The sequence below is a fragment of the Duganella violaceipulchra genome (assembly GCF_019166075.1).
Classification (GTDB): Bacteria; Pseudomonadota; Gammaproteobacteria; order Burkholderiales; family Burkholderiaceae_D; genus Rugamonas; species Rugamonas violaceipulchra.
The window spans coordinates 113,710-168,815 of record NZ_JAHTGR010000004.1 but is presented as its reverse complement, the minus strand read 5'-3'; the positions used below and the strand labels follow the sequence as shown (position 1 = coordinate 168,815).

Genomic DNA, 55,106 nt, shown 5'->3' with positions numbered 1-55,106 from the left:
ACCGTCGACCTGCTGGTGGCGCTGTGCGGCGGCGCGCTGCTGGCCATCCTGCTCGGCTACGTCATCGTGCACCACAGCATGCGCCGGCTGCGCAGCGTGATCGCCAAGGCCAACGACATCAACGCCAACCGCCTCAACACCCGGCTGTCGGTGGGCGACGCGCCGGTGGAGCTGCGCGAGATGGGCGAGGCCTTCAACGCCATGCTGGACCGGCTGGAGGACGGCGTGCAGCGCCTGTCCGGCTTCGCCGCCGACCTGGCGCACGACCTGCGCACGCCGGTCAACACGCTGATGGTGGAAACCCAGGTGGCGCTGGCGCGGCCGCGCACGGCGGAGGAATACCAGGCGCTGCTGGCCTCCAACTCGGAGGAATACGAGCGGCTGGCGCGCATGATCGAGAACACGCTGTTCCTGGCGCGGGTGGACAACGCCCAGCTGGCCGTGCAGCGCGAGCCGCTGGACCTGCGCGCCGAGCTGCTGCGCATCCACGACTATTTCGAGATCCTGGCCGACGACGTCGGCGTGCGGCTGGAAGTGGAGGCGCTGCCCATCGAAGCGCGACTCGATCCGGTGCTGCTGCAGCGCGCGGTCGGCAACCTGGTGTCGAATGCGCTGCGCTACACGCCGGCCGGCGGCGCGATCCGGTTGACGGCGCGGCGAGGCGGGCAGGGTATCGAGCTGGCGGTCGCCAACACCGGTCCCGGCATCGCGCCGGAACACTTGCCGCATATTTTCAACCGTTACTACCGCGCAGACGCCGCCCGCTCCGGACAGGCCCACTCGGCCGGGCTGGGCCTGTCCATCGTGCGCGCCATCATGGCCTTGCATGGCGGCAGCGTCCGGGTCGAGAGCGCGGAGGGCGCCAACACCACGTTTTTCCTGCTGTTTAAATAATTTTAAAAAAATCTAAAAATATTTGTCGATTTGACGCGTGCTGCTTCGTCGTGGAGGTAGAGTGAGCATACTCACTCGCCCCAACCCACACAAAGGAGAGCATCATGACTGCAAAAGTAGATCCGATTCCAGAAGGCATGCACAGCGTCACCCCCCACCTGGTCGTCGACGGCGCGGCAGACGCCATCGAGTTCTATAAAAAAGCCTTCAAGGCCACCGAGACCGCGCGCATTCCCGGCCAGAACGGCAGGCTGATACACGCCGCCGTCCGCATCGGCGACTCCACCGTCATGCTGGTGGACGAGATGCCCGACTTCGGCAACCTCGGCCCCAAGAAGTTGAACGGCAGCCCGGTCACGCTGCACATCTACGTGCCCGATGTGGACGCCACCTACGCCCAGGCGATCGCCGCCGGCGCCACCGAGAGGATGCCGCCGGCCGACATGTTCTGGGGCGACCGCTACGGCCAGGTCACCGACCCGTTCGGCCACGTCTGGTCGATCGCCACCCACGTCAAGGATATGACGCCGGAGGAAATGAACGCCGAGATGAAAAAACAAATGCCCAACTGCGGCTAACCGGAGAACACCATGCGTTTCATGATTATCGTTAAAGCCACCGAGGATTCCGAGGCGGGCAAGATGCCGAGCGTCGAGCTGCTGACCGCGATGGGCAAGTTCAACGAAGACCTGGTCAACGCCGGCGTGCTGCTGGCCGGCGAGGGAGTGCATCCCAGCTCCAAGGGCGCGCGCATCCTGTACGACGGCCCCAAGCGCACCGTCATCGACGGCCCGTTCGCCGAGACCAAGGAACTGATCGCCGGTTTCTGGCTCATACAGGTGAAGTCGAAGGAGGAGGCCATCGAGTGGATGAAGCGCTGCCCGAATCCGTTCGACACGCCGTCGGAGATCGAAATCCGCCAGGTGTTCGAGATGGAGGATTTCGGCGAGGTGGCCACGCCGCAGCTGGTCGCGCAGGAAGAAGCCTTGCGCGCCCGCCTGTGATGCTGCTACCTTAGCGACAACCAAGGAGTATGCGATGGAATTCATGATACTGCGCCGCGCCAACCAGAGCACCGAACGCGGCCAGCAGCCGCCCGCGCTGGAGCCGGGAACCTTTCTCAAACCCAGCACGGAGGCGGTGCGCCTGCTGCGGCGCGACGGCCAGTGGAGCGTGCTGCACGGGCCGTTCGCGCCCAGGGAACTGGTGGCCGGCTTCACGCTGATCGAGGCCGAATCGAAAGAGGACGCCATCGAACAGGTGCGCTGGTGGCCCTTGTTCGACAGCGGCGCAGTGTATGAAATCCGCGACGCCGGTTGCCCCGGCAACTGCCTCGGCTTCGACGAACGCGGCACGGCGGCCGGCACGCTGCCGCGCCGCGACGAAGCCTTGACGCGCTACGTGATCTTCATCCGTTCCGACGACGACCTGGAGGCCGACCTGGTGCCGCCGAAGGAAATCATCGACGACATGAACGCCTTCAACGAAGCGGGCGTGCAGCAGGGCGTGCTGCTGGCCGGCGAGGGCCTGAAGGCCAGCGCCTCCGCCACCCGCGTCCACTTCGCCAATTCGAAAACCTCGGTGGTCGACGGTCCGTTCGCCGAAGTCAAGGAACTGATCGCCGGCTACTGGATGGTGCAGGCGGCCTCGCTCGACGATGCCATCGCCTGGGCCAAGACCTATCCCTACCCGAGCCCCGGCGACCTGACGCTGGAGATCCGCGAAGCCTGCGAGCGCATCGCCCACCAGGAATTCACGCCGGAGATGCGCGCGGCCGAAGAACGCCTGCGCGCCGAGCTGCTGGAGTCCGGCCTGCGCGAAGCGTTCAGGAAGAAAGCCCGTGGCGGCTGACGTCCCCAAGATCGTCGAGGCGGTATGGCGGATGGAGTCCGCCAAGATTATCGCCGTGCTGGCGCGCATGCTGCGCGACGTCGGCCAGGCCGAGGAGCTGGCGCAGGACGCGCTGGTGATGGCGCTGGAGCGCTGGCCGGAAACCGGCGTGCCGGACCAGCCGGCCGCGTGGCTGACCACCGTCGCCAAGAACCGCGCGCTGGACGTGCTGCGGCGCCGCCAGCTGCACCAGGAAAAGGAAGCGGAGCTCACCTACGAAATCGAAGGCGTGCTGCAGGACGCCGCCCCCAACCTTGACGCGGCCGTGGCCGACGCGCTGGAAAACGACATCGGCGACGACCTGCTGCGGCTGGTGTTCGTGGCCTGCCACCCGGTGCTGCCGACCGACGGCCGGGTGGCGCTGACCTTGCGCATGCTGGGCGGCCTGAGCACCGAGGAAATCGCCCGCGCCTTCCTGGTGCCGGAAGCGACGGTGGCGCAGCGCATCGTGCGCGCCAAGCGCACGCTGGCCGAGGCCAAGGTGCCGTTCGAGGCGCCGCGCGCGCATGAGCTGGTGGAGCGGCTGGCGTCGGTGCTGCAAGTGATCTACCTGATCTACAACGAAGGCTATTCCGCCAGCGCCGGCGCCGACTGGATGCGGCCGGCGCTGTGCGAGGAAGCGCTGCGGCTGGGCCGCATCCTGGCCGAGCTGGCGCCGGACGAAGCGGAAGTGCACGGCCTGGTGGCGCTGATGGAGATCCAGTCCTCGCGCGCCCGCGCCCGCGTGGGGCCGAAGGGCGAGCCCATCCTGCTGCTGGAGCAGGACCGCGCGCGCTGGGACCAGATGCTGATACGGCGCGGCCTGGCGGCGCTGGCGCGCGCCGAGCAAACCGGGCGCGGACTGGGCTCCTACGGCGTGCAGGCGGCCATCGCGGCTTGCCACGCGCGCGCGCGCTTGGCGGCCGACACCGACTGGCAGCGCATCGCCGCGCTGTACGACGCGCTGGCGCAGCTGACGCCATCGCCGGTGGTGGAACTGAACCGCGCGGTGGCGCTGGCGATGGCCTTCGGGCCGGCGGCGGGGTTGGAAGTGGTGGATGGCTTGATGGATGTGGCGGCGCTGAAGAACTACCACCTGCTGCCCAGCGTGCGTGGCGACTTCCTGTCCAAGCTGGGCCGGCATGACGAAGCGCGCCACGAATTCGAACGGGCCGCGCAGCTGACGCAGAACGAGCGGGAGCGCACGCTACTGCTGGCGCGCGCCGCCGCCCAATAAAAAAAGCTGGCCCCCACGGGAGTAAAGGGCCAGCAAACCTTGGTACAACAACCTCGTTACAACCCTGCGATTACAGCTTGGCGCGCAGACCCAGGTAGAAAGTGCGGCCGTTCGAGTAGAACGCGCGCGGCTGGTCAGGCGTTTCCGCGTACATCTTGATGGTGGTGTTGGTCAGGTTCAGCGCGTCGAAGGTGATCGACAGCTGCTCGTTGATCTTGTAGTTCAACGAGCCCGCCAGGTTGCCCGCGCCCTTCACGTGTTGGGCCGCGCCACGGTCCACGCCGGCCTTGTAGCTGGAGCGGTAGTTGTACGCCAGGCGAGCGCTGAACTTGGCATCCTCGTAGAAGCCGGTGATGTTGTAGGTGCTCTTCGAGGAGTTCAGCAGCTCGGTGCCGTCGGCCAGCTTGCCGTCGGCGTAGGTGTAGTTGGCCAGCACGCCGAAGCTGCTGAACAGCGGCTGCTGGTAGCTCAGCTCCACGCCCTTGTTCTTGCCGCTGGTGGTGTAAGGCGAGGTGATCTGGTACTCCGTCATCTTGCCTTGCTTGTTGTTGAAGAAGGTGCCCACGCTGCCGCCCTGCGCCACCACCGACACCAGGTCCATGTAGAACAGCCCTGCCGACAGCGAAGACTTCGGCGCGAAGTACCATTCGGCGCTGATTTCGGCGTTGTTGGAGCGGACCGGGTCAAGCTTGACGTTGCCGCCCGAAGCGCTCAGCGCATCGTCGTTGAGCGACACCGAGCCACCCAGCGCGCTGTAGTCGGGACGCGAGATCGCCCGCGCCAGCGCACCGCGCACCACCAGGTCCTGGTTCACGTCGTACTTGACGTTGGCGCTGGGCAGCACGTCGTTGTAGGTGCGTTCGAAGGTCGTCGGCGTGTACGGGCCGAAGGCCGAACCGGTGATCGGGTTGGTGCCGCCGGACAGGTTGACGATCGAGGTCTGCCTGGTGCGCACGCCGCGCAGGCCGACGTTGCCGCTCCAGCTGTCGCCGGCCAGGTTGGCCATGCCGTACAGCGCGGTGGTCTTTTCGTTGACCTTGAATTCGTCCTGCCAGTTGTGGCGGGCCACGAAGTCGATCACGCGGTTGCCCGGCACCGCGCCCCAGGCGCCCAATGCCGCGCCGTCGTAGCGGAAGTAGGCCGACGACAGGCCGCCGCCCAGGTTGGAGGCGAAGTCGCTCGGATACTGCTGGCCGCTCCAGGCCGGTCCTGGATTGCTGCCGCCCAGCGGCCCCAGCTTCGATTCCAGCGGATGCTCGGCGCTGCGCTTGTGGTCGGTGGCGCGCACGCCGAACTTGACCGAATCGAGCACGCCCTGGCTGATGCGCAGCTCGCCGTCCAGCTGGGCGTAGTGTTCCTTGTCGATCGATTGCGATTCGCCGCCGCCGGCCCAGGCGGTGCCGCCCGGCGAGGTGGTCACGCCGCCGGGATAGGAGACGCTGGCCGGGCTCAGGCCGTTGAGCTGGAAGCTCATGCCGCCGTTGACCTTGTTCTGGTAGTAGACGTCGCCGTGGTCCCAGCCTTCGCCGTGGGTCATGCCTGCCTTGCCGCTGAAGGTCAGGTCCTGCGTGGCGCGGTAGCGGAAGTTGAAATCGACGTAATAGGCTTCGCCGCCGGCGTCCGGACGGTAGATGTTGTCGACCTCGCCCGAGTTGCTGGCGAAGGAGGCGCCGGTGATGGTGCCGCCCTTGGTGACGACGCTCAAGGGCACCAGGTTGTCGCGGTTGAAGGAGTTGCCGGGCGCCGCCAGCCAGTTGGTGTTCTGGTGCGGTGCGTCCAGCTTGGAGTAGAAGCCGTTCAGGTCCAGCGTCAGTTCCTTGCTCGGCTTGATTTCGACATCGAAGGCGCCGCCTTCACGTTTTTTCTTCTGCTCGAACAGCGAGGCGCCGATGAAGGTCGGCACGTACAGCCCGGCCAGCGCCGGATTGGCCTTGGCCGCCGCGCTGTTCTTGCCCACCGTGACATAGCCCAGCACTTCCTGGCCATCGCGGCGCACCGTGGTCTTTTCGGAGAAGGCCTGCACCAGCACGCCGGCGGTGTTGCTGTCGTTCTTCCACGCGAACAGGCCGGAGAATTGCGGCTCGGTCTTCTTGGCCAGGTCGTTGTACACCGCCTGCACCGACGCCTCCAAGGTCAGCGCCTTCTTGAATTCCAGCGGACGGCGGGTGATGACGTCGATGGCGCCGGAGACGCCGCCTTCGACCAGGTCGGCGGTCTGCGATTTGTGCACCACGACCGAGCTGACCAGCTCGGACGGCAGCAGCGAGAAGCTGCTGGAACGGCCGACGTTGCCGCCGAACTGGTTCAGCACGAACCAGTCGCCGGTGCTGATGGCGTGGCCGTTGAACAGGGTTTGCTGCAGGGACGGGCTGGTGCCGCGCAGGCTGACGCGGTCGTTCTCGCCGAAGCCGCCTTCACCGCCGGCCGACGACTGGATGTTGACGCCGGGCAGGCGCTGGATGGCGTCGGCGACGTTTTTGTCGGGCATCTTGCCGATGTCTTCGGCGGTCACCACTTCGACCACCGAGTCGGCATTGCGTTTTTGCTTGAGCGACTGTTCCAGCGCGGCGCGTACGCCCGAAACGGTCACGATGGTGGACGGGGCGTCGGCGTTGGCTGGCGGCGTCGCCTGTTGCGCCATGGCCGGCGTTGCGTAGACGGCGGCGGCGATCATCATGCCGACGGCGGCGGCGATCGGTGTCAGGCCGGTGCGGGCCGGGGTGGTGGTGCTTGCTGCGTGCTGTCGAAACGTCATTGCAAATCTCCTAGTGGCCCAGGTCGGGCCTGTTCACTTCTTGTGATGATGAATCTCTCGCAAGATTCCCCCTTGCAAACCAAACAACCAAACCAGTTCGATGCCAATATACTGTAAACAATGATACCAAAGCGCTACCAGTTGTGAAAATTTACGAGGTTGTGGTGTTTTTTAGACAAAAAATCGCTTAATATTCACCTGTTTGGTGCGAAATGTTAAAAATACTTCAAGATGACTGTCAATTTTTGGTACTTAATTGGTACTAGTGTGTGGCAAAGGGAATCGTATGGTGACATTGACCAACATCATGAAAGTGCTCGGCGATGCCAGCAGCCTGCCGCTGTATCACCAGTTGCAGCGCGCCTTGCGCGAGGCCATCGCCCAGCGCGTGCTGCTGCCGGACGACGCCCTGCCGCCGGAGCGCAAGCTGGCCAGCGATTTGAACGTGTCGCGGCTGACGGTGCGCAAGGCGCTCGACGGGCTGGTGGCGGAAGGCTTGCTGGTGCGGCGTCCCGGTTCGGGCAACTTCATCAGCCACACCCGCATCGAGCAGAATTTTTCCAAGCTCAGTTCATTTTCGGAGGACATGCGGGCGCGCGGCCGGCGGCCCGGCAGCACCTGGCTGGAGCGCAGCGCCGGCGGCGCCACCAGCGAGGAGGCGGCGCGGCTGCGCCTCAGTCCGGGCGACCGGGTGTACCGCTTCCACCGCATCCGCCACGCCGACGACACGCCGATGTGCGTGGAGTACGCGACCGTGCCGGCCGACTGCCTGCCGTCGCCGGAGTCGGTGGATAAATCGATGTACCAGGCGCTGCAGCGCAGCGGCAACCGGCCGGTGCGGGCCTTGCAGCGGCTGTCGGCCTTGCTGTTGAGCGCGGAGCAGGCGCGCCTGCTGGAGGCGCGCGAGGCGGACGCGGGGCTGGCCGTCGAACGGCTGGGTTTCCTGTCCGACGGCCGGGTGGTGGAGTTTTGCCGCTCGTATTTTCGCGGCGACGCCTACGACTTCGTCGCGGAGCTCAGCTCGGTCTGAAACCAGGCCAGCGCGTCTTCCCACAGCGGCTGCGCCCTGGCCTTGAAGTAGCCCATGTGGCCGATGGCGCCGATGCCGGCGCGGGCCGGGTCGATGGTCACGCGGGTGACGCGGGCGTTGCGGTAGCCGGCCATGAAGGCGTCGCGCGAGGAGGGGCCGGCCCACAGGTCGTCCAGCGAATTGATCGCCAGCACGGGCGTGCGCACCCGGTCGTAGCTGCCGCGGATACCCGTCATCTTGGGATCGTCGAAGAAGTAGTGCGGGTAGCGGCACCAGCCTTTCCACTGCCGGTAGACGCTGAGTGGCAAGTCCTCGCCCATGCCCAGTTTGCTCCAAGCCAGGTAGCCGTGCCAGCGCGTCAGCAGCGGGCCGAGCACATTCCAGGTGAACCAGACCTTGGCCCGTTCCAGCGGCGGCATCCAGCCGTGCCAGCCGGCGCTGGTGCCGAACAGATAGCTGGCGGCGATCTTGTGCTGGTTGGGCAGCAGCCCGAGCGCGTGGCCGCCGTAGGAATGGCCGACCAGCAGCAGCGGCACCTCGTCGCTGGCCATGTGCTCGACGGCGGCGGCCAGGTCGAGCCGGCCCCAGTCCAGGAAATCCACGGCGAAGCCCTTCAAGGTGGCCGGCTTGGACAGGCCGATGCCGCGATAGTCCAGGGTCAGCACGCGGTAGCCGCGCGCGGCGGCGAACTCGGCGAAGCGGCGGTAGTAGCCCTGCGGCACGCCGGTGGCGTTGGCCACGACCAGGTGGGCCCGCGTGGCGCCGGCGGCCGGGTAGAGCGTGGCGACGAGCGGGTAGCCGTCGGCCGCGTGGAGGGTGAGCTGCTCAGTCGGTAGCTTGGTCATCGGGTGGTCCTTGTAGTTGAGTGCGCAGCAGCGGGAACAGGGCGGCGCCGACCAGTTCCATCGGCGCCACGCTGCCGGCCACGCGCGCTTGCAGCAGCGCGCCTTCGTAGGCGGCCACGATCAGCGCGGCCAGGCCGGCGGCGTTGGCGATCCTGCCCGAGGCTTCGAAAGCGAGCGCCAGCCGGGCACGGATGGCGGCAAAGCCGTCGGCCAGCGCCTGGCGGATGGCGACATCCTGCGCCGACGATTCCAGCGCCACCGTGGCCAGCGGACAGCCGCGCTGGAAGCCGCTGGCGGCCAGTCCCTGTTGGGCGCGGGCGATCCACAGCTCCAGCGCCGCCACCGGATCGGCGCCGGGCAGGAGTTTGTCGAGCAGGGCGCACAGATCGGCCACCTGCTGTTCGATGGCCGCCACCGCCAGCTCGGTCTTGCCGCCGGGGAAGTGGTGGTACAGGCCGCCCTTGGGCGTGTCGGCGTCGGCCAGGATTTCGCTCAGGCCGACGCCGTGCAAGCCCTTGTGCTGCAAGGCGTTGCCCATGGCGCGGATCAGCCGCTCTCGGGTAGGTGGTGTAGTCATGGGGCTTACTGTACAGACCGGTCGGTCTGTTGGCAAGTGAAAAAATAGTCCCGGCGAGCCAAAAACGGGGTCAAGTCTGACATTCGGACACGAGCTCTGCCGTAGTGCTTGTTACGGCAGAGCTCGTGTCCGAATGTCAGACTTGACCCCGGGGTTTTAGGGCAGCGTGGCTTCGAGGATCTTGACCAGCGCTTCGATACCGACGGCGTCGGTCTGGTCGAAACGGTTCGGCAGCGGGCTGTCGAGGTCGAATACGCCGACGATCGCGCCGTCCACGCCGCGCACCGGCACCACCAGCTCGGAACGCGAGTTGACGTCGCAGGCGATGTGGCCGGGGAAGGCGTGCACGTCCGCCACGACGATGGACTTGCCTTCCACCACGGTGGCGCCGCAGACGCCGCGGCCCTTCTTGATGCGGATGCAGGCCGGCTTGCCCTGGAACGGCCCCAGCACCAGCTCGTCGCCCTTGAGGAAGTAGAAGCCGGCCCAGTTCAGGCCGGGCATGCTGTTGAATACCAGCGAGCTGAAGTTGGCGGTGTTGGCGATCAGGTCGCTTTCGCCGTGGACCAGGCCGGTCAGCTGCGAGCGCAGGTCGTCGAACATGGCCAACTTGGCTTCGGGAGTGTCGGTGCCGTAGGCGGTGTCGCTGAGGGTGAAAGTCATGATGATCTTTTAAGAAAAATTTGCCAGGACGATATGGTAGCCGTTTCAGCGCCACCGCGCTGCCGGTCAGCCCAGGGTTGCGGTCGCCAGCCGGCGCAGCAGGGCGGCCGCCGGGTGGCCTTCGGCGACGATCAGGCCCAGGCCGGCGGCCAGTTCCTCGCCTTCCTTCAGCTTGCGGTAGGACACGCCGCTGCGGCTGATCGCCGCGAACGAGGCCGGCAGCAGCGCCATGCCCTTGCCGGCCGCGACGTCGCTCAGCAGCACGTGATGGTCGTGCGGCTCCAGCAGGAAGCGCGGCGCGAAGCCGTGCTTGCGGAACACCGCGTGGCTGTGGTCGAAGAAGGCCGGCTGGCGCGCCCGCTCGAACCAGTACACCGGCTGGTCTTGCAGGTCGGCCAGCGCCAGGCTGCGGCGCTTGGCCAGCGGATGGCGGCTCGACAGCGCCACCAGGGTTGGCTGTTTTCCAAGTTGCAGCACGGGCAGGTCGAAGGTCTTGGTCGGCAGCGCGATGATGGCCGCGTCCAGCCGCCGCGCGCGCAGGCGGGCCACCAGGCGCGGCGAGGCGTCGAACACGGTGTCCAGCGCGGCCCCGGCGCCGCCGAGCGCGGCCGAGACGCCGTCGGTAAAGGCGCGGTACAGGTCGGACTCCATCGACGATGTCATGCCCAGCCGCAGCCGCGCGGCGGGCTGGGGCGCTTGCAGCGCCTGTTCGGCTTCGTCCAGCAGCGCCAGGATGCGCAGCGCGCGCGGCAGCAGCTCGGCGGCGGCCGGCGTCAGCGCCACGTGCTGGGTGTCGCGCTCGAACAGCTTGACGCCGAGGCGCTCTTCCATCTGCCGCACCGCGCGGCTCAACGGCGGCTGCGTCATGTGCAGCTGCTCGGCGGCCTGGCGGAAGTTCAGGCATTGCGCGACGGCGACGAACATCTGCAAGGCGTGGGTATCGAGTTTTCTCATGATACTGAAAAGGTATCACGATTTTGCACATTCCGCCTGCCGCGCACACTGGCTAGACTCGCCTCCATTGACCAACAACGGAGTTCCGCATGAAGAAATTATCGGGTTTGGGTTTTGGCTGCATGGGCATGTCGGAGTTCTACGGCGCCACCGACGACGCGCAATCGCTGGCCACGCTGGAGGCCGCCTACGAGGCGGGCGTGACGCTGTTCGACACGGCCGATTCGTATGGTGTCGGCCATAACGAAGAGCTGCTGGGGCGCTTCCTGCGCGGCAAGCGCGAGCACGTGACGCTGGCCACCAAGTTCGGCCTGGTGCGCAAGGCCGGCAACTACGAGCGCCGCATCGACAACTCGCCGGCCTACATCCGCGCGGCCTGCGAGGCCTCGCTGCGCCGGCTGAATATCGAGCATATCGATTTATACTATATGCATCGTTTGAACCTGGCGGAAACCCCGCTGGAAGAGTCGATGGAAGCCCTGGCGCAACTGGTCCGCCAGGGCAAGATCGGCGCCATCGGCCTGAGTGAAGTGTCGCCGGCCACCTTGCGCAGCGCCGCCGCCGTGCATCCGGTGGCCGCCGTGCAAAGCGAATACTCGCTGTGGACGCGCGACCCGGAAGACGGCGTGCTGCAAGCCTGCCGCGAAGTGGGCGCCGCGTTCTGCGCCTACAGCCCGCTGGGCCGCGGCTTCCTGACCGGCAAAGCGGTGCCGCTGGAAGAGGGCGATTTCCGCAAGTTCAGTCCGCGCTTTGCCGAGGAAAACCGGGCCGCCAACCAGCGCATCGTCGACATCGTGCGCGAGATCGCCGGCGCCAAGGGCTGCACGCCGGCCCAGCTGGCGCTGGCCTGGTTGCTGGCGCAGGGCGACGACATCGTCCCCATCCCTGGAACCAAGCGCATCCCTTACATGCTGGAGAACCTGGGCGCGCTGCGCGTGCAGCTCAGTGCGGAAGAGCTGGCCCGCATCGGCGCGGCGCTGCCGCCCGGTATCGCCGCCGGCGCGCGCTATCCGCAGGAGGGCATGAAGGGACTCAACTCCTGATGAGCGATTCCTAGCCGTTTTCCGAGACACTCCTACGTTCGTTGTAGGCAGCCTCCGATGGCGCGCGCGCGCGGCTCGCGCTACTCTTGGAGGCAGTGCGCTGCGGCCCACGCGCCGCGCGCGTTTGTTGACCATCGAAAACGGATAACATATGTCGACCAGAAAAAAGAACGCCGTCTTACCGCGTCAGGGGAAACAAAGAATATCGAGCAACGGAGAAAAAGCAGTGCCGTACGGGCCGCCAAGGCTGCCGCCGGAGATCCAGGCCATGCTGATGGTGGGCGAGGAGCAGGTCTTCATCAATCAGGAGGTGAACGACAACGTGTGCTTCATGACGGAATTCATCGATTGCGTCTGAACCGGCGCCGTTGTGAGGGACATTCGGTTAGGCATACCAACTGGTACAAGGAATGGTCCTACGTCGCTGGCTGCAAGCGTCCTATATTGTGCGGCTGGGTCGTGCACTACGATGGCTACTCCTGTGTAGCAAACAGGATCAGTTAGCGATAGTTTTCACCAGGAGACCATCATGGCAACTTCCAACCAAGGCAATGACCAGGGCAGCAAGCAGGGCGACAAGTCGGGCAGCCAGCAAAAGGACACGAGCAAGCGCGGCTTCGCGTCCATGGACCCGGAACAGCAGCGTGAGATCGCGGCCGAAGGCGGCCGTGCGGCCCACGAGAAAGGCACGGCGCACGAGTTCACTTCCGAAGAAGCGCGCCGCGCCGGCAGCATGAGCCACAAGAACGATGCGCGTAGCAGCCAGAGCAGCTCACCGGGCAGCGCATCGCAGAGCGGCAGCAAGGACGACGAGGACGACAGCAGCAAGGGCGGTCGCAGCGGTTCCAGCCGTTCGGGATCGTCGAGCGGTTCCAGCGCCAAGTCCTAAGCTTGGATCGATAGTTGGCCGCCCGCACAGGTTTTCGTGCGGGCGGTTTTTCTTTGTCGGCGTTACAGGCAGATCGTCGTATGCGGCCCCGTCTGCTGCGGCGTGCGCCCGCCGATGGCGGCCCTGGCCAGTTCGAACAGCTGCTTCATCTTGCTGGCGCCGGCATCCCAATATTCGGCGGTCTGGATGCGCACCCGTATCAACGCCAGGTGCGGATCGTCCAGGCCGCCGGGAAACCAGCTGCGCGTCATCGGACGCCACAGCTCGCGCGCCTTGGCGCGGTCCTTCAACAGGCTGGCCTGGCCGGACACCGACAGGTACAGGTTCTCCGCCGGATCGCAAAAACTGATGTTGACGCCGGGATGGTGCTGCATGGCGAAGGTAAAGTCGGCATCGTCCGCAGTGAAAAACCACAGATTGCCTTCGTTGTCGATCTGCTGCGGCGCCAGCGGGCGGCTGCTGAGCACGTTCTCGTCGTCGCAGGTGGTGAACATGCCGAAGCGCACATCCTTGATCTTGGCGGCCAGCGTGGTGATTTGTTCCTGATTGTAGAGCGGCATGATGCGCCTCCGTGAAGATGGGGGACAGGGTGATGCTTCACCTTAGCCGCATGGCGGCGGAATCACCGTGCGTGACTTCACGTAGTTTTACATTGGCGATACATGCTGGCGATTGACTTTGCAAATGATAATCATTATCATCTACTTTTCACCGATTGAAGGATAGCCCTTGAGCGCCCAAGCCGCAGCCTCCGCCCGCAACGCCAGCCGTGCCGTATGGCTCAAGCATCTGCACCAATGGCATTGGGTCAGTTCGGCGATGTGCTTGATGGGCATGTTCTTGTTCAGCATTACCGGCATCACGCTCAACCACTCGTCGCAGATCGAGGCCAGGCCGGCCGTCGTGCGCCAGCAGGCCAGCGCGCCGGCCGCGCTGACGGCGCAGCTGCGCGCCTACGCCGCCGACCACGACGGCGCCAGGCAGCCGCTGCCGGCCGCCGCCGAGCAATGGCTGCGCGACACCTGGAAGATACAGGCCGGCGGCCGCGTCGCCGAGTGGGCCACCGATGAAGTCTACCTGCCGTTGCCCAAGGCCGGCGGCGACGCCTGGGTGCGCATCGCGCTGGAGGACGGCGCCGCCGAATTCGAGAACACCGACCGCGGCTGGATCTCCTGGCTCAACGATGTGCACAAGGGCCGCAACACCGGCACCGCCTGGAACTGGTTCATCGACATCTTTGCCGGCGCCTGCCTGGTGTTCTGCATCACCGGTTTGTTGATCCTGAAATTCCACGCGGCCAACCGGCCGTTCACCTGGCCGATGGTGGGCCTGGGCATCCTGATTCCCTTTGTCATTGCGCTGCTGTTCATTCATTAAATTCACCACAGGTCCTCCATGAAATTACGCTATTCCATCGCCCTCAGTCTGCCGCTGGCCAGCGCCACGGCCATGGGCGCCGAGCTGGCGCTCAAACTCGACGTGCCGCAACTGAACGTGGCTGAATACCACCGTCCCTACATCGCCGCGTGGCTGGAGAACGCCGACCAGAAAGTGGTCGCCAACCTGGCCGTGCTGTACGACGTCAAGAAGAAGGACAACGCCGGCACCAAGTGGCTCAAGGACGTGCGCCAGTGGTGGCGCAAGAGCGGGCGCGACGTGGAAATGCCGATGGACGGCGTCAGCGGCGCGACCAGGGCGCCGGGCGAGCAGACGCTGACCTTCCCGGGCGCGAAGGCGGCGCTGGACAAACTGCCGGCCGGCCAGTACACGCTGGTGGTGGAGGCGGCGCGCGAAGCCGGCGGCCGCGAAGCGGTCAAGGTGCCGCTGCAGTGGCCGCCGAAGTCGGCGCAGAACGTGAGCGGCCAGGGCAAGGAAGAACTGGGCGCCGTGGTGGTACAACTCAAACCTTAAGGCTGTCCATGAAACTGTATAAATCGTTGATCGCCCTGGCGCTGGCCGGCCTGTCGGCCGTATCGCTGAACGCGCAGGCGCACAAGCCGTGGCTGCTGCCGTCGTCGACCATCGTCGAAGGCAAGGAAGCCTGGCTGACCGTGGACGCCGCCATTTCGGAAGGCCTGTTCGATATTGACCACCAGCCGCTCAAGCTGGACGGCATCGTCATCACCGGCCCGGACGGCGGCAAGCTGGCCATGGAAAACGTCAACAACGGCAAGCTGCGCAACACCTTCGACCTCAAGCTGCCGAAACCCGGTACCTACAAGATCGCGCTGGTGACGCAGGGCGTGTCGGGCAGCTACAAGAACAAGGAAGGCGAGATGAAGCGCTTCCGCGGCAGCGAGGAAACGCTGGCCAAGGATGTGCCGGCCGATGCGAGCGACGTCAAGCTGACCCGCATGCACAGCCGCCTGGAGACTTTTGTTTCGACCGGCGCGCCGGACCTGGCGGTGTTCAAGCCGACCGGCGTCGGCCTGGAGCTGGTGCCGGTGACGCACCCGAACGATATGCGCGCGGGCGAGAAGGCCACCTGGCGCTTCCTGCTGGACGGCAAGCCGGCCGCCAACCAGGGCTTCAGCCTGATCCCGGGCGGCGTGCGCTATCGCGGCACCTTGGGCGAGCTGCGCAAGAACGCCGACGCCAACGGCGAAGCGACGTTCGAGCTGCCGGCCGCCGGCGTGTACCTGGTCAGCAGCGCCTGGCCGGCTGCGGCGCCGCAAGCGCCGGGCCAGCCGCCGCAAATGCCGCCGCGCCGCGTCAGCTACGCGGCGACGGTGGAAATCCTGCCGCAATAGGGCGCGGTACGCTCGCCATGCGCCGTGTATTGCTGCCCCATGTCGTCGCCGACGAGCCGGCCCCCGCCGGCGGCGTGATCCGGGATTTCGGCGGGCGCAGCATGGGCACCAGCTGGTCGGTGCGGCTGGTGGCCGCGCCGGAGGATGCGTGCGCCCATCTGCAGCAAGGGCTGCAGCAGCAATTGGACGCGGTGGTGGCGGAAATGAGCCACTGGGAAAGCGATTCCGACCTCGGTCGTTTCAACCGGGCCGAGGCGGGCAGCTGGCGGCAGTTGCCGCCGGCGTTTTTCGACGTGCTGGCGTTCGCGCTGGACGTGGCCCGCGCGTCGGGCGGCGCCTACGATCCCTGCGCCGGCGCATTGGTCAACCTGTGGGGCTTCGGCCCGCACGGCAGGTTCGACCAGTCGGATTTCGTGCCGCCGTCGGCCGCGCACATCAGCGCGGTCCTGGCGTCGCAACCCCTGCTGTTGGAACGCGAAGGCCGCCGCGCCTTGCAGCCGGGCGGCGTGCAGCTGGATCTGTCGGCCGTGGCCAAGGGCTACAGCGTGGACCGGCTGGCGTATTTTTTGAAGACACAGGGTTACGCGCATTGCCTGCTCGAAGTCGGCGGCGAGCTGCGCGGCGCCGGCGTCAAGCCGGACGGCCAGCCGTGGTGGGTGGCGCTGGAGCAGGTGGCCGATAGCGCCGATAACGCAGCCTTGCAGCTGGACGAACTGGTGTTGGCGCTGCACGGCTTGTCGGTGGCGACCTCGGGCGACTACCGCCGCTATTTCGAACTGGACGGCCAGCGTTATTCCCACACCATCGATCCGCGCAGTGGCATGCCGATCGCCAACGACCTGGCCTCGGTCACCGTGGTCCATCCGCAATGCATGGCGGCCGACGCCTGGTCCACCGCGCTGACGGTGCTGGGCTGCGAACACGGCCTGCGCCTGGCCGAACAACAAGGACTGGCGGTGCGCCTCGTCGCCCGCCGGCGCGACGGCGGCTTTACCGAACACATGAGTACCCATTTACGCAGCATGCTCGACGAATGATCTGGACCAACGACCCCACCCGATTGATGCTGGTAGCGAGCCTGGCCATGAGCTATGCGCTGGTGTGCCTGGCGCCTTACCTGCGCACGCGCCGCAAGCGCGTGGCCGCGCAGCGTGCCAAGGCCGAAGCTGCCGCCACCCCCGGCTGGATCGTCGCCTATGCCAGCCAGACCGGCAACGCCGAGGACCTGGCCGGGCAGACGCTGGCGACCCTGCGGCTGGCCGGCATTGCCGCGCAGATGAGCGAGCTGTCCGAACTGCACACCGAAGATCTGCAACGCGCCGAGCGCATCCTGTTCCTGGTCAGCACCTACGGCGAGGGCGATGCGCCGGACGCCGCCGCGGCCTTCGCCGGCCGCCTGATGACCAACGGCCTGGCGCTGCCGCAACTGCACTACGCCGTGCTGGCGCTGGGCGACAGCGCCTATGCCCAGTTCTGCGGCTTCGGCCGCGCGCTGGACCAGTGGCTGCAGGCGCAGGGCGCGCAAAGCCTGTTCCCGCGCATCGAGGTCGACCGCAGCTCGGCCGAGGCCATCGGCGCCTGGCGCCAGCAGCTCAGCCATCTGGCCGGCACCAGCGATGCGCCGGACTGGAGCGCGCCGGCCTTCGACCACTGGTGCTTGGCCGAACGCAAGCTGCTCAATCCGGGCAGCGCCGGCGCGCCGGTCTACCACCTGGAACTGGAACCGCTGGACGGCGCACTGCCGGCCTGGGAATCGGGCGACCTGGTGCAGATATCGGCGCCATCCGATCCCGAACGCGCCCGCGAATACTCGATCGCCTCGATGCCGGCCGACGGCCGCGTGCATTTGCTGGTGCGCCTGCACACGCATGAAGACGGCAGCCACGGCGCCGCCTCCGGCTGGCTGACGCGGCAGGCCGCGCTGGGCGATGCGATCCAGCTGCGCCTGCGCCAGCACCGCCGCTTCCGCCTGGAAGACAACGCACAGCGGCCGCTGATCCTGATCGGCAACGGCAGCGGCATCGCCGGCCTGCGCGGCCACCTGAAGGCCCGCACGGCGAGCGGGCGGGCCCGCAACTGGCTGCTGTTCGGCGAGCGCAACGAAGCCCACGACTACCACTATCGCGACGAACTGGCGACCTGGCACTTGCACGCCAAACTGGAAAAACTGGACATGGTGTTCTCGCGCGACCAGCCCCAGCGCCGCTACGTGCAGGACAGTCTGGCCGAGCAGGCGGATGAGGTGCGGGCCTGGGTCGCGGCCGGCGCCGCCATCTACGTCTGCGGCAGCCTGGACGGCATGGCGGCCGGCGTCGACGCCGCGCTGGCCGCCGCCCTGGGCCGCGCGGCGCTGGACCAGCTGGCCGCCGCCGGACGCTATCGACGCGATGTTTATTGACGTTTTATTACAACGCACCAATGCGGTGCAAGTTTGATTGTTCTGGTGATAATAAAATATTACGTTTTATTTATCAGAATATTTTCGCATATTGAAATAAAATTTTGTAAATTGGCGTAAATTTCGAACTTGTGAGGTTTGTTCTAAATTTGTTTCAACTATGTACCATATTGTCCGATCAGGCCCGATAATTCCATTATCGAGGAGCAATGTTGGCCACTTCGACTCCTTGAACTTCCATGCATCATTGCGGTTGCTGTAGATTCAAAGCGGTGTAGGCATTGCTCTCGGTTTTTATGTTTTTAATCGGGAGTTTGAATGGTATTGCAAGAAAAAATCGGCGTACGCTCCGTGCGCATCGCCCTGAGCGTGCTGACCGGCACCGTACTGATCGCAGGCCAGGCCTTCGCAGACGAGGCCATGCAGAAGGTTGAAATCACCGGCTCGAGCATCAAGCGCATCGCCGTTGAAGGCGCGCTGCCAGTGCAGCGCCTGTCGCAGGAACAAATCGCCAAGACCGGCGCCACCACCGTGGCCGACCTGATCCAATCGCTGCCAGCGATGCAGGGCTTCAGCATCGCCGCCACCGCGGCCGGCTCGAACTCGGGCGGCATCGTCTCGGCCTCGATCCACAACATCGGCGAGAGCTACACCCTGGTCCTGCTGGACGGCCGCCGCATTGCGCCGACCGGTTCGGGCAGCACCATCAACCTGAACTCCATCCCGATGAGCGCGGTTGAGCGCGTCGAGATCCTGACCGACGGCGCCTCCGCCCTGTACGGTTCGGACGCGATCGCCGGCGTGATCAACTTCATCCTGAAGAAGAACGCCCACGGCGGCACCATCGACGCGACTTGGTCGCAGCCGACCAGCGGCCGTCCAGGCCAGTCGTACAACACCAACCTGACCTACGGCTTCGGCGACCTGCAGGAAGACCGCTACAACATCCTGGCGACCTACCGCCACGATGAACAGAGCCCGATCAAGGCGACCGACCGTTCGTTCGCGTCGACCTCCTACGTTCCGTTCGACTACAACGGCCACCACTACATCTACGACCGCACCAGCTCGGCGGCCGCACCGGCCAACGTCGGCGTGACCTTCAACAAAGGCCTGGCGCCTATCGGTTTCAGCCCGTACCTGATGCAGAACGGCAGCTGCCCTAAGCAGACCTATCTGAGCCTGAACAACACGGCCGACACCCACAACTGCTCGTTCGACTCCACCCCGGCGGTGGAAATCTCGCCGCAGAACAAGCGTGACAGTTTCTTCACCAAGGCCCAGTACAAGGCCAGCGACGACATCACCGTGTTTGCTGAAATGGCGCTGTCGCGCCTGGACCTGACCGCGCGCATCGCGCAGAACATCGCGCCGTTCACCATCACGCCGGGTTCGGAGCGCTACAACAGCTACGTGCTGCCTTACCTGACCGCCGCCCAGGCCGCCAACGTCAAGCAGGTGTCGGGCAGCTACCGCACCTACGACTGGGGCACCCGCGACAGCCAGACCATCACCGACGCCCAGCACCTGGTGGTGGGCGCGGACGGCGACATCGGCGCCTGGAGCTTCGGCACCGGCCTGACCTGGTCGCGCAACAAGCTCGACGAGCGCTATGTCGGCGGCTACGCGATGACCAAGGAATTCAAGGACATGTTGGCCACCAACGCCTTCAATCCGTTCGCGCCGATCGGCAACCAGAGCGACGCCACCAAGACGCAGATCGCCAACTCGATCTACCACGGCTCGGTGCGCGAAGCGTCGACCACCTTGAAGGGTGTGGACGCGCACGGTTCGCGTGAAGTGTTCACGCTGCCTGGCGGCGCCGCCAACCTGGGTATCGGCGCCGACTACCGCGAGTACGCTTACCAGCAGACCCCGTCGGCTGACGCGGTCGGCGGCAAGATCTACAACCTGACCGCCCAGCCAGCCTACGACATGAAGCGCGCCTCGTATGGCGTGTTCGGCGAGCTGCTGGCGCCGCTGACCAAGGAACTGGAAATGACCGTGGCCGGCCGCTACGACAGCATCGCCGGCATCGACAACCTGCTGGCCCACCGCAAGATGGGCGAGACCCAGTCGGCCAGCACCTACAAGGTGTCGGCCCGCTGGCAGCCGGTCAAGACGGTGCTGGTGCGCGGCTCCTACGGCACCGGCTTCAAGGCGCCTAGCATGACCGACATCGGCCAGCCGCTGGTCAGCTCTGGTGTTACGGCCAACAGCTATGCTTGCCCGTTCCCAGGCACCGATCTGTGCCGCCCCGGCAATGCGCAGTACAACATGCTGTCCGGTGGTAACGAGAACCTGAAACCTGAGCGTTCCAAGCAGTATTCGATCGGTTTCCGCGTCGAGCCTAACGCCTCGTTCTCGTTCGGCGCCGACCTGTGGGATGTGAAGATCACCGACGCCGTGTCGTCGATCAGCGAGCAGCAGATCTTCGCCAACCCGGCCAAGTTCCGCGAGCTGTTCAGCACCTTCACCGAACCGTCGACCGGCAACACCTACTGGGCGATGAAGCGCCTGTCGATCAACATCGGCAAGACCCACAACCAGGGTATCGACTACGACCTGGTGGGCCGCCAGAAGTTCTCGTTCGGCCAGTTGACGGCCAACCTGAACGGCACCTACCTGATGAAGTCGGACTACACCCGTCCGGGCACCGACGGCGACTGGACCAGCGACCTGAACATCTTCGGCATCGACAACAGCGTAGCCTTCCGCCACATCGTGCGCGCCGCGCTGACGCTGGACACCGGCAAAGTCAGCAACACGCTGAGCGCCAACTACCGCAACGGCTACCAGGACGCGCAAACGACCGTGCGTAACGTCGACAGCGGCAAGGACGAGAGCATCCGTCTGTGGGTGCCGTCGTACCTGACGATCGACTGGCAGGGCAAGCTGGCGCTGACCAAGACCGCGTCGATCCGCATGGGCGTGAAGAACCTGCTGGACCGTGAGCCGCCGCTGTCGCTGCGCGCTTCGTCGGGCCACCAGGTCGGCTTCGACCCGCGCTACGCGGACCAGATCGGCCGCACCGTCTACCTGACCGGCGCGCTGGCGTTCTAAGCTGTTGATCCTGTAGTGTGATAAGCCCTGACCGGTGGTATTGGTCGGGGCTTTTTTTATTCGGCGCCGGCTTGCCCCAGGCCGCGCGCCAGGCTGGAGATGCTGGGGTTGTCGATGAACACGCAGCGCTTGCCGGTGCGCTTGCAGTAATCCTTCACGCGCCAGTAGGCGCTGTGGCTGATGCAGCCGGTCTGGCAGATCACCAGGTCGGCCGCCGCCAGGCTGGCGTCGAGGCGGTTGGCGTTGTCTTCCAGGCCGCCGTCGTGGTGGGCGAACTGCGCGCCTTCGCGCTCGATCAGCTCGCGGTAGGTGGCGACGTTGCCGCTGCGCCCGCCCACGCACAGCACCGCGCGGTCGCTCAGGCTCAGCGGCATCCGCATCACGTGCTCGACGAGCTGACGCGTTTCCTCCTGTATCGGCGCCGGTTCGGCCGCCGTCTGCAGCTTCGCCAGTTCCAGCTTCAGCTCGGTGATCTGGTTGCGCATGGCGCGTTCGCGCTCCTCCATCTGCACCAGCCGTTCGGCCAGTTTGGCGCGGCTCTCCAGGCCGGGGATGGACTCGCGCAACTGCTCCAGCTCGGCCTTGAGCGAGTCGATCATGCTGTCCTTGCCGACCGCCTGCGCGCGCTGTTGCATCAGCTGGGCCGCGTGCTTTTCGGCGTCCGCGCTCTTGTCGGCCAGCAGCGCGGCGGCGCGTTGCTGGGCCTTGGACAGGTCATGTGTCAGGCGCGCGTTGTCGGCCAGCGTGGCGTTGAATTTGTTGATGTCGGCGCGCACGCAGGCGCCGGCCTGGTGCTGCACCATGTGCAGGTCGCGGCACATCTGTTCTTCCAGCTCGGCGTTGCAGCGCGGATGCGTCAGGCCGGCCCAGAAGGCGCCGGCGACGTCGCCGTTGGCGACCGCCGTGTTCCACATCGCTGCGACCTGCGCAGTGCTCTTGGCGGCGCGGAAACGCAGCAGCACGGCGGCGTAGCGGCGCTCCAGTTCCTTTTGCAGCGCCTCCGACAGGCGGTTGCGGCTGCCGCACTCGGTGACGGCGCCGACGTGTACCTCGTAGTCGTCGGCCAGCACCTCGCCCGAGGTGACTTTGTCGACCAGCTTGCGCAGCACGCCCAGCGGGAAGCCGACGCCGACCAGCGGGCAATGGCAGGCATGACCCAGTTCCCACAGCCGGCGGCGGCGCGAGGCGTGCGTGTCCTCCTGCGGCCGCAGCGCCGCCATGACGCTGGTGATGGCGGGCTTGAGCACCTGCTGTTCGGCGGGGCGCGCCGGCGCGGTGGAGGCGGGCGCCAGGGTGCCGGCCACTTGCGGCATGGCGGCGGCGATGATGGCCGCCAATGGATCGTGTTTGTCGCACATGAGTGGGGCGCTCCTTAGACCGTGGCCGGCGCGATACGCGCGCGCGCCATGATGCGGCTGAGGAAGTTGCTCTTTTCCTGGGTGGGCAGTTGGCGCTCGACCACGCCGGCCCACTGCTCGGACAGCTGTTGGCAAGTGGCGCTGAGCACCGGCGCCAGGTCCGGCAGGCTGGCCAGTGCCTTCAGGTGGCGTTCGATCACCGAGGCCAGCTTGACACAGCCGCCGGCGGCGTCGCTGCTGGCCGTGTAATGCGACATCAGATGCAGCACGGCGGACAGCATCAGTTCTGGATTGTGTCCGCCATGGGAGGGGGCGAGAAAAATCGGATTGCTACGGTCTATGGCCATCAAACGCTCCTGGTTTCAATGAGGAAGTCTGGCTGGCTTGCGGCTGGCTACTCGGGCGGGGCGGGCGCGGTGGCGCCCAGGGGGACCTCAGGCGGTCAGGATCAGCTTGTTGAGCTGGGTGATGCGCAGGCGGTAGACGCGGCCCGAATGCTCGATCTCGATTTCACGGCCGTCATCCATCAGCTTGGCGCTGGTGATGCGCTTGACCGGCCGGATCGCCGGCGCGGCAACGATGGTCGCGGCGGGGGCGGTGATGGCGGGTGGCGTGGCGGGCAGGGCGGTGGTCATCTAGGGGGGTCCTTTGAATAAGAATGATTCGCATTTGCATTCATTATTGTGGAAGCACAGTAGGAATGCAAGCGTTATTTTTTTTGGGGGGGGGGGGATAGCAACGCCGGCGGTGGCCATAAAAAAGAGCCCGGCAGGAGTGACCGGGCCCAAGCTGGGTTCGCGAGCGCGGGGGAGGCGCTTACATCACAGCGCCGCCAGCAATTGCGCCGGGGCGTCGCTTTCGGCGCCCTTGGTCTTGGCGGACGCCAGCTGCTTGGCGCGGGTGCGCGAGGGCGGCAGGCGACGCAGGGTTTTCAGCGCTTCCGGGTCCTTGATGCCGATGGTGCGCTGGTCCACGCTGATCAGGCCGATCTCGTTGAAGGCCGACAGCGTGCGGCTGACCGTTTCCAGTGTCAGGCCCAGGTAGCTGCCGATTTCGTGGCGCGTCATGCGCAGGTTGAACAGCTTGCTGGAATAGCCCATCTGGGCGAAGCGCTCGGCCAGCGCCACCAGGAAGCGCGCCACGCGCGCCTCGGCGCTGAGCGCGCCCAGCATGCCGATCATCGCTTGCTCGCGCACCAGCTCGCGGCTCATGACGCCGTACATCATGTTTTCCAGCTCCAGGTGGACCCGGCCCAGCGCCGTCAGCTTCTTGAACGGCAGCAGGATCAGGTCGCAGTCGGACAGGGCCACCGCCTCGGACGAGTAGTGGCGGGTGTGGATGCCGTCCACGCCCAGCATGTCGCCCTTCATCGGGAAGCTGAGCACCTGTTCGTTGCCAAACTCGTCGATAAGCACCGTCTTCAGGAAGCCGGAGTTGACGATGTACAGCGTGTCGAAGGGCTGGCCGATGGTGTGGATGCGCTGGCCCGTCTTGAACTGCACGTGCTGGAACAGCAGTTCCTCGTTGGTGACCGAACAGGCCGCCGGGATGTGCAACAAATCGCAGACTTCCTTCAGGTTCGACCAGAGCCGCCCCTGACGCTGACGGCCCGCCTCCATCGACGAGGACTGCATGGTCGCAGTGGTGGCCGGGCGAATTTCAGACGTTTGCGTAGACAGCATGGTGATCTCCTGTGTACAGGTATTGCTTTTCGAAAGGACGGGAACTGGGCTGTGCCGCGCTGCTTGGTTTCCTGTTGTGGTGACGCACGGCAACGTGCTACGTGTCTGTAGCCGTGCAGCATGTATCGTATGGTTTCAGTATGCCAACGAGGGGGGGAGATAGATATCAGCAATGGCTGAATATGCGCGTAGGACGCAGCGCAGCAATGTAGGAGTTGTCCTAACGACGGACGGGGAAATCAGGTCTTGAAGGGGGACAACAGACGATGAGCCACGGCATATTGAACCATTTCCGAGAGCGAGCTCATGCCCATTTTCTGCATGATGCGGGTCTTGTGGGTGCTGACGGTCTTGACGCTCAGGTGCAGGCTGTTGGCGATTTCAGTGATCGACTTGCCAGCCACCAACAGCGAAAAAACTTCGAATTCGCGGTCCGAGAGTTGTTTATGCAACAGGCTTTCGTTGGGCATCATGATGTTCAGCGCCAGTTGCTCGGCCACTTCGGTGCTGATGTAGGGACGGCCGGAGGCGACCTTGCGGATCGCGCCGACCAGCTGGGTGCCGGCGCTTTCCTTGGTCAGGTAGCCTTGGGCGCCGGCGCGGATGGCGCGCACCGCGTACTGTTCCTCTTCGTGCATGGTCAGGATCAGGATGGCGAGCTTGGGCGCTTCCGCCTTGATCTGGCGGATCAGGTCGACACCGCTGCGGCCGGGCATGGACAAGTCCAGCAGCAGCAGGTCGAAACCGCCCTGGCGCACATGGCCTAGGACTTCGAAGCCGTCTATGGCCTCGCCTACGATGTCGATGTCGGGAGCGCCGTCGAGGATGCGCTTGAGACCTTCACGCATGATGGTGTGGTCGTCGGCAATGACAATTCGAATCATAGAGATGCTTGAGAGAAAAAGTAATTAAAAGTAAGTATTATTGTGTTTGAACTAATCTTATGATCTTACTACAAAAAGCATCTCGACCGCGTTTTATTTGCTGCCGGGCTCCTTGATCAGGCGGTGCACCATCACCGGTGTTTTGGCGTGCGACAACACTTTGTTGGTGACACTGCCCAGCAGCAGCTGGCCCCAGCCGCTGCGGCCATGCGAGCCCATGAAGATCAGGTCGCAATGGTGTTTTTCCGCCACATCGACGATCTTCAGCGCCGCGCTTTCCGCAAACACCGTCAGCGCTTCGCACGGCACGCCGCGTTTGGCGCAGGAATCGACCACGTCCTGCGTATGTTCCTTGCCGGCGCGCAGCATCGCGGCGCGGTATTCGTCCTCGCTCGGGTAGCTGGGCGGGATGATTTCGACGTAGATCGGGTACTGGTACTCGGGCGCCACGAACAGCACCAGCACTTCGGCCTTCATCTGTTCGGCAAAGGCCACCCCGGCGCAGGCGGTTTTGCTGGAAACGGCGGAGCCGTCGGTGGTAATCAAGATTTTGCGGTACATGATGAACCTCCTGTTAAAACCAGCTGGCTGCTCTTAATTGTAGCCCCGATTTACATTATTGTTAGTATGGAAAGACTTGATGATTATCAAATGAAAGCGCTTTGCGCTGAGGCACGCGTGTTGGCTTTCATACTTTTTACCTGCTTTTTTTGCACACGAGCACTACTTTTGTGTCTCAAGGCGTGTTTTGTCTATCTAACCAATGTTAGTATCTCCAAATACAACGAAACTTGGCTTGGACCCGGAGCGCAGGGCAGGCGACCCGACTCTGGGATTGAATAATCTGGCTGCGCCCTGCTACACTCGGGTAAGAGCGTTATATTGCCGAGCGTCATCACAAGCATGCAAGTTTAGGGCAGCAATTTTACAAATTATGGAGAAGCAGGGATTATGACCAACGCCGCTGACGATTTCGACGCACTATTTGATGAAGTGTCTGCTCAGAGCAAGACGGCAGCGCCCGCTCCAGCGCCTGCTTCCGCCGAGGATGACCTGGAAAGCCTGTTCGACGAAGTGGCCTCGGCCCGACCTGCGGATGCGGCGCCCGCCACTCCCGCCCCGGTCGCTGTCGCCGCCGCGCCCGCCGCGGCGCCCGCCGAAGCCGGCGCCGACGGCGAAGACAAGCCGATGTTCGAACGCCTGGGCGGCATCGTGCGCCTGCTGCACGATTCGCTGCGCGAACTGGGCTACGACAAGGCGCTGACCGAGGCCTCGTCGCAGATCAACGACGCCCAGGACCGCCTCGAATACGTCGCCACCCTGACCGAACAAGCCGCCAACAAGGTGCTCAACACCCTGGACGAAGGCATGCCGGAGCAGGACGTGCTGTCGAAAAAATCCAAGGAAATGGAAACCCGCTGGGCCGACCTGTTCGCGGGCAAGCTGAGCCTGGACCAGTTCAAGCAGCTGGCCGGCGACTCGCAAGCGTTCGCGGCCGCCGTGTCGGTGGCCACCGAAGCGGAAAAAGCCCGCCTGCTGGAAATCATGATGGCCCAGGACTTCCAGGACATCACCGGCCAGCTGATCAAGAAAGTCGTGACCATCACCAAGACGGTGGAGCACGAACTGGCAGAACTGCTGCGCGACAATGCACCACCGGCGGTACGCGAGAAAATCGCGCAAAAAGAGGTGTCCCTGATGTCCGGCCCTTCGGCTCCAGCCGTAGCGCTGAACCAGGACAATGTCGACGACCTGCTTGCTGACCTGGGATTCTAATGGACGATATGCTCAAGGATTTCGTCGTCGAGGCGATGGATCTTGCGGTCAACGTTGAAGAGCATCTGCTGCGGCTCGAACGCGACCCGGACAATAAAGAAACATTGAATGCGGTGTTCCGCTCCTTCCACACCATCAAGGGCGGCGCCGGTTTCATGGGCCTGCCGGCGATGGTGGCGGCATGTCACTTGACCGAGAACTTGTTCGACGCGCTGCGCACCGGCGCCGCGCCGGTGACGCCGATCGCGATCGAGGCGGCGCTGCAGGCGTCGGGCTTCGTGGCCGACCAGCTGGCCGAACTGAACAACGGCGCCGAGCCGGACAGCCTGTCCGCCATGCCCAAGGATCTGGAAGTCATCCTGACCGACGCCATCGAAGGCAAGACCACCGCTGCTCCGGCCAAGGCCGCCGCGCCGGCGCCTGCCCCGGCCGCGGCCGCCATTGCGGCCCCAGCCGCAGTACCCGCCTCCGCGCCGTCGCCCGACGGCCTGGACTGGGAAGGCATGTACGAAGCCGTGATGCCGGCCGGTAGCTACACCAAACCTGCCGCATCGGCAGCCGCGCCGGCTCCGGTCGCGCAGGCGCCGTCGGCCCCGTTGCCGGCCGCCGAACTGGCCGCCGTGGTCGCCGCCGTGCACGCCGCCGGTCCGAGCTCCAGCCCCGCCAAGCGCGAAGCGGCCGAAAAACGCGAAGAGCGTCCGCACGCCGCGCCGGCCAAGGAAGAATCGATCCGGGTTGACGCCGTCAAGCTGGACGCGCTGCTGGAAGTGGCCGGCGAATCGGTGCAGGCCGCCAACCAGGCCGCCGTGCTGCTGGAGCGCCTGCTGCAATTCAAGTTCGAAGGCCAGGCCCAGACCCTGATGGCGACGCTGGCGGAAACGCTGGAACGCGCCTCGCGCTACTCCACCGAACTGCAGCGCGCCACCCTGGCGACCCGCATGCAGCCGGTCGGCCGCCTGTTCCAGAAGTTCCCGCGCCTGGTGCGCGAACTGGCGAAAGACCTGGGCAAGGACGTCGAGCTGACCATCGAAGGCGCGGAGACCGAAGTCGACCGCGTGGTGGTGGACAGCCTGTACGATCCGCTGGTGCACATGCTGCGCAATTCGCTGGACCATGGCGTCGAATCGCCGGAAGACCGCCTCGCGGCGGGCAAGCCGGCCAAGGCCTATATCTCGCTCAAAGCATGGCAGGAAGCAAATAGCGTTATGATTGTGCTTCAGGACGACGGCAAAGGCATGGACCCGGTGGTGCTGCGCACCAAGGCCCAGCAAAAGGGCCTGATCTCGGAATCGGTGCAGCTGACCAACGACGAATGCTTCCAGCTGGTATTCTTGCCGGGTTTCTCGACCAAGGAAGTCGCTTCCAGCGTGTCCGGCCGCGGCGTCGGCATGGACGTGGTGAAGACCGCCGTGGAGAAGAACCGCGGCGCCATCCACATCGAATCGGCGTTGGGCAAGGGCACCAAGTTCGCCATCCGCCTGCCGATCGAGCTGTCGATCGTGCCGACCATGCTGGTCTCGACCTCGGGCGCCGCGCTGGCGTTGCCGATGGCCGTGGTGCAGCGCGTGGTCGAGCTGCCGGAAGTGTTCATGGAAGTGGGCGGCGCGCCGGTGCTGAAAGACCAGGGCCGTCCGTTGCCGGTGCGTTCGCTGGCCGATTCGCTGGGCTACGAGAGCTGCCGCGAGAAAGTGGGTATTGTTGTCGCTGCACCACAGCCGTACATTCTGGCGGTGGAAGCGGTCGACGGTACCGCCGACCTGGTGATTAAACCGATGACCGCGATTAGCGTCGAGGGCATTACCGGCACCGCGCGTTCGGCCGAAGGCGAACTGGTGCTGGTGGTGGGCCTATCGTTCCTAATGGACGGATGTCGAGGTAGTGTACGCATGGCGGCCTAGTCAGAGGATTAGGCCAGAAAGTCCAAAAGCCTGCGTTCACGCAGGCTTTTTTTATTTGCATTTCCGAATTTGGCAAAAGGAGTCATAAAAAGTGTATCAGTAGGCGGAACTGCATCGGCTCACGAGGCCTGACAGCGGCGGCCGCTACCGCATTGCACAATATGGCATAATCGAAGTGGATCACTCACACAGGCAGCTGCAGTACTCATAAATTATGATGAAGACGCTTTACGACAAACTCTGGGACTCCCACGTGGTCAAGGCCGAAGAAGACGGCACCACGATCCTGTACATCGACCGCCACCTGGTGCATGAAGTCACCAGCCCGCAGGCCTTCGACGGCCTGCGCGAAGCCGGCCGCGCGCCGTGGCGCGTGTCCGCCAACCTGGCGGTGGCCGACCACAACGTGCCGACCACCGGCCGCGCCGACGGCATCGCCGACCCGGTCTCGCGCCTGCAGGTGGAAACGCTGGACAAGAACGCCAAGTCCTACGGCCTGACCTACTTCAACATGAACGACAAGCGCCAGGGCATCGTCCACGTGATTGGGCCGGAGCAGGGCGCGACCCTGCCGGGCATGACCGTGGTCTGCGGCGACTCGCACACCTCGACCCACGGCGCCTTCGGCGCGCTGGCGCATGGCATCGGCACCTCGGAAGTGGAGCACGTGCTGGCCACCCAGACGCTGCTGCAAAAGAAATCCAAGGCCATGCTGGTGCAGGTCGACGGCGCGCTGCCGGCCGGCGTCACCGCCAAGGACGTGGTGCTGGCCATCATCGGCAAGATCGGCACCGCCGGCGGCACCGGCTACTGTATCGAGTTCGGCGGTTCAACCATCCGCGCGCTGTCGATGGAAGGCCGGATGACGGTCTGTAACATGGCGATCGAGGCGGGCGCGCGCGCCGGCATCATCGGCGTCGACGACGTCACCATCAACTACGTCAAGGGCCGGCCTTTCTCGCCGGCCGGTCCGCACTGGGACCGCGCGGTCGACTACTGGCGCACGCTGCACAGCGACGCCGGCGCCAGGTTCGACCTGGTGGTCACGCTCAACGCCGCCGAGATCAAGCCGCAGGTGACCTGGGGCACGTCGCCGGAAATGGTGGTGGCGATCGACGGCCGCGTGCCGGACCCGGACCTGGAAAAAGACAGCGTCAAGCGCGATGCGATGGAAAAGGCGCTGGTCTACATGAACCTGAAGCCGAACACCGCGATCGAGGACATCCGCATCGACAAGGTCTTCATCGGCTCCTGCACCAACTCGCGCATTGAGGATTTGCGCGCCGCCGCCGACGTGGTGCGCGGCAAGCACCGCGCCTCCAACGTCAAGCTGGCGATGGTGGTGCCGGGCTCCGGACTGGTGAAAGACCAGGCCGAGAAGGAAGGCCTGGACCGCATCTTCAAGGACGCCGGTTTCGAATGGCGCGACCCGGGCTGCTCGATGTGCCTGGCGATGAACGCCGACCGCCTGGAACCGGGCGAGCGCTGCGCCTCCACCTCGAACCGCAATTTTGAAGGACGCCAAGGTCAGGGCGGACGCACCCATCTGGTGTCTCCCGCCATGGCGGCGGCAGCCGGTATCGCCGGCCACTTTGTCGACGTGCGCACGCTGCGTTGATGTCTTAACCATCCCTAGAGACCCAACATGAAAAAACTATTCGCCCTGTCCATCATCGCGCTGATCCTGACCGGTTGCAACACCGTCAACGGCTTCGGCAAGGACGTCAAAAAGGTCGGTGAGTCGCTGGAAGGCGCCTCGACCAAAAAATAAACCGCAGCACGGCGGGCCGCGACGGTCCGCCGTCGCACAACCCGAACGAGAATCATGGATAAATTTACGATCTACGAAGGACTGGTGGCCCCGCTGGACCGCGCCAATGTCGACACCGACGCCATCATTCCGAAGCAATTTTTGAAGTCGATTCATCGCACCGGCTTCGGTCCCAACCTGTTCGACGAATGGCGCTACCTGGACCACGGCGAGCCGGGCCAGGACAACAGCGTGCGTCCGCTCAATCCGGAGTTTGTGCTCAACGAGCCGCGCTACCAGGGCGCCTCGATCCTGCTGACCCGCAAGAACTTCGGCTGCGGCTCCTCGCGCGAGCACGCGCCGTGGGCGCTGGACCAGTACGGCTTCCGCGCCATCGTCGCGCCGTCGTTCGCCGACATCTTCTTCAACAACTGCTACAAAAGCGGCTTGCTGCCCATCGTTTTATCCGAAACGCAGATCGACCATCTGTTCAATGAAGTCAAGGCCTTCCCCGGTTACCGTCTGGTGGTCGACCTTGAACAGCAGCGCATCTCCACCAGCAATGGCAGCGTCTCCTATCCCTTCGAGATCGACGCCTTCCGCAAATACTGCCTGATGAACGGGCTCGACGATATCGGCCTGACGCTGCGTCACGCCGACGCTATCCGCGGCTTCGAAGAGCGCCATCTGGCAACCCAACCTTGGTTGGCCAACGTCATCTAATCTCGAAAACTACTCATGAAAATCGCTATCCTCCCGGGCGACGGTATCGGCCCGGAAATCATCGCGCAAGCCGTCAAAGTCCTGAACGTGCTGGGCGAACAATTTGAGCTGGAAAGCGCGCCGGTCGGCGGCGCCGGCTACGCGGCCCACGGCCACCCACTGCCGGAAGGCACGTTGGCGCTGGCCAAGGCGGCCGACGCGGTGCTGTTCGGCGCCGTCGGCGACTACCAGTACGACACGCTGGAACGCGCGCTGCGTCCCGAGCAGGCGATCCTGGGCCTGCGCAAGAACCTGGGCCTGTTCGCCAACCTGCGTCCGGCCATTCTGTACCCGCAACTGGCCAACGCCTCGACCCTGAAGCCGGAAGTGGTGTCCGGCCTGGACATCCTGATCATCCGCGAACTGACCGGCGACATCTACTTCGGCCAGCCGCGCGGTGTGCGCGAGTGCCCGGACGGCGCCTTCAAGGGCCAGCGTGAAGGCTACGACACGATGCGTTATGCCGAAGGCGAAATCCGCCGCATCGCCCACGTGGCGTTCCAGGCCGCGCAGAAGCGCGACAAGCGCCTGACCAGCGTCGACAAGGCCAACGTGCTGGAAACCTTCCAGTTCTGGCGCGACATCGTCACCGACGTGCACAAGGAATACCCCGACGTCGCGCTGGAACATATGTACGTCGACAACGCCGCCATGCAACTGGTGCGCGCGCCGAAGAAGTTCGACGTTCTCGTCACCGGCAATATGTTCGGCGACATCCTGTCCGACCAGGCTTCGATGCTGACCGGTTCGATCGGCATGCTGCCGTCGGCCTCGCTGGACGCCAACAACAAGGGCCTGTACGAGCCGTCGCACGGTTCCGCGCCCGACATCGCCGGCAAGGGCATCGCCAATCCGCTGGCGACGATTTTGTCGGCCGCGATGATGCTGCGCTACTCGCTGAACAGGGCCGAACAGGCCGACCGCATCGAGAACGCCGTCAAGCACGTGCTCTCGCAAGGCCTGCGCACCGCCGACATCTACGAAGCCGGCACCACCAAGGTCGGCACGGAACAGATGGGCGACGCCGTGGTCAAGGCTTTGGTGTAAATCGTATAAATCATTAGAAGGAAAGAAAATGAAACTCGTAGGCTTGGTAGGTTGGCGCGGCATGGTTGGTTCGGTCCTGATGCAGCGCATGCAGGAAGAGGGCGATTTCGCCCACATCGAACCGGTGTTTTTCACCACCTCGAACCCGGGCGGCGACGCCCCGGCGATGGCGAAGAATGAAACCAAACTGAAAAGCGCGACCGACATCGACCAACTGAAAAAGTGCGAGATCATCATCTCGTGCCAGGGCGGCGACTACACCACCGAAGTGTTCCCCAAGCTGCGCGCGGCCGGCTGGAACGGCTACTGGATCGACGCCGCCTCCACGCTGCGCATGGAGAAGGACGCCGTCATCGTGCTGGACCCGGTCAACCTGCACGTCATCAAGGACGCGCTGGGCAAGGGCGTGAAGAACTACATCGGCGGCAACTGCACCGTGTCGTGCATGCTGATGGGCCTGGGCGGCCTGTTCCAGCACAACCTGGTCGAGTGGATGACGTCCATGACCTACCAGGCGGCGTCGGGCGGCGGCGCCCAGCACATGCGCGAGCTGCTGACCCAGTTCGGCACGATCAATTCGTCGGTGAAAGCGCTGCTGGACAATCCTGCTTCCGCGATCCTGGAGATCGACCGCCAGGTGCTGGCCACCCAGCACGGTTTAACTGCCGAAGAGACCAGGCAGTTCGGCGCGCCGCTGGCCGGCAACCTGATCCCGTGGATCGACAAGGACCTGGGCAACGGCCAGTCGAAGGAAGAATGGAAGGGCGGCGCCGAGACCAACAAGATCCTGGGCCTGGGCGCGGACTTCGGTTCGAAAGCGATCCCTGTCGACGGCCTGTGCGTGCGCATCGGCGCCATGCGCAGCCACTCGCAGGCATTGACCATCAAGCTGAAGAAGGACGTGCCGATCGACGAGATCCACGACATCATCGCCGCCAACAACCAGTGGGTCAAAGTGGTGCCGAACACCCGTGAAGCGTCGGTCAAGGACCTGTCGCCGGCCGCCGCCACCGGCAGCCTGACGATCCCGGTCGGCCGCCTGCGCAAGATGAGCATGGGCGACGACTACCTGTCGGCCTTCACCGTCGGCGACCAGCTGCTGTGGGGCGCGGCCGAACCGCTGCGCCGCATGCTGCGCATCGTGCTGGACAAGTAAGCTTCTCGGCAATTGTTAAAGCAGAAGGGGTTTTCTCTATGAGTTCTCATAGGGGAAACCCCTTTTTTTGGTTTAAAGTAGGCATAGACGTTACACATCCTCATGTATCACTAGAGAAACATCGTGCAAAGCTTGCATGCTCTGGAGCATGATGATATGTTGATATATCTGGGAAAGTAACATTTTCCCTCTGACAACCAGATGCCGCCCACTATGCACGTACCCACTCGCTCCAGCATTGTTTCCTTCGCGTTGAAGACGCTCACTGGGGCTGTCGCCAGTGCGGTGTTAGTGGCGTCCGCCAACGCCGCCGGGCTAGGCAAGCTGACGGTTTTATCGTCGCTGGGGCAGCCGCTGCGGGCGGAGATCGAATTGACGGCGGTCTCGGCGGACGAAGCGGGCGCGCTGGTCGCCAAGCTGGCGCCGGCTGAAGCCTTCCGCACCGCCAACATCGATTTCAATCCGACCCTGCTGTCGCTGCGCTTCGAAGTCGAGCAGCGCAATGGCCGCCAGTTGATACGCATAACGTCCAGCCAGCCGGTCAACGAGCCCTTCGTCGACATGCTGCTGGAGCTGAACTGGACCGGCGGCCGCATGGTTCGCGAATACACCTTCCTGCTGGACCCGGCCGACATGCGCGCGACGCAAGCGCCGCAAGTGGCCGCGCCGGTGGACCTGGGCCGCAACGCCACCCCGGCCGCGCCTTCCGCACCCGCCGCCGCGGCGGCGCCGGCCGCCGCGCCGATGGCGCCGAGCACGCCGGCGCCAGTGCGCCAGCCGGCCGCGCCGGCCAAGCCCGCCGCCAATGAGTACACCGTCAAATCCGGCGACAACCTGACCCGCATCGCCAACCAGGTCAAGCCGGTCGACGTGTCGCTGGACATGATGCTGGTGGCGCTGTACCGCGCCAACCCGGAAGCGTTCTCCGGCAACAATATGAACCGCCTGAAGTCGGGCCAGATCCTGGCCGTGCCGGACGCCGACACGATCCGCAACACCGCGCCGGAAGGCGAGGCGCGTGGCGTGGTGGTCGCGCACGCGGCCGACTTCAACGCCTACCGCGCCAAGTTGGCCGGGCAGGTGGCCAACAGCACTTCAGCCAAGGAGCCGGACACCAGCCAGAACGTGTCGGGCAAGATCACCGCCAAGGTCGAGGAAAAGCCGAACGCCGTCAACGCCGCCAAGGACAAGCTGACCCTGTCGAAAACCACGTCCGGGGCGCCGGTCGCGGGCAAGACCGGCATGGCGGTGGAAGACAAGATCGCCCACCAGAAGGAACTGGACGAGGCCGCCGCCCGCACCAAGGAACTGGAGAAGAACGTCCACGACCTGGAAAAACTGATGGCGGTGAAGAACAAGGCCGGCGCCGACACCGCAAAACCGTCCGCTTCGGCTTCCGCCGTGGCATCGGCTTCGACACCGGCATCGGCCCAGGTCGAAGCATCGGCGCCGGCCAAGCCCAAGCGCACGCTGGTGATCCCGCCGAAGAAACTCGAACCTAGCCTGTTCGAGACGATCATGGACAACCTGCAATACGTCGGCTTGGCGGCCGCAGCCCTGCTGGCCGGCGCCGGCGCGCTGATCGCTTCGCGCCGCCGCAAGAAGTTCGAGGTGCCGAAGGAAGAGGGCAGCATCCTCGGCGACACCGCGATTCCGTCGCAGGCCTTGATCGCCGACGCCGGCGGCCAGAGCGTCGACACCAACAACAGCGTGTTCAATTCCAACTTCGCGCCATCGGCCAGCCAGCTCGACACCAATGAAGTCGATCCGGTGGCGGAAGCCGACGTCTACATCGCCTACGGCCGCGACGCCCAGGCCGAAGAAATCCTGAAGGAGGCGCTGCGCAGCCATCCGGAGCGCCATGCGGTGCGCCTGAAGCTGTTGGAAATCTACGTCACCCGCAAGGACGCGCGCGCGTTCGAGAGCCAGGCCTCCGAGCTGTATTCGATGACGCGCGGCCAGGGCGATGAATGGGCGCAAGCGGCCGCCATGGGCCGCACCCTGGACCCGAGCAATCCGCTGTATGTCGAAGGCGGCGCTGACGCCGACAGCATGTTTGCCGCTGCGCCGGTCGTGGCTGCCGCCGGTGTCGCCGCCAGCGCCGCCGCCTTCAGCGCATCGGACTTCAGCAACGATTTCAGCGCACCGGCCCCAGCGCCGGCGCCGGCCCCCGCTGGCCTGGACCTGGACCTGGGCTTCGACGCCCCGCCTGCGGCCGGCGACGGCAATCTGATGGATTTCGGCAGCGAGATGGATACCGCCTTGCCGCAGGCGGCCGATGCCTCGGTGTCGCCCGCTTCGGTGGCGGCGGAAACCGACAACCTGATGGACTTCGACCTGGGCGGCCTGAGTTTCGAGCCGGCCGCCGCCGCGCCGGCACCAGCCCCCGCGGCCGAGCCGGAAGCCATGCCGGAAGACGCCTTCAACCTGGCCTTCGATGCGCCAGCCGCTCCGGCCCCGGCGCCGGAACCTGCGCCTGCGCCGGTGGAAGACCTGAGCATGGACTTCGGCCTGGACTTGCCGGCCGAGACCGTGGCGCCGGGCTTGCCGTCGGCCAGCAGCGATCCGCTGGACCTCGACTTGATGAACTTTGAAATTCCGGCAATTCCAGCACCCGCGCCAGCGCCGGCGCCGGCCGCCGAGTTCGACGCCGGCGACTTCGCCGACGCGCTGCAAGGCGCGGAAGAGGTCACGCCCGCGCCGGCGCCGGCCGCGCAGGAGTTCGACCTGTCCGGCATCGACCTCGACCTCGATACCGCACTGGGCGGTTCCGGCGTGCCGGCCGCGGCCGATTCCGCACCGGCCCAAGGCCGCGACGACACGCTGTCGGCGCACCACATGGAAATGGACACCAAGCTGGACCTGGCGATCGCCTACCAGGAAATCGGCGACAAGGAAGGCGCGCGCGAACTGCTGGACGAAGTGCTGCGCGGCGGCAGCGACGACCAGATCGCCAAGGCCAACGCCATGCGCGCCCAATTGGGGTAAGGCCGCTCCGTATATAATGGCTGACTCTGACACGACATCGGGCAGCAATTGAAACGGATAGCAATCGGCGTCCAGTACGACGGAACCGCGTGGAACGGCTACCAGAAACAGGCGGACGGCCACACGGTCCAGGATAAGCTTGAACAGGCGCTGGAGAAATTCGCCAGGGTGCCGCTGGCCACCACCTGCGCCGGCCGCACCGACACCGGCGTGCACGCGCTGGAACAAGTGGTGCACTTCGACACCGAGCTGGTGCGCGACACCCATTCCTGGGTGCGCGGCGTCAACGCCTTTCTGCCGCCGTCGATCGCGGTGCGCTGGGCCAAGCAGCTCGACGGCGACCCCAGCGTCAACGACTTCTTCCACGCCCGCTTCAGCGCCCGCGCCCGCACCTATCACTACGTGCTGTACAACAATCCGACCCGCTCGCCGCTGCTGGAAGGGCGCGCCGGCTTCTGCTTCCGTCAGCTGGACGTGGCGCTGATGCAGCAGGCCATCCCGCCGCTGCTGGGCTGGCACGACTTCACCGCCTTCCGCGCGGCGCAATGCCAGGCCAAGTCGCCGGTCAAGCTGATGCACGACATCCAGATCAAGCGCCACGGCGAGCTGGTGGTGTTCACCATCACCGCTAACGCCTTCCTGCACCACATGGTGCGCAACCTGGTCGGATCGCTGGTTTATATTGGCACCGGGCGCGAACGGCCGGAATGGCTGGGCCAGCTGCTGGAAACCAAGGACCGCCACGCCGCCGCGCCGACCTTCATGCCGGACGGCCTGTACCTGGCGAAAATCGACTACGACCCCAAATGGGACTTGCCGCTGGAGACCACCAGCGCCTTGCCCTGGTTTTAAAGGATCAACATGGCACGCACGCGTATCAAGATTTGCGGTTTGACCCGCCTGGAAGATGTGCATGCCGTGGTGGCGGCCGGCGCCGATGCGATCGGTTTCGTGTTCTATCCGAAGAGCCCGCGCTACGTGACGCCCGAACAGGCCGCCGAGCTGATCCGCGCCGTGCCGCCCTTCATCACCTGCACCGGCCTGTTCGTCAACGCCACGCCGGAAGAGGTGGCCGCCACCTGCAAAGTGGCGCCGATTGCGCTGATCCAGCTGCACGGCGACGAGACGGTGGAACAGTCCGCCGTCATCGCCGCGGCGGCCGGGCGACAGTTCATGCGGGTGTTCCGCGTCAAACCCGACACACTTCCGTCCGATTTGCTAGAATACGAGCAGCGATGCCGCGCCGCCAGTCCCTTGTTCACCAGCCTGTTGCTGGATACCTATGTGGATGCCTATGGCGGTGCAGGAAAGGGTTTTGATTGGTCTCTCATTCCAAAAGATCTCGCGCCTCGGGTCGTTTTAAGTGGTGGCTTGAGCGTACACAACGCGACTGACGCGGTGGTCGGTGTACGCCCCTACGCCGTCGACATCAGCAGTGGTGTCGAAGCGTCCAGGGGGATCAAGGATGCCCGCAAGATCGCCGACTTTGTCGCGGCGGTGCGGGCCGGAGATACCATGAACGAAAGCGAAACCCATCATGATGAACGCCCCAGCGAAGCCGTTGTTCCACGCTAAAGACTACAATTTTCCCGATGCAAAAGGCCATTTCGGCCCCTACGGCGGCGCCTTCGTCGCCGAAACGCTGACCTACGCACTGGCCGAGCTCAACGAAGCCTACGAGCGCTACAGCAAAGATCCCGAGTTCCTCGACGAGTTCCGTTACGAGCTCAAGCACTTTGTCGGCCGGCCGTCGCCGATCTACTACGCCAGGCGCTGGTCCGAGCTGGCCGGCGGCGCGCAGATCTACTTCAAGCGCGAAGACCTGAACCACACCGGCGCCCACAAGATTAACAACGTCATCGGCCAGGCCTTGCTGGCCAAGCGCATGGGCAAGCCGCGCATCATCGCCGAGACCGGCGCCGGCCAGCACGGCGTCGCCACGGCCACCATCTGCGCCCGTTTCGGGCTGGAGTGCGTGGTCTACATGGGCAGCGAGGACGTCAAGCGCCAAGCGCAGAACGTCTACCGCATGAAGCTGCTGGGCGCGACCGTCGTGCCGGTGGAGTCCGGTTCCAAGACCTTGAAGGACGCGCTCAACGAAGCCATGCGCGACTGGGTCACCAATATTGAAAACACCTTCTACATCATCGGCACCGTGGCCGGCCCGCATCCCTATCCGATGATGGTGCGCGACTTCCAGTCGGTGATCGGCGAGGAGTGCCTGGTGCAGATGCCGGAAATGACCGGCCGCCAGCCGGACTGCGTGGTCGCCTGCATCGGCGGCGGCTCCAACGCCATGGGCATCTTCTACCCGTATATCGACCAGAAGCAGGTGCGCCTGATCGGCGTCGAGGCGGCGGGCGAGGGGCTCGATGGCGACAAGCACGCCGCTTCGCTGACCAAGGGTTTCCCGGGCGTGTTGCACGGCAACCGCACCTATCTGCTGCAGGACGAGAACGGCCAGATCATCGAGACCCATTCGGTGTCGGCCGGCCTCGACTATCCGGGCGTCGGGCCGGAGCACGCCTACCTGAAGGACATCGGTCGCGCGGAATATGTGTCGATCACGGACGAGGAGGCGCTCAAGGCCTTCCACGACTGTTGTCATATCGAAGGCATCATCCCGGCGCTGGAATCGTCGCACGCGCTGGCCTACGCGGCCAAGCTGGCGGCAACCTTGCCTAAGGATCAAATTATTTTGGCCAACCTGTCGGGCCGGGGCGACAAGGACATGCATACGGTGGCAGAACGTATGGGTTTGAACTTCAACTAAGGAAAACGACATGTCCAAAATCGCAGCAACTTTCAGCGCCCTGAAGGCGCACAACAAAACCGCGCTGGTCACCTTCATCACCGCCGGCGATCCGTCGCCGGAATCGACGGTGCCGCTGATGCACGCCATGGTGGCCGGCGGCGCCGACATCCTGGAACTCGGTGTGCCGTTTTCCGACCCGATGGCCGAAGGCCCGGTGATCCAGCGCGCCTGCGAGCGGGCGCTGGCCAACGGCGTCGGCATCCACGACGTGTTCGGCTACGTGGCGGAGTTCCGCAAGACCAACCAGAGCACGCCGGTGGTGCTGATGGGCTATGCCAATCCGATCGAGCGCATCGGCGCGGCCACCTTCATCGCCAAGTCCAAGGCGGCGGGGGCGGACGGCGCCATCGTGGTCGACTACCCGCCGGAGGAGTGTGAAGAGTTCGCGGCCGCCATGCGCGCCGCCGAGCTGGACCTGATCTTCCTGCTGGCGCCGACCTCGACCGAGGCACGCATCGCGCAGGTGGCCAAGGTTGGCGGCGGCTTCAGCTACTACGTCTCGCTCAAGGGCGTGACCGGCGCCGGCAATATCGACACGGTGGAAGTGGCGGAGCGCTTGACGGCGATCCGCAAGCACGTGCAGTTGCCGATCGGCGTGGGCTTCGGCATCCGCGACGGCGCCACCGCGCGCGCCGTGGCCGAGGTGGCCGACGCGGTCGTCATCGGCAGCCGCATCATCCAGGAGATCGAAAACGCCGGCAAGGACGGCGCCGTGGCCGCCGTGCAATCTTTCGTCAGCGGCATCCGCGCCGCGCTCGACGCCTAAACCCGCGCCGGCACCCTTGGCCGTCAAATCCCGACCGCTCACCTTGATACATAGTTCAGTACTGGCTATGTTGAAGGAGAGCGGCCGTGCGTTTCGAGTGGGATCAACGTAAGGCTGCTGCCAATCTGCGAAAGCACGGCGTCAGCTTTGACGAGGCAAAGACCGTTTTTAAAGACTTTGACGTTAGATTGATACGGGATGAGGCCCACTCGAACGGCGAGGATAGGTTTTTCGCTATCGGGTTCAGTCAACGTGGCCGCTTGCTGTTTGTATGCCATTGCTACCGGAGGAGTGAAACCATACGTCTTATTTCTGCTCGCAAAGCAACCCCGGCGGAAACGAAATTTTATCGATGAGGTAACGTATGTGCGACGAAGAGTTGGATGTTTCTAAATATGTGTCTGTTCCCCACCCGATCGCTAAGCTGATGGGGCGGACATTGACTATCGGCTTGGCTCATACCGATATCGATTACTTCAAGGTAATTGGCGACGAAATCGGCTTGTCGCCTGAACAGGTAATACAAATTTATTTAAGAAATATTGTCTATACGGGCTATAAGGTTGAGATAGATTTGCCTCCTTTGCAACGCGAAAAGGCACAAGCCGTAGTAGGGGAATCACTCTAAAAACCCGCCAATTCCATGACGAACCTTAAAAATTGTTGTACTGCAAAGTTCGACAGAGGGGCGAGAAACGGCTACACTTCGGCCACAAGTTAGCTGCAAGGAGAATTTATGAGTTGGTTGGAAAAACTGCTGCCCCCACGTATCCAGCGTTCCGACGCTGCCGCACGCAAGACCATGCCCGAGGGCCTGTGGGTCAAATGCCCGTCCTGCGAAGCCGTGCTGTACCGCACCGATCTGGAATCGAACCTGCACGTCTGCCCGAAATGCGACCATCACATGCGCATCCGCGCCCGTGAACGCCTCGACAGCCTGTTCGACGCCGGCGGCCGCTATGAAATCGGCATGGACACGCTGCCGGTCGATACGCTGAAGTTCAAAGACAGCAAGAAATACCCTGACCGCCTCAAGCAAGCCATGGAAGCCACCGGCGAGACCGATGCGCTGATCGTCATGGGCGGCGCCATCATGAGCCTGCCTTGCGTCGTGGCTTGCTTCGAATTCGAATTCATGGGCGGCTCGATGGGCTCCGTGGTCGGCGAGCGCTTCGTGCGCGGCGCGCAAGTGGCGCTGGAACAGAAGGTACCGTTCATCTGCATCACCGCCACCGGCGGCGCCCGCATGCAGGAAGGCCTGCTGTCGCTGATGCAGATGGCCAAGACCACCGCCATGCTGACCAAGCTGTCCGACAAGAAGCTGCCGTTCATCAGCGTGCTGACCGATCCGACCATGGGCGGCGTATCCGCTTCGTTCGCCTTCATGGGCGACGTCGTCATCGCCGAGCCGAAAGCGCTGATCGGCTTCGCCGGCCCGCGCGTGATCGAAAACACCGTGCGCGAGAAACTGCCGGAAGGCTTCCAGCGCGCCGAGTTCCTGGTCACCAAGGGCGCCGTCGACATGATCGTCGACCGCCGCAAGATGCGCGAAGAAATCGCCCGTCTGATGGCACTGCTGCAAAATCAAGCTGTAGAGGTACTGGCCTAAGATTCGGCCAGTTCCCCACGCTACGGCGCGCAATCGGCTATCATGCCGGCCTGCGCGCCGTTTTTCATTTCTGAGCCCCCATCATGCCGAATCTCCCAACTACTTTGCCCGCCTGGCTTGCACTGCTTGAGTCGCGCCACGCCGAAACCGTCATCAACATGGGCCTGGACCGCGTACTCGCCGTCAAGGAGCGCCTGCATTTGAGCTTCAGCTGCCCGGTCATCATGGTCGCCGGCACCAACGGCAAGGGCTCGACCTGCGCCATGCTGGAATCGGTGCTGATGCGCGCCGGCTACAAGGTCGGCCTGTACATCAAGCCGCACTTCCTGGACTTCAATGAGCGCGCCCGCATCAACGGCGAACTGGCCAGCGACGAAGTGCTGGTGGCCGCCTTCAATGCGGTCGAGGCGGTGCGCGGCGACACCCCGCTGACGTACTTCGAATTCACCACGCTGGCCATCATGCACCTGCTGGCAGGCGCCGGCATGGACGTCGCGATCCTGGAAGTGGGTTTGGGCGGCCGCCTGGACGCGGTCAACATCGTCGATGCCGACGTCGCCATCGTCACCAGCGTCGATATCGACCATACCGACTATCTGGGCGACACGCGCGAGGCGATCGGCTTCGAGAAGGCCGGCATTTTCCGCGCCGGCAAGACCGCGATCTGCTCGGACCCGGTGCCGCCGCAATCGCTGATCGACCACGCCGAGGCTATCGGCGCCGACCTGTGGCTGATGGGCCGCGACTTCAACTATTCCGGCGACAAGCAGCAGTGGAACTACGGCGGCCGCTCGCAGCGCCGCAATTCGCTGGCCTATCCTAGCCTGCGCGGCGCCAACCAGATCCTCAACGCCGCGGCCGTATTGGCTGCGCTGGAAGCGCTGAAGATGGAATTGCCGGTCGGCGCGCAGGAAGTGCGCACCGGCCTGGTGACGGTGGAGCTGCCGGGCCGCTTCCAGGTGCTGCCTGGCCGCCCGACCGTGATCCTCGACGTGGCGCACAATCCGCACGCGGCCTCGGCGCTGAACCAGAACCTCGGCAATATGGGCTTCCACCCCTACACCTACGCCGTGTTCGGCTCCATGCACGACAAGGATATCGACGGCGTGATCGCCGCCATGTCCGAGCATGTGGACCACTGGTGCCTGGCCAACCTGCCGTCGCCGCGCGCGGCCAGTGCCTCGGAACTGGCGGCCAAGGTGCAAATCGTGCAGGCGGAAAAAGCCGAGCGCACCATCAATATCTTCGACGATCCGGCCGCAGCCTATGCAAATGCGATCAGCCGAGCCGGGGAGAATGATAGAATTGTGGTCTTTGGATCTTTCCTCACGGTCGCCGGCGTCATGGCGGCACGAAAATCCGCATTCCATTGAACGCACAGGACTGAAATCACGCATGGGCTTGTTCTCGAAACTCGGTAAAAACAAGCAAGAGACCGCTGGTCAGGACAGCGGCTATTACACCAGCGCAGATGACCAGGCCGCGTCGGAGCGCGCACGCTCCAAGCGCGCCTCGTCGGCCGATGGTTCCGCCAACTCCCGCCGCAGCAAAGACCGCGAAGCGGATGATCCGGTGTTGCCTGAAAAGAAACGCGCGCGCCGCCGCCTCGTGGGCGCCATCGCGCTGGCGCTGGGCGTCGCGATCGGCTTGCCGATGGTGCTCGACTCCGAACCGAAGCCGCTGGCGTCCGATATCGAAATCAAGATTCCCGCCAAGGACAAGCCGGCCGAGGCCGCGCCTGTGCCAACTCCGGCCCCGGCCGCCGCCGCGCCGGTAGCGCAGAGCGCCGCGCTGGACAGCCGGGAAGAAATCGTCGACGACGTCAAGCCGGCCAAGCCCGCCGCGCCGCTGGTGGTGGCGCCGGTCAAGGTCGACAGCGCCAAGCGCGACGCCGAACTGAAGGCCGAAGCCAAGGCCAAAGCGGAAACCATCGCCAAGCTCAAGTCCGACAACGAAGCCAAGGCCCGCCAGGACGCCGACTACAAGCTGGAAATCGAACGCAAGCAGGCCGAAGTGAAAGCCGAAGCCAAGGCCAAGGCCGAAGCCGAGCGCAAGCTGGCCGAAGCCAAGGCCGCCAAGCAGGCCGACAGCGCCAAACCGGCCGCGACGTCGGAAGACGCCCGCGCCCTGGCCATCCTGGAAGGCAAGGCCGCCGCCAAGCCTGCGGCCGCCGCCGAAACCGGCCAGAAATTCGTGCTGCAGGTGGCCGCGCTGAGCGACCAGGGCAAGGTCGACGAGCTGCGCGAAAAATTGAAGAAGGCCGGCATCAGCTCCTACACGCAAAAGACGCCGTCCGGTGACATCACCCGCGTGCGCGTGGGGCCGTTCACCAACAAGGATGAGGCCGAAAAAGTGCGGGCCAAGCTGAGCGCCATGGGCCTGAGCGGCCGTCTCGAAACCGTCTGACCCAGCAGGCGCCCGACGTGACGATATTTGATTATCTGGTGATTTTTGTATTGGTCGCATCGGTCATCATCGGCATGGCGCGCGGCCTGGTGAAGGAAGTGTTGTCGCTGGCGGGCTGGGTGGTGGCCTTCGTGGTCGCCAATGCCTACGCCGCCGTGCTGGCGCCGATGCTGCCGTCGGTGGTGCCGGGCGAGGTGCTGCGGCTGATCCTTGCCTTTATCGCACTGTTTGTCGGTGTGAAGATTTTGACGGGCCTGTTGGCCATGGCGCTGGGCGCCTTGCTCGATGCCGGTGGCCTCAGCCTGGTCGATCGCGCGCTGGGCATGGTGTTCGGCTTTGGTCGCGGCCTTGTCATTGTGCTGGCCGGTGTCATCCTGTGTGGGATGACCTCGGTACCGCAACAAGCATTCTGGAAGGATGCGCTATTGAGTCCGTTCGCGGAGACCGGAGCGCATACGGTGAAAGCCTTGCTTCCCGCTGCCATGGCGCAGCATGTGAATTTTTGAATTCTTTAAATCAGTAGCACCCAGTCCAGGAGCAACATCATGTGTGGCATCGTCGGCGTCGTTTCTCATCAACCTGTCAACCAACTGCTGTATGACGCATTGCTGCTGCTGCAGCACCGCGGCCAGGATGCGGCAGGTATCGCGACCAATCACAGCAGCATGTTCGCCATGCACAAGGCCAACGGCCTGGTTCGTGACGTTTTCCGTACCCGTAACATGCGTACGCTGCAAGGCAATTCCGGCATCGGTCACTGCCGCTATCCAACCGCCGGCTCGTCGAGCGAGGAAGAAGCGCAACCGTTCTACGTCAACGCCCCGTTCGGCATCACCTTGGCGCACAACGGCAACCTGACCAACTGGGAACAGCTCAAAAAAGAAATGTTCCAGAACGACCGCCGCCACATCAACACCGATTCCGATTCGGAAGTGCTGTTGAACGTGCTGGCCCACGAGATCCAGAAAGCCACCACCGGCATCTCGATCGACGCCGACACGATTTTTGAAGCCGTGACCGTGCTGCATCGTCGCGTGCGCGGCGGCTACGCTGCCGTGGCGCAGATCGCCGGCGTCGGCCTGCTGGCCTTCCGCGATCCGTTCGGCATCCGTCCGCTGTGCCTGGGCATCAACGAAACCGAGCAGGGCGCCGAGTACCTGATCGCCTCCGAGTCGGTGGCGCTGGAAGGCATGGGCTTCCGCTTCGTGCGCGACATCGCGCCGGGCGAGGCGGTCTTCATCGACGCCGACAAGCAGCTGCATTCGCGCCAGTGCGCCGACAATCCGTCGCTCAATCCATGCGTGTTCGAGTTCGTCTATCTGGCGCGTCCGGATTCCGTCATCGACGGCGCCTCCGTGTACGCCACCCGCCTGAAGATGGGCGAGTACCTGGCCGAGAAGATCAAGCGCGAATTCAAGGACGGCGAGATCGACGTCGTCATGCCGATTCCGGATTCGTCGCGTCCGGCCGCGATCCAGCTGGCGCTGGCGCTGAACGTGGAATACCGCGAAGGCTTCATCAAGAACCGCTACATCGGCCGCACCTTCATCATGCCGGGCCAGGCCGCGCGCAAGAAGTCGGTGCGCCAGAAGCTGAACGCCATCGCCTCCGAGTTCAAGGACAAGGTCGTGCTGCTGGTGGATGACTCCATCGTGCGCGGCACCACCAGCCGCGAGATCGTGCAGATGGCGCGCGAAGCCGGCGCCAAGAAGGTGATCTTCGCTTCGGCGGCGCCACCGGTGATCTTCCCTAACGTGTACGGCATCGACATGCCTACCCGCGACGAGCTGATCGCCTATGGCCGCAGCACCGAGGAAGTCTGCCGCGAGATCACCGCCGACCACCTGGTGTACCAGGACATCGACGCGTTGAAGCGCGCCATCTCCGACGTCAACCCGGCGCTGAAGAACTTCGAGGCTTCGTGCTTCGACGGCGTCTACGTCACCGGCGACATCTCCAAGGACTACCTGGACAAGCTGGAATACGCGCGCCACCATCCCAAGGCCGCCGGCCCCGAGGACGCTGGACGCTCGCAACTGAATCTGAATCTCGCGACCGCCGAAGGCTGATGTCGCGCCCGGTGCGGATGAGTCCGCACCGGGCTTTTTTTTTTGACTGCTTGAATATGAACGACAAGAAGAACTACGGCTTCACCACCACCATCCTGCACAACGATCGCCAGAAGGGCATCGAGCACGGTTCGCTGCACAAGCCCATCCACACTTCGGTCGCCTTCGGTTACGCCGACGCGCGCCAGTTGGCGTCCGTGTTCCAGGGCAAGGAGCCGGGCTTCCGCTATGGCCGCCAGGGCAACCCGACCATCTCCGCGCTGGAGGACAAGGTCAACCAGATGGAGCAGGGCGTCGGCACGATCTGCTTCGCCACCGGCATGGGCGCGATCGGCGCCGTGTTCCAGTCGCTGCTGCGCGCGGGCGACCATGTGGTGTCGTCGTCTTTCCTGTTTGGTAACACCAACAGCCTGTGGCAGACCACCATGGCGCAGGGCGTGGCCGTGTCCTTCATCGACGCCACCGACGTCGCCAACGTCGCCGCCGCCATCACCGACCAGACCCGCGTGGTGTTCGTCGAGACCATCGCCAATCCGCGCACGCAAGTGGCTGACCTCAAGCGCATCGGCGAGCTGTGCCAGCAGCGCGGCATCCTCTACATCGTCGACAACACGATGACCACGCCTTACCTGTTCCGTCCGAAGGCTGTCGGCGCCGGGCTGGTGGTCAACGCGCTGACCAAGTCGATCGGCGGCCACGGCAACGCCCTGGGCGGCAGCCTGACCGACACCGGCGCCTACGACTGGACCCGCTACCCGAATATCTACGAGAACTACAAGAAGGCCGCGCCGCTGCAATGGGGTCTGGCGCAGATCCGCGCCAAGGGCTTGCGCGATTTCGGCGCCTCGCTGGCGCCGGAAGCGGCGCACCACATCGCCGTCGGCGCCGAGACGCTGGCGCTGCGCATGGAACGCACCAGCGCCAATGCGATGGCGCTGGCCAGGCTGCTGGAGGCGGACGAGCGGGTGGCCGCCGTCTATTATCCTGGCCTGGCGTCGCACCCGCAGCACGCCATCTCCGGCGAACTGTTCCGCAGCTTCGGCTCGCTGCTGAGTTTTGAGCTGAAGGACGGCATCGACTGCTTCGACTTCCTGAACCGCCTGAAGCTGGCGATTCCGGCTTCCAACCTGGGCGACACGCGCACTTTGATCATTCCGGTGGCGCACACCATCTTCTTCGAGATGGGGGCGGAACGCCGGGCGTCGATGGGCATCGCCGAATCGTTGATACGGGTGTCGGTCGGCATCGAGGATACCGACGATCTGTTGGACGATTTCACCTGCGCACTGGAAGCTTGCTGAGCATCGCGCCGAGTTGTGATAATCTAAGCTTTCAATTTTGCTAAGCGGGAGGGGGTGTTATGAGAGCAGCATGGGTACTTGCCTTGACCGTGCTGTCGACTAACGCCTTCGCCGACGAGCAGGCCCGCCGCCTGGCGCGGCAGGCCGAGATCGAGTACTACACCAGCCACTACGACGGCGCCGATATTGCGCTGGCCCGTTTCAACTGCCAGCCTCCTAACATCCCGATGCGCCCGGCGCTGGCCGGCGGCCCTGCGGTGACGCGGGCGCTGGCCGCGTGGCGCAGCTGCTACGACCAGTTCCTTGCCAATTACAATGCCGCGCTCCCGGTCGGCAAGAGCATCCCGCCCGACCTGGCCGACCTGATGACAGATGATGAAATGGACGCCGCGCAGACGTTGATGAGCGAGGTGTTCGTGCGCGTGGCGGATGAGGCCAAGCGCCAGGCGGATGCCGTCACGCTGGCGCAGGCCGCGTGGGAAGGCCGGCGCGGCGACATCGCCTTGAGCGCGCGCGACCTGTCGCATCTGCCGGAGACGGCGGGCAAGCGCTAGGCGCGCAAGCCGCCGGTCCTGCCGCAATGCTTAGTGCCAGCTGCGCATCAGGCCGACCGCCAGGCCTTCCAGCGCGAACTCGTCGGCTTCGGGATCGACCTTGATGATCTTGAAGTCCGGGTTCTCCGGCAGCAGTTCGACGAGCGAGCCGGTCTTGCGGTAGCGCTTGACGGTGACGTCGTTGCCGATGCGGGCCACGACGATCTGGCCGTTCTTGGCGCTATCGACTTTTTTGACGGCCAGCAGGTCACCGTCCATGATGCCGGCGTCGCGCATCGATTCGCCGCGCACCTTCAGCAGATAGTCCGGGCGGGAGGAGAACATGGCCGGATCGACGCTGTAGCTGGTCTCCAGGTTTTCCTGCGCCAGCATGGGCGAGCCGGCGGCCACGCGGCCGATCAGCGGCAGCGACATCATCAGCGACACCGGTGCCTTGGAGGCGGCCGGCTCGGCGTGCACGCCCAGCAGGCGGATGCCGCGCGAAGTGCCGGCGGCGATCTCGATCGCGCCCTTGCGCGCCAGCGCCTGCAAATGCTCCTCGGCCGCGTTGGCGGATTTAAAGCCCAGCTCATTGGCGATTTCGGCGCGGGTCGGCGGGAAGCCTGTGTTTTCGATGGCATCCTTGATCAGATTGAGAATTTGTTCCTGTCTTGCGGTGAGCTTGATCATAGAGTGCTTTAGGCCTGTGTATATAGACAGTCTGTATTTTTGTACAGTGTGAGACGAAATGCAAGGGAATTTGTTGCTTAGCACGAAATAATTTCATGGTGGGGTCAAGTCTGACATTCGGACACGGCCTCGACCGTAGCTTCGTACTACGGTCGAGGCCGTGTCCGAATGTCAGACTTGACCCCGGATTGTCTTTTGGCGGAAAAGCTGCTATAGTCGCGGGCTTACCTCTTCCCACACCTGTCTTGACGCCAGGGTGGGCTATATTCACAGTCCTTAAGGGAGTTTGCATGCGTCACTATGAAATAGTATTTATCGTCCATCCGGACCAGAGCGAGCAAGTGCCCGCCATGATCGAGCGTTACAAAGCCTCGGTAACCACCCGCGGCGGCTCCGTGCACCGTGTTGAAGATTGGGGCCGTCGTCAGATGGCTTACTCGATCCAGAAACTGGCTAAAGCACACTACATCTGCATGAACATCGAATGCGACAACGAGACCCTGGTCGAGCTGGAAACCGCCTTCAAATTCAATGATGCCGTGCTGCGTCACCTGACCGTCAAGATGAAGAAGGCGGAAACCGCTCCTTCGCCGATGATGAAGTCGGTACAACGTGAAGATGCAGCGAAATCGCATCGCACCGAAGCTCCAGCAGTTGCTGCTGCTCCTGCGGCCTAATTGTTGCCAGGAACCGAGCTGAATCAGCTCCAGTTTATTGCCCTCATCGCCGAACGGGACGCCTTGCGCTATACCCCGGCCGGCATGCCGATCGTGAACGCTGTACTCCAGCACCGATCCCAGCAGATGGAGGCAGGCATCGCCCGATTGAGCGAGTTTGAAATTTCCGCGGTTGCCGCGGGCGAGATTTCAGGCCGCTTCAGTCAGGCGCCACTGGCAGGCATGTATCAGTTCACCGGTTTTCTGAACAAGAAGAATCGCAATAGCAAAAGCCTGGTGTTTCACATCATTGATTTTAGTGCTGTCCCAGACAGCTCAATTTAGATACAGGAGCCTAAAATGGCATTCGGTAAAAAGTTCGACAAAAACAAGCTCAAGCTGAAAGAAAAGCGCAAGCAACAGAATCCTTTGTTCAAGCGTAAGAAATTCTGCCGCTTCACCGCAGCAAACGTAGAACAAGTTGACTACAAAGACGTCGACACCCTGAAAGACTTCGTCCAGGAAAACGGCAAAATCATGCCAGCACGTCTGACCGGTACCAAGGCGCACTACCAGCGCCAAGTTGACACCGCAATCAAGCGCGCTCGCTACCTCGCGCTGCTGCCTTACACCGATCTGCACCACGCTTAATCGCGTCGTCTAGATAAGATCCTGGAGAAGAACTATGCAAATCATTCTGTTAGAAAAAGTCGTCAACCTGGGCAACCTGGGTGAAGTCGTTAAAGTTAAAGACGGTTACGCACGTAACTTCCTGATTCCGCAAAAAATGGCTCGCCGCGCTACCGCGTCCGCCGTTGCTGAATTCGAAGTCAAGCGCGCTGAACTGGAAAAAGCTGCTGCTGAAAAGCTGGCCGCTGCTCAAGCTCAAGGCGAGAAACTGAACGGCATGACCGTGAACGTTTCGCAAAAAGCTGGTGTTGACGGCCGTCTGTTCGGCTCCGTCACCAACTTCGACATCGCTGAAGCGCTGACCAAAGCTGGTTTCGCTGTTGAAAAAGCTGCTGTGCGCATGCCGACCGGTCCTCTGAAGACCGTTGGCGAGCACCCAGTGAGCGTCGCTCTGCACACCGACGTGGTGGTGGAAGTGACTGTTGCTGTCGTAGGCGAAGCTGCCTAATACTTTTCCAGACGGAAACGTCTGGTAAGTGTTGTAACACATTGAAAAGCCGGGCTTGCCCGGCTTTTTTCTCGTCATAAATTTGTAATACGGCCCAAGCAAGCAGGTATAATTCGCGCCATGAACGCCCCCTCCGATCCGCAAGTAGATTCACTCCGCGTCCCGCCGCATTCCATCGAAGCAGAACAGTCCGTTATTGGCGGCCTGCTGCGCGATAATGCGGCGTTCGACCGCATTGCGGATATGATGCATCCGGAAGACTTTTACCGCTACGACCACCGCATCATCTTCGAGCAGATCGTCAAGATGATCAACAGCTCGCGGCCGGCGGACGTCATCACCGTGTTTGAAACCCTGACCCAGCTGGGCAAGGCGGAAGACGTGGGCGGCCTGGCCTACCTGAACGCGATGGCGCAAAACACGCCATCGGCCGCCAACATCCGCCGCTACGCCGAGATCGTCCGCGATCGCTCTGTGCTGCGCCAGCTGATCACGGTCGCCGACGAAATCTCCGGACAAGCCTTCAGCCCGCAGGGCAAGGAAGTCAAGCAGATGCTCGACGAGGCCGAATCGAAGATCTTCGCGATCGCCGAGCAGGGCGCCCGCGGCTCGGCCGGCTGGACCGCCGTGCAGCCGCTGCTGACCCAGGTGGTCGAGCGCATCGACGAGCTGTACTCGCGCGAGAACCAGTCCGAGATCACCGGCGTGCCGACCGGCTTCATCGACCTCGACCGCATGACCTCGGGCCTGCAGGCGGGCGACCTGGTCATCGTGGCCGGCCGTCCTTCCATGGGCAAGACCGCATTCTCGGTCAACATCGGCGAAAACGTCGCGATCGAAGCCGGCCTGCCGGTGGCGATCTTCTCGATGGAGATGGGCGGCGCCCAGCTGGCGATGCGTATGCTGGGCTCGGTCGGCCAGCTCGACCAGCACCGCCTGCGCACCGGTCGCCTGAACGACGAGGATTGGCCGCGCCTGACGCACGCCATCCAGAAAATGAACGACGCTCAGTTGTTCATCGACGAAACCCCTGCACTGAACCCGATCGAGATGCGCGCCCGCGCGCGCCGATTGTCGCGCCAGTGCGGCAAGCTGGGCCTGATCATCGTCGACTACCTGCAGCTGATGACAGGCTCGACCCAGGGCGACAACCGCGCCTCCGAGATCTCGGAGATTTCGCGCTCGCTCAAAGGCCTGGCCAAGGAATTGCAATGCCCGGTGATCGCGCTGTCGCAGCTGAACCGCTCGCTGGAGCAACGCCCCAACAAACGTCCCGTCATGTCCGACTTGCGCGAATCCGGCGCTATCGAGCAGGATGCGGACGTCATCATCTTCTTGTATCGCGACGAGGTCTACAACCCGGACTCGCCCGATAAAGGAACGGCCGAGATTATCATCGGTAAGCAGCGTAACGGCCCGATCGGGGCGGTACGCCTGACCTGGATCGGCCAGTACACCAAGTTTGGCAACTACACCGGTAACCTGGCGCTGTACCAAGGCGACTAAGCTGGCATCACTAATCTTTACGCCGTCCTTATCCTGGGCGGCGATCTGTAGTAATTAATGGAACGGAGAATAAAATGTTTGGACGTTTGATGCCCACCGAGGGCAAATTTTTTGACCTGTTTAACCAACACGCCGAGCTGTGCGTCAAAGGTGCAAAAGAAATGCTGGGCCTGATGTCCAATTTCGACGATCTGGAAAATCGCGTGCACGCGATCGAGAGCATCGAAAAGCAGGCCGACAAGATTACCTACGCCACCGTCGACCTGTTGCACAAGACCTTCATCACGCCGATCGACCGCGACGACATCCACAAGCTGATCACCCGCATGGACGACATCCTCGACCTGCTGGAAGACGCCGCCCAGACCGTCTCGCTGTACGACCTGCATTCGGTCACGCCGGAAGCCAAGCGCCTGGCCGAGCTGGTGCTGGCCTGCGCCGAGAAAGTGCGCGACGCCGTGGCCCTGCTGCACAATATGGACAACTCGCGCCAGATCGTCGCCATCTGCGAAGAGATCGACCGCCTGGAATCGGACGCCGACCACGTGATGCGCGCCGCCATGTCCAAGCTGTTCCGCGACGAACCGGACGTGCGCAACCTGATCAAGATGAAGGCCATCTACGAGATCCTGGAAACCGTGACCGACCGTTGCGAAGATGTGGCCAACATCATCGAAGGCATCATCGTCGAGAACGCATAAGCATCATAACTACACAAAAGAATAGTCCAACATGCATACCCTACAAATCAGCATCTACGTGCTGGGCATCCTGATCGCCCTGGCGCTGGTGTTTGACTTCATGAACGGCTTCCATGACGCCGCCAACGCGATCGCGACCGTGGTCTCGACCGGCGTGCTCAAGCCGCAGACGGCGGTGGCCATGGCCGCGTTCTTCAATTTCACCGCGATCTTCGTGGTCGGCCTGCACGTCGCGTCGACGGTGGGCAAGGGCACCATCGATCCCGGCATCGTCGATCAGTACGTGATCTTCGGCGCGCTGGTCGGCGCCATCGCGTGGAACCTGTTCACCTGGTACTACGGCATTCCCTCGTCGTCCTCGCACGCGCTGATCGGCGGCCTGGTCGGCGCCGCGGTGGCCAAGTCCGGCACCAGCGCGCTGGTCGGCGGCGGCCTGCTGAAGACGGTGCAGTGGATCATCCTGTCGCCGCTGATGGGCTTTGTGTTCGGCTCCATCATCATGCTGATCGTCTCGTGGATCTTCGTGCGCTCGACGCCGCGCCGGGTCGACAAGTGGTTCCGCCGCCTGCAGCTGGCGTCGGCCGCCGCCTACAGCCTGGGCCACGGCGGCAACGATGCGCAGAAGACCATCGGCATCATCTGGATGCTGCTGATCGCGGTCGGCCAGGTGCCGGTCGGCGACACCGCGCCGCCGCTGTGGGTGGTCATTTCGTGCTACACGGCGATCTCGTTCGGTACGCTGTTCGGCGGCTGGCGCATCGTCAAGACCATGGGCCAGAAGATCACCAAGCTCAAACCGGTGGGCGGCTTCTGCGCCGAAACCGGTGGCGCGCTGACCTTGCTGATCGCTTCGCACTTCGGTGTGCCGGTCTCGACGACGCACACCATCACCGGCGCGATCGTCGGCGTCGGTTCGGCGCAGAAGATGTCGGCGGTGCGCTGGGGCGTGGCGGGCAATATCGTGTGGGCCTGGGTGTTCACGATCCCGGCCTCGGCCTTCGTGGCCGCGCTGGCCTGGTGGGTCGGTCACCACATCATGTAAAAAAAACAGGGGAGCTTCGGCTCCCTTTTTTGATGGACGTGGCATGCAGAAAATCGATTTTACGCAGTTGATACAATTGGCCCGGGCTTCGGCTGAGGTGACGGCGCCATGTAGTTGCAATACCGTTGCGCTGGCGGCCTGGCAGCGTCTGCCGACGTCGCTGGAGCTGGACCGCTTCGAGGAAGTCGGCACGCTGATGGACGATCCGTACGACGAGCCGACCTTCGCCGAATACCATCCGCACGGCACGCGCTACGACAGCGAGGACGCGCCCATCGCACCGCGCTACTATCCCTGCAACCTGAGCCAGGTCGCGCGCTGCCTGAACTGCGGCCGCCACTACCTGCGCTACAACGAGGCCGGCGGCTACTTCACCGAGCTGCGCATCCGCGCCTTGCAGCCGCAGCTACTGGTCGACGCCGCCCTGTAGTCCCAGCATCCGCGCCGCCATCGCCCGCGCCAGCACGGCCGGCGCCGGGACGGCGATCGGCAAGTCCGTGAACGCCTCGTCGATCGCCAGGTTGGCCAGTCCGTGCGCCAGGCTCCATCCGGTCAACGCCAGCTCCGGTCCGCGTGCCGCGTCGAAAGCGGTGGCCGCCACGACCAGCACATGGAACGCGCTCTCGGCCGCCTGCTTTAGATCCGGGTAGTGGGCCTTTTGGGCCAGCATCGGTCCGAACATCAAGCGGAACTGCGCCGGCCGCGCGCGGGCAAATTCGACATACACCTCGCAGATGTCCATCAGCCGCACGCCTTGATCGCGCGCCCGGTCGCCGTCAGCCGCCGCCATGGCCGTGGCCAGAGCGGCGAAGGCGCGCGCCGCCACCGCCGCCAGCAACTGCTCGCGGCTGGCGAAGTGATGGTAGGGCGCCGCGTGCGACACGCCGGCCGCCTTGGCGACTTCGCGCAGGGTCAGCGCCTGCGCGCCGTCCTGGGCGAGCAGGGCGTCGGCGGCGTCGAGCAGGCTGTCGCGCAGATTGCCGTGGTGGTAGGGTTTGGTGGTCATCAGCTTATCTTGACACGAGAAAGATATCGTCGCACTATACAGATCTTTCCAGTGTAAAGATTGGAGTCTGTCATGTACCACTTTATCGTCGGCCGCAAGCTGCGGCGTGCTTTTGCGGATATCAACGCCGGCGCCTACGCGCGGGTGCTGCCGCAGTTCGCGGCCGCGCACCGGCACGTGATGCACGGCCACCATCCGCTGGCCGGCGAGCGCCGCACGATGGCGTCGACCGCGCAGTGGTATGCGCGCCTGGCGCGGCTGCTGCCGGGCTTGCGCTTCGAGATCGACGCCGTGGCCGTCACCGGCTGGCCGTGGCGCACGGTCGCCACCGTGACGTGGAAGGACCGCTTCACGCTGCCCGACGGCAGCACCGGCGCCAACCAGGGCGTGCATGAATTCGAACTGCGCTGGGGCCGCGTGCACAAACTGGAGGTCCACTGCGACACGGCGAAGCTGGAGAACTACTGCCGCGCCATGGCCGCCGGCGGCATCGCCGAGGCCGCCGCCGCGCCGATCAGCGACGTCCAGGGCAAAGCGATTAAAGGTGACGACCGTCCGATTATGCCAGGGTGCTGACTACCGCACGTTGACGGCGACGTC

At 64.1% G+C, this 55,106-nt stretch carries 60 protein-coding genes (2 of these 60 only partly in view); 45 read left to right on the top strand and 15 right to left on the bottom strand.

Annotated features, from left to right (window positions below):
* The 5 genes from KVP70_RS09265 to KVP70_RS09245 all read left to right on the top strand — a co-directional run.
* Positions 1 to 894, top strand: partial view of a heavy metal sensor histidine kinase gene (locus tag KVP70_RS09265; RefSeq protein WP_217941887.1) — the 3' portion only. It extends 501 nt beyond the left edge of the window; the window shows 894 of its 1,395 coding nt (coding positions 502–1,395); its start codon lies off the left edge, out of view; the stop codon is at positions 892 to 894.
* 104 nt (positions 895 to 998) lie between these two features.
* The gene (locus KVP70_RS09260; protein ID WP_217941886.1) at positions 999 to 1,472 is read left to right on the top strand and encodes a VOC family protein; all 474 of its coding nucleotides are present in this window, start codon (positions 999 to 1,001) and stop codon (positions 1,470 to 1,472) included.
* A gap of 12 nt (positions 1,473 to 1,484) precedes the next feature.
* Positions 1,485 to 1,898: a YciI family protein gene (locus KVP70_RS09255; protein ID WP_217941885.1), complete on the top strand. Its 414-nt coding sequence runs from the start codon at positions 1,485 to 1,487 to the stop codon at positions 1,896 to 1,898.
* Positions 1,899 to 1,932: 34 nt separating this feature from the next.
* Positions 1,933 to 2,745 (top strand): YciI family protein, encoded by an 813-nt coding sequence (locus KVP70_RS09250; protein ID WP_217941884.1) that lies wholly within the window; start codon positions 1,933 to 1,935, stop codon positions 2,743 to 2,745.
* A 31-nt stretch (positions 2,746 to 2,776) separates the two neighbouring features.
* Positions 2,777 to 4,000 carry an RNA polymerase sigma factor gene (locus tag KVP70_RS09245; protein ID WP_217942163.1) on the top strand — a complete coding sequence of 408 codons (1,224 nt, stop codon included), beginning with the start codon at positions 2,777 to 2,779 and terminating at the stop codon, positions 3,998 to 4,000.
* Between the two features lie 70 nt (positions 4,001 to 4,070).
* On the opposite strand, the gene KVP70_RS09240 is transcribed toward KVP70_RS09245, so the two are convergent.
* Positions 4,071 to 6,755, bottom strand: coding sequence for a TonB-dependent receptor (locus KVP70_RS09240; RefSeq protein ID WP_217941883.1), 2,685 nt, complete (start codon positions 6,753 to 6,755; stop codon positions 4,071 to 4,073).
* A gap of 286 nt (positions 6,756 to 7,041) precedes the next feature.
* Between KVP70_RS09240 and KVP70_RS09235 the strand changes: the two genes are divergently transcribed.
* The gene (locus KVP70_RS09235; RefSeq protein WP_217941882.1) at positions 7,042 to 7,785 is read left to right on the top strand and encodes a GntR family transcriptional regulator; all 744 of its coding nucleotides are present in this window, start codon (positions 7,042 to 7,044) and stop codon (positions 7,783 to 7,785) included.
* Here KVP70_RS09235 and KVP70_RS09230 read toward each other — a convergent pair.
* From KVP70_RS09230 to KVP70_RS09215, 4 genes are all read right to left on the bottom strand, one after another.
* Positions 7,752 to 8,630 carry an alpha/beta hydrolase family protein gene (locus KVP70_RS09230; RefSeq protein WP_217941881.1) on the bottom strand — a complete coding sequence of 293 codons (879 nt, stop codon included), beginning with the start codon at positions 8,628 to 8,630 and terminating at the stop codon, positions 7,752 to 7,754. The two genes, KVP70_RS09235 and KVP70_RS09230, sit on opposite strands and share 34 nt — an antisense overlap.
* Positions 8,611 to 9,207, bottom strand: coding sequence for a TetR/AcrR family transcriptional regulator (locus tag KVP70_RS09225; RefSeq protein ID WP_229224708.1), 597 nt, complete (start codon positions 9,205 to 9,207; stop codon positions 8,611 to 8,613). Before KVP70_RS09225 ends, KVP70_RS09230 begins: the two co-directional genes overlap by 20 nt.
* Positions 9,208 to 9,363: 156 nt before the next feature.
* Positions 9,364 to 9,870, bottom strand: coding sequence for a free L-methionine (R)-S-oxide reductase MsrC (msrC, locus tag KVP70_RS09220; protein WP_217941880.1), 507 nt, complete (start codon positions 9,868 to 9,870; stop codon positions 9,364 to 9,366).
* 66 nt (positions 9,871 to 9,936) lie between these two features.
* The gene (locus KVP70_RS09215) at positions 9,937 to 10,824 is read right to left on the bottom strand and encodes a LysR family transcriptional regulator (RefSeq protein WP_217941879.1); all 888 of its coding nucleotides are present in this window, start codon (positions 10,822 to 10,824) and stop codon (positions 9,937 to 9,939) included.
* A gap of 89 nt (positions 10,825 to 10,913) precedes the next feature.
* On the opposite strand from KVP70_RS09215, the gene KVP70_RS09210 reads away from it, so the two are divergent.
* The 3 genes from KVP70_RS09210 (at position 10,914) to KVP70_RS09200 (ending at position 12,756) form a co-directional block, all read left to right on the top strand.
* Positions 10,914 to 11,867, top strand: a complete 954-nt coding sequence (locus tag KVP70_RS09210; protein WP_217941878.1) for an aldo/keto reductase — start codon at positions 10,914 to 10,916, stop codon at positions 11,865 to 11,867.
* 151 nt (positions 11,868 to 12,018) lie between these two features.
* A complete protein-coding gene (locus KVP70_RS09205; RefSeq protein ID WP_217941877.1) occupies positions 12,019 to 12,225 on the top strand; it encodes a hypothetical protein in 207 nt (68 codons plus the stop codon).
* Between the two features lie 171 nt (positions 12,226 to 12,396).
* Positions 12,397 to 12,756: a KGG domain-containing protein gene (locus KVP70_RS09200; RefSeq protein WP_217941876.1), complete on the top strand. Its 360-nt coding sequence runs from the start codon at positions 12,397 to 12,399 to the stop codon at positions 12,754 to 12,756.
* Positions 12,757 to 12,818: 62 nt separating this feature from the next.
* On the opposite strand, the gene KVP70_RS09195 is transcribed toward KVP70_RS09200, so the two are convergent.
* On the bottom strand, positions 12,819 to 13,316 hold the full coding sequence (locus tag KVP70_RS09195; protein ID WP_217941875.1) for a pyridoxamine 5'-phosphate oxidase family protein: 498 nt from the start codon (positions 13,314 to 13,316) through the stop codon (positions 12,819 to 12,821).
* 169 nt (positions 13,317 to 13,485) lie between these two features.
* On the opposite strand from KVP70_RS09195, the gene KVP70_RS09190 reads away from it, so the two are divergent.
* From KVP70_RS09190 to KVP70_RS09165, 6 genes are all read left to right on the top strand, one after another.
* Positions 13,486 to 14,133: a PepSY-associated TM helix domain-containing protein gene (locus tag KVP70_RS09190; protein ID WP_217941874.1), complete on the top strand. Its 648-nt coding sequence runs from the start codon at positions 13,486 to 13,488 to the stop codon at positions 14,131 to 14,133.
* Between the two features lie 18 nt (positions 14,134 to 14,151).
* A complete protein-coding gene (locus KVP70_RS09185; RefSeq protein ID WP_217941873.1) occupies positions 14,152 to 14,667 on the top strand; it encodes a DUF2271 domain-containing protein in 516 nt (171 codons plus the stop codon).
* An 8-nt stretch (positions 14,668 to 14,675) separates the two neighbouring features.
* Positions 14,676 to 15,506 (top strand): DUF4198 domain-containing protein, encoded by an 831-nt coding sequence (locus tag KVP70_RS09180; protein ID WP_217941872.1) that lies wholly within the window; start codon positions 14,676 to 14,678, stop codon positions 15,504 to 15,506.
* 17 nt (positions 15,507 to 15,523) lie between these two features.
* Positions 15,524 to 16,543, top strand: a complete 1,020-nt coding sequence (locus KVP70_RS09175) for an FAD:protein FMN transferase (protein ID WP_217941871.1) — start codon at positions 15,524 to 15,526, stop codon at positions 16,541 to 16,543.
* On the top strand, positions 16,540 to 17,904 hold the full coding sequence (locus KVP70_RS09170; protein WP_217941869.1) for a sulfite reductase subunit alpha: 1,365 nt from the start codon (positions 16,540 to 16,542) through the stop codon (positions 17,902 to 17,904). The genes KVP70_RS09175 and KVP70_RS09170 overlap by 4 nt, the downstream gene beginning before the upstream one ends.
* A gap of 318 nt (positions 17,905 to 18,222) precedes the next feature.
* Positions 18,223 to 20,967, top strand: coding sequence for a TonB-dependent receptor (locus KVP70_RS09165; protein ID WP_217941866.1), 2,745 nt, complete (start codon positions 18,223 to 18,225; stop codon positions 20,965 to 20,967).
* A gap of 56 nt (positions 20,968 to 21,023) precedes the next feature.
* On the opposite strand, the gene KVP70_RS09160 is transcribed toward KVP70_RS09165, so the two are convergent.
* From KVP70_RS09160 to KVP70_RS09135, 6 genes are all read right to left on the bottom strand, one after another.
* Positions 21,024 to 22,325, bottom strand: coding sequence for a DUF2325 domain-containing protein (locus KVP70_RS09160; protein WP_217941864.1), 1,302 nt, complete (start codon positions 22,323 to 22,325; stop codon positions 21,024 to 21,026).
* Between the two features lie 14 nt (positions 22,326 to 22,339).
* Positions 22,340 to 22,672, bottom strand: coding sequence for a hypothetical protein (locus tag KVP70_RS09155; RefSeq protein WP_217941863.1), 333 nt, complete (start codon positions 22,670 to 22,672; stop codon positions 22,340 to 22,342).
* Positions 22,673 to 22,759: 87 nt separating this feature from the next.
* On the bottom strand, positions 22,760 to 22,960 hold the full coding sequence (hemP, locus tag KVP70_RS09150) for a hemin uptake protein HemP (RefSeq protein ID WP_217941861.1): 201 nt from the start codon (positions 22,958 to 22,960) through the stop codon (positions 22,760 to 22,762).
* A gap of 186 nt (positions 22,961 to 23,146) precedes the next feature.
* Positions 23,147 to 23,944: a Crp/Fnr family transcriptional regulator gene (locus KVP70_RS09145; protein WP_217942161.1), complete on the bottom strand. Its 798-nt coding sequence runs from the start codon at positions 23,942 to 23,944 to the stop codon at positions 23,147 to 23,149.
* Positions 23,945 to 24,246: 302 nt separating this feature from the next.
* Positions 24,247 to 24,891 (bottom strand): response regulator, encoded by a 645-nt coding sequence (locus KVP70_RS09140; protein WP_008450985.1) that lies wholly within the window; start codon positions 24,889 to 24,891, stop codon positions 24,247 to 24,249.
* Between the two features lie 93 nt (positions 24,892 to 24,984).
* Positions 24,985 to 25,452, bottom strand: coding sequence for a universal stress protein (locus tag KVP70_RS09135; protein WP_217941860.1), 468 nt, complete (start codon positions 25,450 to 25,452; stop codon positions 24,985 to 24,987).
* Between the two features lie 390 nt (positions 25,453 to 25,842).
* Here KVP70_RS09135 and KVP70_RS09130 point away from each other — a divergent pair, with 390 nt between their 5' ends.
* The 21 genes from KVP70_RS09130 (at position 25,843) to KVP70_RS09030 (ending at position 47,788) form a co-directional block, all read left to right on the top strand.
* Positions 25,843 to 26,667, top strand: a complete 825-nt coding sequence (locus KVP70_RS09130; protein WP_217941859.1) for a protein phosphatase CheZ — start codon at positions 25,843 to 25,845, stop codon at positions 26,665 to 26,667.
* Complete coding sequence (locus KVP70_RS09125; protein WP_217941858.1) at positions 26,667 to 28,565, top strand: chemotaxis protein CheA; 1,899 nt, start codon at positions 26,667 to 26,669, stop codon at positions 28,563 to 28,565. Before KVP70_RS09130 ends, KVP70_RS09125 begins: the two co-directional genes overlap by 1 nt.
* A 214-nt stretch (positions 28,566 to 28,779) precedes the next feature.
* Entirely contained in the window at positions 28,780 to 30,183 is a 1,404-nt protein-coding gene (gene leuC / locus KVP70_RS09120; protein ID WP_217941857.1) for a 3-isopropylmalate dehydratase large subunit, read from the top strand.
* A gap of 27 nt (positions 30,184 to 30,210) precedes the next feature.
* Complete coding sequence (locus tag KVP70_RS09115; protein WP_008450980.1) at positions 30,211 to 30,336, top strand: entericidin A/B family lipoprotein; 126 nt, start codon at positions 30,211 to 30,213, stop codon at positions 30,334 to 30,336.
* 54 nt (positions 30,337 to 30,390) lie between these two features.
* Complete coding sequence (leuD, locus tag KVP70_RS09110) at positions 30,391 to 31,038, top strand: 3-isopropylmalate dehydratase small subunit (RefSeq protein ID WP_020701796.1); 648 nt, start codon at positions 30,391 to 30,393, stop codon at positions 31,036 to 31,038.
* Positions 31,039 to 31,053: 15 nt separating this feature from the next.
* A complete protein-coding gene (gene leuB, locus KVP70_RS09105; protein ID WP_217941856.1) occupies positions 31,054 to 32,124 on the top strand; it encodes a 3-isopropylmalate dehydrogenase in 1,071 nt (356 codons plus the stop codon).
* Between the two features lie 28 nt (positions 32,125 to 32,152).
* Complete coding sequence (gene asd / locus KVP70_RS09100) at positions 32,153 to 33,280, top strand: aspartate-semialdehyde dehydrogenase (RefSeq protein WP_217941855.1); 1,128 nt, start codon at positions 32,153 to 32,155, stop codon at positions 33,278 to 33,280.
* Positions 33,281 to 33,493: 213 nt separating this feature from the next.
* The gene (locus tag KVP70_RS09095) at positions 33,494 to 36,268 is read left to right on the top strand and encodes a motility hub landmark protein FimV (RefSeq protein ID WP_229224707.1); all 2,775 of its coding nucleotides are present in this window, start codon (positions 33,494 to 33,496) and stop codon (positions 36,266 to 36,268) included.
* A gap of 48 nt (positions 36,269 to 36,316) precedes the next feature.
* Positions 36,317 to 37,120, top strand: a complete 804-nt coding sequence (gene truA / locus KVP70_RS09090) for a tRNA pseudouridine(38-40) synthase TruA (protein WP_217941854.1) — start codon at positions 36,317 to 36,319, stop codon at positions 37,118 to 37,120.
* 9 nt (positions 37,121 to 37,129) lie between these two features.
* Positions 37,130 to 37,843 carry a phosphoribosylanthranilate isomerase gene (locus tag KVP70_RS09085; RefSeq protein WP_217941852.1) on the top strand — a complete coding sequence of 238 codons (714 nt, stop codon included), beginning with the start codon at positions 37,130 to 37,132 and terminating at the stop codon, positions 37,841 to 37,843.
* Positions 37,806 to 39,041 (top strand): tryptophan synthase subunit beta, encoded by a 1,236-nt coding sequence (gene trpB, locus KVP70_RS09080; RefSeq protein WP_217941851.1) that lies wholly within the window; start codon positions 37,806 to 37,808, stop codon positions 39,039 to 39,041. Before KVP70_RS09085 ends, trpB begins: the two co-directional genes overlap by 38 nt.
* A 10-nt stretch (positions 39,042 to 39,051) precedes the next feature.
* A complete protein-coding gene (gene trpA, locus KVP70_RS09075; protein ID WP_217941849.1) occupies positions 39,052 to 39,849 on the top strand; it encodes a tryptophan synthase subunit alpha in 798 nt (265 codons plus the stop codon).
* An 86-nt stretch (positions 39,850 to 39,935) separates the two neighbouring features.
* Positions 39,936 to 40,205 (top strand): BrnT family toxin, encoded by a 270-nt coding sequence (locus KVP70_RS09070; RefSeq protein WP_217941848.1) that lies wholly within the window; start codon positions 39,936 to 39,938, stop codon positions 40,203 to 40,205.
* A gap of 8 nt (positions 40,206 to 40,213) precedes the next feature.
* On the top strand, positions 40,214 to 40,477 hold the full coding sequence (locus tag KVP70_RS09065; protein ID WP_217941846.1) for a hypothetical protein: 264 nt from the start codon (positions 40,214 to 40,216) through the stop codon (positions 40,475 to 40,477).
* Positions 40,478 to 40,585: 108 nt separating this feature from the next.
* A complete protein-coding gene (gene accD, locus KVP70_RS09060; protein WP_116990177.1) occupies positions 40,586 to 41,458 on the top strand; it encodes an acetyl-CoA carboxylase, carboxyltransferase subunit beta in 873 nt (290 codons plus the stop codon).
* A gap of 83 nt (positions 41,459 to 41,541) precedes the next feature.
* Complete coding sequence (gene folC, locus KVP70_RS09055) at positions 41,542 to 42,831, top strand: bifunctional tetrahydrofolate synthase/dihydrofolate synthase (RefSeq protein WP_217941845.1); 1,290 nt, start codon at positions 41,542 to 41,544, stop codon at positions 42,829 to 42,831.
* Between the two features lie 22 nt (positions 42,832 to 42,853).
* Positions 42,854 to 43,864 (top strand): SPOR domain-containing protein, encoded by a 1,011-nt coding sequence (locus KVP70_RS09050; protein ID WP_217941844.1) that lies wholly within the window; start codon positions 42,854 to 42,856, stop codon positions 43,862 to 43,864.
* Between the two features lie 17 nt (positions 43,865 to 43,881).
* Positions 43,882 to 44,370, top strand: a complete 489-nt coding sequence (locus tag KVP70_RS09045; protein WP_217941842.1) for a CvpA family protein — start codon at positions 43,882 to 43,884, stop codon at positions 44,368 to 44,370.
* A gap of 39 nt (positions 44,371 to 44,409) precedes the next feature.
* Positions 44,410 to 45,933, top strand: a complete 1,524-nt coding sequence (gene purF / locus KVP70_RS09040) for an amidophosphoribosyltransferase (RefSeq protein WP_070272682.1) — start codon at positions 44,410 to 44,412, stop codon at positions 45,931 to 45,933.
* Positions 45,934 to 45,989: 56 nt separating this feature from the next.
* Complete coding sequence (locus KVP70_RS09035) at positions 45,990 to 47,234, top strand: cystathionine gamma-synthase family protein (RefSeq protein WP_217941840.1); 1,245 nt, start codon at positions 45,990 to 45,992, stop codon at positions 47,232 to 47,234.
* 59 nt (positions 47,235 to 47,293) lie between these two features.
* Positions 47,294 to 47,788 (top strand): hypothetical protein, encoded by a 495-nt coding sequence (locus tag KVP70_RS09030; protein ID WP_217941838.1) that lies wholly within the window; start codon positions 47,294 to 47,296, stop codon positions 47,786 to 47,788.
* A gap of 30 nt (positions 47,789 to 47,818) precedes the next feature.
* Here the strand turns inward: KVP70_RS09030 and lexA are convergent, their stop codons facing one another.
* On the bottom strand, positions 47,819 to 48,457 hold the full coding sequence (gene lexA, locus KVP70_RS09025; RefSeq protein WP_217941837.1) for a transcriptional repressor LexA: 639 nt from the start codon (positions 48,455 to 48,457) through the stop codon (positions 47,819 to 47,821).
* Positions 48,458 to 48,747: 290 nt separating this feature from the next.
* Here lexA and rpsF point away from each other — a divergent pair, with 290 nt between their 5' ends.
* The 8 genes from rpsF (at position 48,748) to KVP70_RS08985 (ending at position 53,930) form a co-directional block, all read left to right on the top strand.
* A complete protein-coding gene (rpsF, locus tag KVP70_RS09020; RefSeq protein ID WP_217941836.1) occupies positions 48,748 to 49,134 on the top strand; it encodes a 30S ribosomal protein S6 in 387 nt (128 codons plus the stop codon).
* An 18-nt stretch (positions 49,135 to 49,152) separates the two neighbouring features.
* Positions 49,153 to 49,458: a primosomal replication protein N gene (gene priB / locus KVP70_RS09015; RefSeq protein WP_043482237.1), complete on the top strand. Its 306-nt coding sequence runs from the start codon at positions 49,153 to 49,155 to the stop codon at positions 49,456 to 49,458.
* Between the two features lie 15 nt (positions 49,459 to 49,473).
* Entirely contained in the window at positions 49,474 to 49,764 is a 291-nt protein-coding gene (gene rpsR, locus KVP70_RS09010; RefSeq protein WP_008450941.1) for a 30S ribosomal protein S18, read from the top strand.
* Between the two features lie 34 nt (positions 49,765 to 49,798).
* The gene (rplI, locus tag KVP70_RS09005) at positions 49,799 to 50,251 is read left to right on the top strand and encodes a 50S ribosomal protein L9 (protein ID WP_008450939.1); all 453 of its coding nucleotides are present in this window, start codon (positions 49,799 to 49,801) and stop codon (positions 50,249 to 50,251) included.
* A 120-nt stretch (positions 50,252 to 50,371) separates the two neighbouring features.
* Entirely contained in the window at positions 50,372 to 51,757 is a 1,386-nt protein-coding gene (locus tag KVP70_RS09000) for a replicative DNA helicase (RefSeq protein ID WP_020701815.1), read from the top strand.
* A gap of 74 nt (positions 51,758 to 51,831) precedes the next feature.
* On the top strand, positions 51,832 to 52,458 hold the full coding sequence (locus tag KVP70_RS08995; protein WP_026334225.1) for a DUF47 domain-containing protein: 627 nt from the start codon (positions 51,832 to 51,834) through the stop codon (positions 52,456 to 52,458).
* A 31-nt stretch (positions 52,459 to 52,489) separates the two neighbouring features.
* On the top strand, positions 52,490 to 53,500 hold the full coding sequence (locus KVP70_RS08990; protein ID WP_217941835.1) for an inorganic phosphate transporter: 1,011 nt from the start codon (positions 52,490 to 52,492) through the stop codon (positions 53,498 to 53,500).
* Between the two features lie 43 nt (positions 53,501 to 53,543).
* A complete protein-coding gene (locus KVP70_RS08985; protein WP_217941834.1) occupies positions 53,544 to 53,930 on the top strand; it encodes a hypothetical protein in 387 nt (128 codons plus the stop codon).
* On the opposite strand, the gene KVP70_RS08980 is transcribed toward KVP70_RS08985, so the two are convergent.
* Positions 53,907 to 54,506, bottom strand: a complete 600-nt coding sequence (locus tag KVP70_RS08980; RefSeq protein WP_217941833.1) for a TetR/AcrR family transcriptional regulator — start codon at positions 54,504 to 54,506, stop codon at positions 53,907 to 53,909. The two genes, KVP70_RS08985 and KVP70_RS08980, sit on opposite strands and share 24 nt — an antisense overlap.
* A gap of 72 nt (positions 54,507 to 54,578) precedes the next feature.
* Between KVP70_RS08980 and KVP70_RS08975 the strand changes: the two genes are divergently transcribed.
* On the top strand, positions 54,579 to 55,082 hold the full coding sequence (locus KVP70_RS08975; RefSeq protein ID WP_217941832.1) for a nuclear transport factor 2 family protein: 504 nt from the start codon (positions 54,579 to 54,581) through the stop codon (positions 55,080 to 55,082).
* Here the strand turns inward: KVP70_RS08975 and KVP70_RS34190 are convergent.
* Positions 55,066 to 55,106, bottom strand: partial view of a PEP-CTERM sorting domain-containing protein gene (locus tag KVP70_RS34190; RefSeq protein WP_229224706.1) — the final stretch only. Its footprint extends 1,069 nt past the window's final position; 41 of the gene's 1,110 nt are visible here — the last part of the coding sequence; the start codon falls outside the window, past its right edge; its stop codon occupies positions 55,066 to 55,068. The two genes, KVP70_RS08975 and KVP70_RS34190, sit on opposite strands and share 17 nt — an antisense overlap.

Coding starts and splice junctions, on each gene's coding strand:
- KVP70_RS09245 (WP_217942163.1), top strand. CDS start 2,777: ATGGAGTCCGCCAAGATTATCGCCGTGCTGGCGCGCATGCTGCGCGAC.
- KVP70_RS09235 (WP_217941882.1), top strand. CDS start 7,042: ATGGTGACATTGACCAACATCATGAAAGTGCTCGGCGATGCCAGCAGC.
- KVP70_RS09250 (WP_217941884.1), top strand. CDS start 1,933: ATGGAATTCATGATACTGCGCCGCGCCAACCAGAGCACCGAACGCGGC.
- hemP (WP_217941861.1), bottom strand. CDS start 22,960: ATGACCACCGCCCTGCCCGCCACGCCACCCGCCATCACCGCCCCCGCC.
- KVP70_RS09205 (WP_217941877.1), top strand. CDS start 12,019: ATGTCGACCAGAAAAAAGAACGCCGTCTTACCGCGTCAGGGGAAACAA.
- KVP70_RS09145 (WP_217942161.1), bottom strand. CDS start 23,944: ATGGAGGCGGGCCGTCAGCGTCAGGGGCGGCTCTGGTCGAACCTGAAG.
- KVP70_RS09000 (WP_020701815.1), top strand. CDS start 50,372: ATGAACGCCCCCTCCGATCCGCAAGTAGATTCACTCCGCGTCCCGCCG.
- KVP70_RS08990 (WP_217941835.1), top strand. CDS start 52,490: ATGCATACCCTACAAATCAGCATCTACGTGCTGGGCATCCTGATCGCC.
- leuC (WP_217941857.1), top strand. CDS start 28,780: ATGATGAAGACGCTTTACGACAAACTCTGGGACTCCCACGTGGTCAAG.
- rplI (WP_008450939.1), top strand. CDS start 49,799: ATGCAAATCATTCTGTTAGAAAAAGTCGTCAACCTGGGCAACCTGGGT.
- KVP70_RS09130 (WP_217941859.1), top strand. CDS start 25,843: ATGACCAACGCCGCTGACGATTTCGACGCACTATTTGATGAAGTGTCT.
- asd (WP_217941855.1), top strand. CDS start 32,153: ATGAAACTCGTAGGCTTGGTAGGTTGGCGCGGCATGGTTGGTTCGGTC.
- KVP70_RS09125 (WP_217941858.1), top strand. CDS start 26,667: ATGGACGATATGCTCAAGGATTTCGTCGTCGAGGCGATGGATCTTGCG.
- leuB (WP_217941856.1), top strand. CDS start 31,054: ATGAAAATCGCTATCCTCCCGGGCGACGGTATCGGCCCGGAAATCATC.
- KVP70_RS09035 (WP_217941840.1), top strand. CDS start 45,990: ATGAACGACAAGAAGAACTACGGCTTCACCACCACCATCCTGCACAAC.
- KVP70_RS09260 (WP_217941886.1), top strand. CDS start 999: ATGACTGCAAAAGTAGATCCGATTCCAGAAGGCATGCACAGCGTCACC.
- KVP70_RS09050 (WP_217941844.1), top strand. CDS start 42,854: ATGGGCTTGTTCTCGAAACTCGGTAAAAACAAGCAAGAGACCGCTGGT.
- KVP70_RS09175 (WP_217941871.1), top strand. CDS start 15,524: ATGCGCCGTGTATTGCTGCCCCATGTCGTCGCCGACGAGCCGGCCCCC.
- KVP70_RS09215 (WP_217941879.1), bottom strand. CDS start 10,824: ATGAGAAAACTCGATACCCACGCCTTGCAGATGTTCGTCGCCGTCGCG.
- KVP70_RS09065 (WP_217941846.1), top strand. CDS start 40,214: ATGTGCGACGAAGAGTTGGATGTTTCTAAATATGTGTCTGTTCCCCAC.
- KVP70_RS08985 (WP_217941834.1), top strand. CDS start 53,544: ATGCAGAAAATCGATTTTACGCAGTTGATACAATTGGCCCGGGCTTCG.
- rpsR (WP_008450941.1), top strand. CDS start 49,474: ATGGCATTCGGTAAAAAGTTCGACAAAAACAAGCTCAAGCTGAAAGAA.
- KVP70_RS09195 (WP_217941875.1), bottom strand. CDS start 13,316: ATGCCGCTCTACAATCAGGAACAAATCACCACGCTGGCCGCCAAGATC.
- KVP70_RS09255 (WP_217941885.1), top strand. CDS start 1,485: ATGCGTTTCATGATTATCGTTAAAGCCACCGAGGATTCCGAGGCGGGC.
- folC (WP_217941845.1), top strand. CDS start 41,542: ATGCCGAATCTCCCAACTACTTTGCCCGCCTGGCTTGCACTGCTTGAG.
- KVP70_RS08980 (WP_217941833.1), bottom strand. CDS start 54,506: ATGACCACCAAACCCTACCACCACGGCAATCTGCGCGACAGCCTGCTC.
- KVP70_RS09135 (WP_217941860.1), bottom strand. CDS start 25,452: ATGTACCGCAAAATCTTGATTACCACCGACGGCTCCGCCGTTTCCAGC.
- KVP70_RS09185 (WP_217941873.1), top strand. CDS start 14,152: ATGAAATTACGCTATTCCATCGCCCTCAGTCTGCCGCTGGCCAGCGCC.
- KVP70_RS09230 (WP_217941881.1), bottom strand. CDS start 8,630: ATGACCAAGCTACCGACTGAGCAGCTCACCCTCCACGCGGCCGACGGC.
- lexA (WP_217941837.1), bottom strand. CDS start 48,457: ATGATCAAGCTCACCGCAAGACAGGAACAAATTCTCAATCTGATCAAG.
- msrC (WP_217941880.1), bottom strand. CDS start 9,870: ATGACTTTCACCCTCAGCGACACCGCCTACGGCACCGACACTCCCGAA.
- KVP70_RS09030 (WP_217941838.1), top strand. CDS start 47,294: ATGAGAGCAGCATGGGTACTTGCCTTGACCGTGCTGTCGACTAACGCC.
- KVP70_RS09165 (WP_217941866.1), top strand. CDS start 18,223: ATGGTATTGCAAGAAAAAATCGGCGTACGCTCCGTGCGCATCGCCCTG.
- KVP70_RS09170 (WP_217941869.1), top strand. CDS start 16,540: ATGATCTGGACCAACGACCCCACCCGATTGATGCTGGTAGCGAGCCTG.
- KVP70_RS08995 (WP_026334225.1), top strand. CDS start 51,832: ATGTTTGGACGTTTGATGCCCACCGAGGGCAAATTTTTTGACCTGTTT.
- KVP70_RS09085 (WP_217941852.1), top strand. CDS start 37,130: ATGGCACGCACGCGTATCAAGATTTGCGGTTTGACCCGCCTGGAAGAT.
- KVP70_RS09115 (WP_008450980.1), top strand. CDS start 30,211: ATGAAAAAACTATTCGCCCTGTCCATCATCGCGCTGATCCTGACCGGT.
- trpA (WP_217941849.1), top strand. CDS start 39,052: ATGTCCAAAATCGCAGCAACTTTCAGCGCCCTGAAGGCGCACAACAAA.
- KVP70_RS09095 (WP_229224707.1), top strand. CDS start 33,494: ATGCACGTACCCACTCGCTCCAGCATTGTTTCCTTCGCGTTGAAGACG.
- rpsF (WP_217941836.1), top strand. CDS start 48,748: ATGCGTCACTATGAAATAGTATTTATCGTCCATCCGGACCAGAGCGAG.
- KVP70_RS09160 (WP_217941864.1), bottom strand. CDS start 22,325: ATGTGCGACAAACACGATCCATTGGCGGCCATCATCGCCGCCGCCATG.
- KVP70_RS09200 (WP_217941876.1), top strand. CDS start 12,397: ATGGCAACTTCCAACCAAGGCAATGACCAGGGCAGCAAGCAGGGCGAC.
- KVP70_RS09210 (WP_217941878.1), top strand. CDS start 10,914: ATGAAGAAATTATCGGGTTTGGGTTTTGGCTGCATGGGCATGTCGGAG.
- KVP70_RS09155 (WP_217941863.1), bottom strand. CDS start 22,672: ATGGCCATAGACCGTAGCAATCCGATTTTTCTCGCCCCCTCCCATGGC.
- purF (WP_070272682.1), top strand. CDS start 44,410: ATGTGTGGCATCGTCGGCGTCGTTTCTCATCAACCTGTCAACCAACTG.
- KVP70_RS09180 (WP_217941872.1), top strand. CDS start 14,676: ATGAAACTGTATAAATCGTTGATCGCCCTGGCGCTGGCCGGCCTGTCG.
- KVP70_RS09140 (WP_008450985.1), bottom strand. CDS start 24,891: ATGATTCGAATTGTCATTGCCGACGACCACACCATCATGCGTGAAGGT.
- trpB (WP_217941851.1), top strand. CDS start 37,806: ATGATGAACGCCCCAGCGAAGCCGTTGTTCCACGCTAAAGACTACAAT.
- accD (WP_116990177.1), top strand. CDS start 40,586: ATGAGTTGGTTGGAAAAACTGCTGCCCCCACGTATCCAGCGTTCCGAC.
- leuD (WP_020701796.1), top strand. CDS start 30,391: ATGGATAAATTTACGATCTACGAAGGACTGGTGGCCCCGCTGGACCGC.
- KVP70_RS08975 (WP_217941832.1), top strand. CDS start 54,579: ATGTACCACTTTATCGTCGGCCGCAAGCTGCGGCGTGCTTTTGCGGAT.
- KVP70_RS09225 (WP_229224708.1), bottom strand. CDS start 9,207: ATGACTACACCACCTACCCGAGAGCGGCTGATCCGCGCCATGGGCAAC.
- KVP70_RS09240 (WP_217941883.1), bottom strand. CDS start 6,755: ATGACGTTTCGACAGCACGCAGCAAGCACCACCACCCCGGCCCGCACC.